Genomic DNA, 55,276 nt, shown 5'->3' with positions numbered 1-55,276 from the left:
TCGATCCCGGCGAACTCCTCTGATGGGCTACCCCGAGGCGTCGGGGCAACGCAGTAGTGCTCCCGCAAAAGCACACCCGTCCGTACGCTGTGCGCATGAGCTTGCGCGCGGCGACCGAAGCGGCGGTCATCCAGGCCGAAGATTGGCTCCAGACAGGCACCTGGAAGGCCACCGATGCCGATGCGGCCACCGCCAAGCAGCTGCTGGCTCAGCTGGACTGGCTGAACGACCCGGCGCAGGACCAGGCGGCCGCACCGCTCACCGGTCGGCTGAACCGTCTACGGGAAGCTCTTGCCGCCTTGGCCGTAGCCACCGCGACGAGCCCCGCGCCGATGAACTGGTTTCTGGGTCAGTGCGCCGCCGCCCTCGCCCCCGCCATGCGGTGGCACCCCGACGACAACGCTTCCCACGGCAACACCCTCACGCCCACGAACGAGGAGATCGCCGACGCGGAACACGCCATGGCGCGTCTGCGTGACCTGCTGGCAAGCCTTCACCAAAACTGACCCTCTTGGTGGCGAGTCGACGCGTACGGGACGTCCCGCCGAGAGCGACCGTGTCCATCTGGCACACCTACACGTGGCCGACCCACGCGCGGTGCAACAGCCCGATCAACCGCGGTCCGCTGGATGCCGTGCGGGTGGGCGTCCAGGCGTCCGGGTGCGCGTTGCCGCAGACTCTTCTCTCGCGCAGCCAGGACCGTCCGCCTACCGCAAGAGCTGCGAGTCGCAGGGGGTGCTCATCCTGTGCGACGACACCCAGGGCGGCCTCGCGCGCACCTGATGGCCGGCATGCCCGCGGCGTACCAAAGCAAGTGCCGGGAGCCTCACAGGCGTGGTTGACACCGCGCGGGAGCGGCGGCAAGGGTGCAGTCATGGAACTCGAACAGATCACAGTGCTCACCGGGCGGGTGACCGGGGTCTGTGACGACTTCGCTTCGCTGGAGCCCGCTCGTCGGCTATCGATGCCGGCCCGGTTGCGCAGCGAACTGGACACCCCGGTCGCTTTGTCGCCGGAGACCGGGATGGTCGCCGCCTCGAAATGCGGCCGTCGCCACGTCGCTGCGGCTATGGGGGCCGCCCATGAAGAGGTCCGTCACCGCGCAACTCCTAGCCCTCACCGCGTCGTCGATGGACCGAGATGAGCGGCCCCGGCACGGTGATGGACCACCGGACCGAATTTCACCAGGGGTGCGCCACCCTGCGCGTCACCGGGGAGATCGACTCCGACAGTTCTCCCCGCCTGACCACCGCCCTGGCCATGTGCCTGGAGAGCCGTCCCCGCCAGGTGACCGTGAGCCTGGCCGGAGCCACATTCTGCGATTGTTCCGGACTCAATGCCCTGCTGAGCGCCCACTATCAGGCCGCCCGCAGAGGTGTGCCCCTGAGGGTGGCCGACGTCAAGGCGCCCATGGTCGCCCGCCTCTTCACCCTCACCGGTACGGACCGAACCCTGGGCCTCAACTGACCAACAGGGGAACCGGCCTCACCGACGAAAGACGGCTCTTGATCCCGGAAGTGACGTGAAGCAGCCGAGCTGTCTCTGCCGGGAATGAGGACGGCCTCCCTGCCGGGTAGGGGATGAAGACCAGCACCCAAACCGGCCCGACGGCGAGAGCCGCAGAGCCCGGCCGGGCTCTGATACGCCACGCGGCTTCCGTGCTCTACAGGATCGCCTGCCGGCCAGGGACGGTGCGCCCCGTAAGTGACCGCGACTTCCGGCGAAGCGCAGACGCTGGGCAGGACAGCCCTGTCTGCGCTTAGCCGACCCGCGCCTCGGGGTGCCGTGCCCCGCCAGGATGCCAGCGGCCACGCCCCCTGGCACGAGCGGCTCGCGGAGTGACACCGGGACGGGGGGATGAACCGAGCACACGCCTGCGGCCGCCGCAACTTGGTGGTCGTGGCGGCCGCAGAGGTGCGGGCGTCGGCTCCCGGCAGGGCGGGTTGAGGGGGGATGCGCCTTGCCGGGATGTCCGGGGCCGATCAGACGCAGATGCTGCCCGCGCAGACGCCGACGTTGACCGGAAGGACGGTGATGCCGAACTTCGTCAGGTACGTGGTGATCGCGGCGGTCTCCAGGTTCAGGAGCTGGACGGTGACGGGGGCGTTGACGTTGTTGTCGGCGACGTTGGCCAGGGCCACCTGGAGGTCGTTGAGCTGGGTACCGTTGAGGACGTTGAGGTCGCCGATGTTCACGGTGGTGCCGTTGAGCACGTTGTTCACCGTGATCAGGCCGGAGCAGTTGACGGTGTGGCTCGGGCCGCCGCCCTGGTTGGAGCAGGCGTAGGGGTGCGTGGTGGTGGCGCTGTTCTGCTGGGCTGCTGCCGGCGCGACGGCCGCACCGGCCAGGGCGGCGGCGAGAGCGGTCATGGTCGCGAAACGGGCAAGCTTGACAGTCGTCTCCTTCGCGGGGTCCATCGGCGCCCGGTGGGCGTCTCCAATGGAGCGGGTTCTTGCGGGAACGGTGGAAGTCTTGGCGATCGGAGCGGGTCGGCCCAAGGCGGTAACAGGGCGCACTGCCGCCCCGACGCCTTGTCGGCCGTCGGGGCGAGCCGCCTCTGCAGGCCACACTCCGATCGCACCATGTGTCGGAGCGGTCGCTGTAGGTTGCCTTTCGGCTCGGTGCTGCGGCACAGTCCTGGCCGTGGAATACGCGAATCGACTGGTCGCGCCAGGGATGCCGTGTTCTCACCGAAGGATGTAACCAGCCGCGATACATCCTTCAACCACGTCTGAAAATGCGCCCGGGGCTGACCGGCGTCACGTGCCGAACGGCCCGGGGAGGTGTCCCAGCGGTAACTCACCCGGCGCCACGCTGTCACCACCCGGCCCTTGGCCCGGGATGACCTCGATCAGGATTGTGGCGCTCGAGGTGGAAACACGTCCCGGCTGCTGGGCACGGCCGAATGCGGAGGTGCCAGCGATCAGGACCCGACCTGTCGGGGGCGTCTGCAAGCCACGTGCCGGCCCGCCCTCTTCCGACGCAAGGAGCTCACCCGCGGCGGCCGTACCCGCGCCTTCGCCCACCCGGGAGGGGTAGCCCCGTTGCGGTGCTCTTTTGCCGGGTAGGAGCAGCGCATATGTCGGCGAGGAAGGCGGAGCGGCTGTGAGTGGTGCGTTGACGGCGGGAGGGTGGGGCCTGTTCGCGGGGGCGGCTCTGCTGGTAGGTGCGGCTATCGGCTCCCTGATACGTGTCCCGCCACGGCTGATCGCGCTGGTGATGGCGTTCGGCAGCGGCGTACTGATGGCAGCGGTCTCCTTCGAGCTGATTGCCGAAGCCTACGAACGGTCGGGAATCTGGCCGGTGGTGGCGGGCGCGGTCGGTGGTGCGGCCGTTTACTCGGGCGCCAACGCGCTGCTGGCACGCCGCGGTGCGCAGCACCGCAAGCGTTCCGGGGAAGAGCAGCCTTCCGAGGAGGAGGCGCCCGGGTCGGGGAACGCCATCGCGTTGGGGGCGCTTCTCGACGGGATCCCGGAGTCCGTGGTGATCGGGACGAGCCTGCTGGGCGGCGGCCATCTGGGAGTCGCGACGGTGGGGGCGGTGTTCATCAGCAACATTCCCGAGGGTCTGGCCAGTTCCGCCGGGATGAAGAGTGCCGGACGCAGCCGGACCTACGTGTTTACGCTGTGGGGAAGTATCGCCGTGATCAGCGGACTGGCCGCTCTGGCCGGGTACGCGCTGCTGGGCGGGGCTTCCGAGGCGGCGATGGCCGTGATCACCGCAGTGGCCGGCGGAGCGATCCTGGCGATGATCGCCGACACGATGATCCCCGAGGCGTACAGCAAGGTGCACCTGCTGACGGGACTGGTGACCGTAGTCGGATTCCTGTCCGCGTTCGCGCTGTCCCACCTGTAACCGTGGGATCCGGCGGCTCGCCGGTCACGAGCCCGCCGGAGGGCCTTACACGCATGTGGCTGCCCGATTCGGCATTTCTCCTGGGACATCCCGGTGGTCGGAGTCCGCCACCCCAAGACCCCTGGCTCGTGCATGGTGGTGAGCGAGCTCGTCGGAGCCGCCATACCGACGGCCCCTGCACGCTCCACCTGGCCCTCCAGGGCGAGAGCGTCGACATCCGAGTGACCGACACCAGTCCCCTGCCGCCCGGCCCCCGTGCGCCGCACACCGATGGATCGGGCGGCTGGGGATGGCTGCTGGGCAACCAGCTCACCACCAACCTGCACATCGAGTCGGCCCCGGGCGGTGGCAAAACCATCTGCGCCCGCATCCTCTTGGTAGTAGGAGACCAGTGGGATGTGGGCGCAGATGGTGGTTTGGGGCTGCTGGTCAGAGAGCGGCTGGCACCCGAGGCAAATGCGGCTGCCGGGTGTGCGGGCACAGGCCGGCCCCAGTCGTTGTAGGGACGCGCATGCGACCCAGGAGATCGCGTGTGGCGCGCAGATTCAGGGTGCTGCACCAGCTCACGCCCGGGTGACGCGAGCGCAGATGAGACAGCGCACGCGTCCCTAGGCCGGTATTGCGGAAACGCTCCTCAAGAGCCACGCCGGTGATGACGCCCTGGGCGCAGTGGGTGCAGATCCGGTAGTGGACCTGGCCGACGACCTTGCGGATGTGGACCAGGAGCAGGCATTCCTCGCCCGGGCTGCTGTCGCCGGGGAGGCGGGAGGACAGTAACTCGATTGACCGGTAGGCGAGGATCCGGCGCCTCAGGCGGCCGGTGAGCCTGCCACGCCGGGAGTGCCTGGCGCCGTCCTGCTCGGGGGCAGGCGTCTGGTCGTGGGAGGCCGGGCCGAACAGAGTGCTCGTGGGACGCGCATGTTGTCCGTGCATGAGAGCGCGTGTACCCAGTCAGGCGCCGCGGACGCCCCTGGCTGAGGATGGGGGTGCCCCTTCGCTACGGCTTGAAATGGATGTTGTTTTCCGCCGCGGCGGGGTCGAGGAGTGCAGCGTGCAGTTCTGCCACACGCGCGTGAGCGGTATGGGCGCCGGTGGGACAGGGCGGCGTCCGGCGCCAGGGTGCCCTCGCAGCGCTAGCCCCGTGATCCGCGCTGTCTGCGCGGCGACGCGTCCACCATCGGGCTGCCATCAGGGCGCCGGTCAGAGCGGCAGCGGTGAGGGCGTGGAGCCCTGGGTGCGCGGCCACGGATTGCCTCCCAACTCATGGTCTACAGGGACGACGGCGCCGGCCGCAGAGGCCGGCACCGTCTCTTGTGCCTCGTCAGCCGGGCCAGGTGCCCGTCAGGCGTCTGACAGTGGTGGCGCCACCTCGGTCGACGGCGGCCTTGACGACGGCGAAGATCGCGCCCTGGAGGGCTGCGGCGAGAAGAATCTCCTGCCAGGAGCGGTTCTGGTCGGTGGCGTCGGGTGCGTCATCGTCGTGCCCGAGCATCTTCCACGCCTGCTTGAACGCCGCGCCGGCGAGCATTCCGCTGGCCGCGCCCAGTGCCAGGCCGACCGGCTTGTAGGCGACCTTCGATGCCTTCACCGGCACCGCCGGCGACTGCGACGGATGAGCAGGAAGGCGACGAGCGCGGCGGCCGCGGCGAGCAGCGGGGTGCGCTTGGCCCGCGCCATGCTCACAGCCTGTCCGGCCTTCTCACATACGGGGTCAGGTGTCTTGTCCGCCGCAAGCTGCCCGGCACGGGACGCCGCGTCACGGACCTGCGCCGCGCCCGCGGCCGCCTTGTCGAGGATCGGGTCAGGTGTCTTGTCTTTCACCAGCTGCGTGGCCTGTCCGACTTTGTCGCGGACCTGGTCGGTTAGGTGGGCGGCCTTCTCGGCGGCTTGCTCCTTGACGGCGGCGGCCTGCTCCTGGGCTCGGGCCTTGACGTCGGCTTTGGCGGCCAGGGCCTCGACGGTCTGGCCGAGTTCGTCGCGGGTGTGCTCGACCTGCTGGCGCAGCTCCTCGGGAGTGGGGGCGGACTCGCTGCCGTGGGGCTTGTCGCTCATCGCTGGGTTTTCTCCTTGATCTCGGCCACATCGGCCTTGACGCTGTCGGTGGTCTGCTCAGGAACCGGCGGGCCGGCCTTGGCGATCTGTTTCTTGCCGGCCAGGGCCATGACGGCGGCGACCGCTGCCAGCATGGCGGCGACGATCAGGGCCGCGGCCCACAGGGGAAGCAGTAGCGCCACGGCGGCGATCACGGCCCCTGTCAGGGCCTGCGCGGCCAGGAAACCGAAGAGGCCGGCCCCGCCGAATAGGCCGCCGCCCACCCCGAACCGCTTGCCCTTCGCGGTCATCTCCGCCCGGGCCAGCTGCATCTCCTCGCGCACCAGCTCCGAGATCTGCTGCGACGCGCGGGTTACCAGTTCGCCCACCGAATCATCGGCGTTTTGTGTCTTCACCCTGTACTCCAAGTACTGCCTTACTGCACTGACCGGTGATGGCTGCACGATGGCGGCCCTCGACGCCGCACGGGCGGCGCCGCGCCGCTCAGCCGCCCTGGTTGGTCCCGGTGGTGTCCTGGATGGGGGCGTCGGCGTTGCGTTTGACCGAGTCGATGCCGTTCAGGCAGGCGCGATGCGTCTCGTAGTGCTCGCTGGTCGCGATGACCTGCCCGTTGGTTGCGATCAGAACGAAGTGATACCCCTTGGCCGGCTGGTGCCGGACCTCGAAGCGAGCCGCCATGACGGATCCTCCTCTTTGAAATGTACGCGCTGCTGTCCGTGGCGCGGTTACCCCGCAACGGCTCGGCCACCCGCCCGGACATCCCTTAGCTCAGCTGGCGGATTAGCAGGCGCGGTGTGGCCCGCACCAGTGCGGCCGCGGCCAGGCCGATGGCGGCTCCCGCTGCGACGTCGGAGGGGTAGTGGGCGCCGTCGTGGACACGTTCGATCGCCACCAGAACGGTCGGCACGGCGCAGGCGGCGCCCGCCCACGGCCAGGTCGGGGCGACGGCGGCGGTGAAGGCGACAGCGGCGGCGGTGTGCCCGGAGGGGAAGGAGGAGCTGTCGGGCCGCTCCTCCACCTCCTGGTGCGGGAACCATTCCTTCGGCGGCCGGCGGCGCTCGACGAGCTGCTTGGCGACCCCGTTGGAGAGCAGCTGCGCCACCGCCATCCCCGCGATGCCCGCGCCGGCGGCCCGGCGGCCTCTCCATCCGCCCCCGGCCGCCATCAGGATGGCGGCCGCCCACCACAGTTTCGTGTGTTCGGCCGCGTCTTCGATCGGCGGCAGCAGGCCACGGGCCCAGGCCGAATCCCAGGACGCCATGCGCTTGGTCAGCCGGTTCTCACCCGTACGCAGGGAAGCCACAACCCTCATGCTGAGCTGCTTCCCCGGCAGCAGCCGCCCAGACGGTGCTTACTCCATGCGGCGGCGTTCCTCGTCACTCCACTTACGGGTGTCGCGCGGCTGGACGTAGGGCTCCTCGTCCTTGGGGAGGCCGCCGGCGATGGCGCGCTGGCGGGCCATTTCCGCGTCGAACTCCAGCCCCAGAAGGATGGCGATGTTGGTGATCCACAGCCACACCAGGAAGATGATCACGCCGGCGAGGGTGCCGTAGGTCTTGTTGTAAGAGGCGAAGTTCGCGACGTAGAACGCGAAACCGGCCGAGGCGATCATCCAGATCAGCAGGGCCAGGAAACTGCCCGGGGTCACCCACTTGAACCCGCGCCCCTTGGCGTTCGGGGCAGCCCAGTACAAGATCGCGATCATGATCGTGACCAGGAGGACCAGGACCGGCCACTTGGCGATCGACCACACCGTCAGCGCACTGTCACCGACCCCCAGCGCGGTGCCGACCTGGCGGGCCAGGCCGCCGGTGAAGACCACGATCAGCGCGCTGACGACGGCCAGGATCATCAGCACGACAGTGAGGGCCAGGCGCAGCGGCAGCACCTTCCACACCGGGCGGCCCTCGGGCATGTCGTAAACGGCGTTGGAGGTGCGGATGAACGCGGCGATGTACCCGGAGGCGGACCAGATCGCGACGGCCAGGCCGACGATCGCCAGGAGCGAGCCAATACCGGCGTTGCCCTGGAGCTGCTGGATGGCATTGCTGATCACATCGCGCGCCGAGCCGGGAGTGAGCTTCTGGAGGTTGTCCAGCACCTGCTTGGTGGTCGATTTACCCGCGATGCCCAGCAGCGACACCAGCACCAGCAGGGCCGGGAAGAGGGCTAGGACGCCGTAATACGTCAGCGCGGCAGCGCGGTCGGCAAGCTCATCGTCCTTGAATTCCTTCAGCGTGCCACGCAGCACTGCCATCCAGGACCGTTTGGGCATATCCGAGAGCTGATCCGGAGACCGCTGCTTCACCTCCTCATCGGGACCCGCACTGCCGCGCCCGCCGGCACCGGCAGTGCGCTCGCGGTCTTCACCATGATCGGGTTTCGGTGTGCGTGTCATACCCGGCGGCTGTCCACTCACACCGGCCTTATGCATCGACCGTGCTGCCGGGTCTGAGTGGTTGCGTGGAAGCCAGAGAGGTAGGCGCCAAAACGACCAAAAAGGCAGGTATCTATATAAAGGGAGTGGGCATGATCACCCAGGACCAGATCCCCGCGGTCCTCGACCACCCGGTCTACGACTCCGACGGGAACAAGCTCGGCGAGGCCAAGCACGTTTTCCTCGACGACGCCACCGGCCAGCCGGAATGGGTCAGCATCAAGACCGGCATGCTCGGCATGAACGAGTCCTTCGTCCCCATCAAGGACGCCACCATGGTCGAAGACCACCTTGAGGTCCCCTTCGCCAAGGACAAGATCAAGGACGCGCCCAACGTCGACGTCGACTCCGGCGGCCACCTCTCCGAAGACGAAGAACACCGCCTCTACGAGCACTACGGCATCGACTGGGACGCCGCCTGGACCCAGGCCAACCAGCCCGGCACCGGCGGCTGGGCCCGCACCGACGACAGCGGCATACACAGCAGGGAAGGCATGGACGCCTCCGGTGACGCGATGACCCGCTCCGAAGAGCAGATGCACGTGGGCACCGAACGCCAGGAAGTCGGCCGGGCCCGGCTGCGCAAGTACGTGGTGACCGAAGAAGTCCCAAAGACCGTCCCCGTGCGCCACCAAGAAGTCCGCATCGAACGCGAACCCGTCACCGACGCCAACCGCGATGCCGCAATGGCAGGCCCGGACATCGCCGAAGCCGAACACGAGGTCACCCTCCACGAAGAACGGCCCGTCGTGGAAACCGAAGCCGTCCCCGTGGAGCGCGTCCGCCTGACCACCGAGGAACAGACGGACGAGGAGACCGTCACCGGCGAGGTCCGCAAGGAGAAGATCGAAGCCGACACCCCGGACGACGACATGCGCGACCGCTGACCCCCCGCCCTCGGAAAGCCTGGTCGCCTTCCGTACCGGCGGGCCCGCATTTCCTCATCCAAGGGTGATGCGGGCTTCTGAAAGGCCGGCCCGGTCGCGGCCCGCCCCCGCGCGCCTCGACCGGGAGCGGGAACGACGATGGCCCCGACCCAGGCAGCTGAGTTGAAGCCATCACTCACACGCGTCCCGCCATGGGGCGCCGGGACAGTGCACCTCCGCTCCCTTCAAACGCCCCGGGGCGCCAGGGCCACGCATCTAGTGGCGAACGTAAGCCGATCGGTCCACTCCGCGACAGTTCGGATCAGTGCAGGCCGCTCCCATCAGGAGCAATCCGCCGACGAGCGTCCTACCACTCCGTACGATGGGCCTGGAGCCGGGCTACACGAGGCCAGGTCCGACAGATCGCTGCGCAGGTGCCCCGCCCACTAGTCGATCAATTCGTCGACGTACACCTCGCCGCCGACCGCCGCCAGCACCCCGCCGCCGCGCGTGATCAACGGGCGTGTGCGCTGGACGCCGGTGTGGGGATGCCGCGGGCGGTGAGGAGCCGAGCGCTGCCTTCGCTGAGCTGGTAGGCCAGCCCAACGACGCCGGTGTGGCCGGAGGCGACCTGGTCGGCCAGGACGCGGGAGCGGTCCAGGAGCAGGTCCACGGTGTGCTGTATGTGCGTGTCGATCAGGTCGCTGTCCGCGGTGAGGCCGGCGGCGCGGGCGGCCAGGACGCTGGGGGTGACGCGCTCGACGACGTCGCGGACGTATCCGGTGGCGGGCAGCCCGTCCTCGACGGCGGCCTTGGCTGCGGCGACGGCGCCGCAGGAGTCGTGGCCCAGGACCACCACGAGGCGGCAGTCCAGCACGCTCGTGCCGTACTCGATGCTGCCCAGGACTTCGGGCCCGATCACGTGGCCGGCGGTGCGGACGACGAACAGGTCTCCGAGGCCCTGGTCGAAGATGATCTCGGCGGCGAGCCTCGAGTCGGAACATCCGAGCAGCACCGCGAAGGGCTTCTAGGCCGGTGCGAGCTCGGTCCGCCGGGCCGCGTCCTGGTTGGGGTGCTGCGGGGCCCCGGCTACGAAGCGCTGATTCCCGGCGAGCACGGTGTCGAGCGCCTGGGCAGGAGAGACAGGAGTGGACGCCATGCCGGCAGCCTATGATCCTGCGATCCGGGACGTCATACAGACCTCGCTGGTTTACAGGCTGTCGGCGGCATTCCAGGCCAGTCCGCGGGGAGAATAGACGAATGATCTATGGCAGTCACCGCACCAAGGGCGCGCCGGCCCTGGGAGCGCGGCCCGGCCAGGACGGGCCCTTCGGACGTTGGTCCGACCCGGCCGACCACGACCCTCACACCAGTGAGCCGGTCGAGCTCAAAACACAGACGCTCGCGTGCCCCAGCTGTGCGGCGGGGCCGGCCGACGGCCATGCCCGCACCATCGCCGCGGCCGGAAACCGCCTCACAGTGACGTGGCACCGCCTGCCCTGCCCACACTACGAGGCCGACCGAGTCCTGGCAGGAGAAGAGGACTGAAGCCTGGTAGGCCGCGCCGAGGACCAGGGGTGCCGGCGGACGTGCCTGACCCCCGTGCAGGCCGCCCTCCCGGCTCCCCAGTACCGTCGGCGTGCCGGGCGTGATCGTAGCGCGGTCCGCCCGCCCTCGCGCGGGTCGTGACCTGCAACGGGGACGATCCGTTAGGGGAAGAGATGACGGCAGTGCCAGGCACCCCGGCGGGTGCCGTGCCCGGCAAGCCTGCCGGACCCGCCGGCCTTGGTTGGGCCCCGGCCGGTCCGGCAGGCATCGAGCCGTCCGTACGCGAGACCGTCGAGCAGATCGTGCGGGCAGTCCGCGACGGCAACGACGCGGCCATCCGCACCCTCCTGACCGACCTGGCCGCCGTCGCGGACACCGCGGCCCTGCTGTACCTGCGCGAGCAGTTGTACGCGCCGCAGTGACCTGCGGCCGGTGCGGCGGTCACGGCCGGCCGGACAGCGCCCCGGCGGCAGGAACTCCTTGGCGGCGCGGCTGATGAAGTGGCGGGTTCCCTCCGGGTTCAGTGCCTGGGCCTGAAGGAGGTCGAACATGGCGCTGAAGAGCCGCACCTCGGATCGCTTCTCCAGATAGAGGTCGCTGGTCAACCGCTCCAGCTATACCGTCCCCGACCCGGGAGCGTCCGCGAAGTCGACGATGGAGAACTGTCCCGAGACGCCCGGATGCGCTCCCACGCTGTGCGGGAGCACCTGCACGGTGATGTACGGCTGGGTACTGAGGTAGTTGAGGCGTTCAAGCTGTTCGCGCATGATGGCGGGGCTGCCGACCACGCGACGCAGTGCGGATTCATCCAGGACCACCCGGAGGCGGAAACACCGTGCCGGGTGGCGGGTCCGGAACTGACGGCGCAGACGGACCTCACGGCGCACGGCGATCTGTGCGGCCGCGGCTTGAGGGATCGTTTCCGCGATGACCGCGGCCGCGTAGGCAGGCGTTTGCAGCAGGCCGGGGATCACCAGGGGCTCGTAGGAGCGGACAGATGCGGCTGCCGTCTCCAGGCCGATGCAGACGGCGTACGGGACCTCGCCGCAGGCCACCCACCAGCCGTGCCTGTCCGCTTCCGTGGCCATCCGCATCAACGAGTCGATGACCTGCGGGTCTGTGACCCCGAAAAGGGCGCACAGGTCCCGCACATCACGGGGCTTGATGGCGCGGCGGCCGTTCTCCAAGTGACTGACCTTGGGCTGGCAGATCAACAGGTGTTCGGCCACCTGCGTACCGGTCAGGCCACGGGCCAGGCGGAGCCAGCGCAGCTCCGCGCCCAGCCGACGTCTTCTGACAGTCGGGTTTCCGTTCGCCGCCACGGGCGGTCTACCTCCAGCTCGGCGCGGTCTGCCAGCCACGGCAGTGGCCGCGGCCGGGCCCGGGCGAACGTATGCGCCGTGCAGTGATGATCAACGAGCCCTGCTGGCAGTGTCATCTCGCGTGAACGCAGCCGTATGCACAGCCCGGGCAGCGCTCACCCAACTGCCATGACCTTTTGCCCATTTGCCGGAATAGGCCGCTTACCTGCAAAATCCCGTGGGGATCTCGCCGGAGTTGCGTGAGCTGCGGGGCTCACGCCCGGGAGAACAGGTCCTCGGCGATCCGGTGCCGGCCGTCGACAGGTGGCCCAGGACTCCGGGGCACCTCCCGGCCCTCGGCGAGCCACTGCCGCTCAAGGGCGTCGTAGACCGGGGTGTCCGACCCGATCCAGGGCGCCGAGGGCAGCCCCGCGCATCGGTACCCTGGAGGCGAAACGGTTTTCTGCTCCATGCCCGGGTCCAACGAATCCGGGCCCTCGACGTGGCGGCGCGTGACCGTTCCGTCATGAGCCGAGGTGCGAAAGACGGCCCAGCCGCGGGCGGGGCAGCAGGGCCGGCTCACCGGTGCCGGAGCTGCCGAAATTCAAAGTGATCACTCCGCCATGGCCCCTATCCTTCCGGGCACCATCAACCCCGCAGGACGAGGATTCCAAGATGACGAGCAACCCTGCCGTCCGCCAGGAGATCATCGACTTCTACACCCACTCCGACGAGGCCGCGCGACTGCACACCACTGCCACGGGCACCCTGGAACTGGAACGCACCCGCGAGTTACTCCGCCGCCACCTTCCGCCCGCTCCGGCCCGCGTGTTGGACGTCGGTGGCGGTCCCGGCACCCACGCCCACTGGCTCGCCGCAGACGGATACACCGTGCACATCGTGGATCCCGTGCCCAAGCACGTCAGCCAAGCTGACGCTCTCGACGGAGTGACATCCGAGCTGGGCGACGCCCGCCGTCTCACCGCCGCAGCCGGCACCTACGACGCGGTACTGCTCCTTGGCCCCCTTTACCACCTCCACGACAAGGGCGATCGGCTCTCCGCCCTGACCGAAGCCGCCCGCGTGGTCCGGCCAGGAGGTCTCGTCGCCGCGGCTGCGATCTCGCGATATTCGCCTCTCCTCGACTACATCGCCACCACCGGCATCACCGAGCCCGCCGTCCAGGACGGAGTCCGGGACACACTTGCCAAGGGCCGCTATGCCGGACAGCGAGGCTTCACCGTCGCCTACTTTCAGACCTCAGAGGAGCTTCGCGAGGAAGTCACCGAGGCGGGCTTCGCGGACCCGACCCTGTATGGCGTTGAAGGACCGGGCTGGGTGGCGGTCAAAGCCATCGAGAAGTACGCCGACACCAATCTTCTGGGCAAGCCGATGTACGACGCTGCCCTCGCCGCAGCACGCCTTGCGGAACCGCACGATGCGCTCATCGACGCCTCTGCCCATATCCTGGCAATTACCCACACTTGACCGGTCTCGACAAGGAACAAATGACGACCGGAACCATCAGGGGCCGAGCAATTCGGGCCCCGTAGTCATGTTCCGCTCTGCGCTCAGGCGAGCGAGCTGAGCAACTCCATGGACGCAGCCCTTGCGGGGGCGGTGATCGGTGTCTCCTTTCCCGAACGGCGGTGGGCGCGCTCGACGTTAGCGCACAGCATTAGGCGAGACAGGTGCCCGGCCCGGGTATCCAGGACGTCTGCGAACTCGGCCAGCACTCGCTTTGCAAGCGCTGGCACAGTCAGGGAAGCGGACCACAGGCACGCGGCGTCATAGCCAGCCGGTGCGCTTCCCCAGCTCTCCCAGTCCAGCAACATGAACGTCGGTGCGGTGACGTTGGCCCATCCAACGTCACCGTGAGCGCAGGCCCATTCCGGGACTGTCGTGTCGACCTCATCACCGTAGGCGTCACGGATGCGGGCCGACAGGTGTTCCTGCCGAACGCACACCCGATCGGTGGTGTGGCCGGCCAGCGCGGACATGGCGTGACTGAGTTCCGCCCACCAGCTCGCTGGGAGGTCGGGGTTATGGTCGACGGTGCCGACTGGGGAGACGGCTGTTGCGGTGGCGCAGCTCATCTCGTCCACGCGCCACACCACGCCACGGCCGGGGTCGTACCACTGGGAGCCGGCGTACCACTCCGGGCGAGGCACGCCCTGGATGGCAACGGACGCCTCGATCCCGGTCCAGGCCGCAGAGCTGAGCTGTTCTGGCCGGCACCAGGCAAGGCGGACCCAGGTACCGGTGTTGGTGGGGAATCCGGCGGTGCCGTTGAACCGGCTGTAGTGGCCGTGGTCGCGATCCAGGACCCGACCAGTGCGCTTCTCGGCCTCGGCAAGGATGTCGTCATGGGGCACGGTCTGTAGGTCATGCATGGTGGGGGTGGACGGCATGCTGTTCTCCTTCCTTACCGTTCAGCCCTGGCGCGCAGCAGCTTCCGGTACTCGTCGACGGCGCCGGCGCTGGCCGTGTAACGGACGGCGGCGGCGAGTTCGTCGAGGTGTTGCGGGCTTGAGGTGCCCACGGCGATCCGGGAGACGGCAGGCAGGGCGAACGCAGCGGCGAGTCCGGCCTGGATCCGCGACGCATGCTGTCGGGGTTCGAGGAACATGCTGGGATCGACTTTCGACCAGATCGGATCGTTCGGGTTGCCCGCAAAGGGTGCCATACCCCACCGGTCGCCCGCCCCCAGTTCAGCCGTGAACAGCTCGGCCGCGTCCAGGACCTCGCCGCGTACGGTGAGCCCGGCACGCACCATGACCGCGTCCGGCACCACCGGGACCGACGGCGCGGCGGCGAGAAGCGGAATGGGGTTCCAGGTAGCGATCCCCCAGGCACGGCAGAGGCCGGCCTCCCGGCAGGAAGCCAGCTCTTCGCAGGCCGCCACCAACCGGGTTGGGTCGTGCTCGGGGTTGTGAAGGAACACCGTGTCCGGCGTGCGGCCGAGTTCGACCGCCGTCTGCTCGACGGCCGCCCGCAGCCGCGTCGGCTCGAGGGAGTGCCCGCCGGGGAAGTAGCCGACCTTCGTCGATACTTCGAACCGGTCGAGGAGTTCTCGGGCGGTTTTGGCGAGGACGCGGTGGCTGGCATAGCGGTCATAGTTGAAGGCGGTGTCGAGGGCGGTGACCCCGGCTGTCAGGGCGTGTTCGAGGAGCGCGCGGGTCGGAGCCACCCGGTAAAGCCCGAGGACAATTCGTCGGTCAGCTCCGCGCACAGGCCCTCCCTGATCAGGATGTCGGCGAGTTCTTGGCTGTCGATGCCGGTTTCGATGCTCACCTTCTCGATGTCGGCAGGCTCCCCTGACAGCATCAGCCGCACCGCGGGCTCGGCCTTCGCGTGCAGGGTGATGGTCTTACCGGAGGCGGTGATGCGGACTTGCTCGTCATCGGTCTCGATGAGCGGGGCAAAGTCGGTAACACAGACCAGACCGGTCGCCGCGCCGAAGAGGCCGACGGTCTGCACGTGTCGGGCGGCGGGGCGTTCGCGCTCACGGGCGGCCAGGAACGCTGAGGGTGGGAAGTCCTCGCCCAGCTTGCTCAGGGCGGCGGCGAGGTTGCCCTCTTGGAGCTGCTGGTCGCCGGGGCTGCCCCATCGGTCGAGGTCGGCGCGGAACACCTCGTCGCGGCGGCATTGGTCGGTCAGCCACGTCAGCCAGTTCACGCCGGTGCGCTTGACGAACCCGAAGGTCAGGTGCAGGGAGAAACCGTCGCCTTGGTCGGTGCGGGTGGCTTGGTGCCAGTGGCCGCGCGGGATGTGCATGACGTCGCCAGCGCGGAGGGTGCCCTGCCAGATCGAGGTCTCGGGCGGAGTGTTGTTCGGGGCGGCGTCCCGGTACATGGGGACCGGCCGCGAGGTGCCGCGCACGTCCCAGGACTTCTCGCCGGCGACTTGGACGATGACCACGTCGTGGTCGTCCCAGTGGAGGGCGAACCCTGCGGCGTCCTGCGTGGTCAGGTAGGCGTTGACCTGGACGAGCTCGCGGGACCACCACTGGAGGGCGCGGCAGGCGACTTCGAGGCTTGGGTCGAAGAAGTCGAGCTCGTCGAGGACGAGGGTGGCGCCTTCCTGCATGAGCGCGGAAAGGCGGGTCATGTTCGTGAAGCGGATGCCCTGGCCGCGGCGGGTGACGATGTCGGTGAAGTACTCGCCGGGGTGGAGCTCGCGTCCGTTCTGGAAGGCGCGGAACTGGGGGTGGGACAGACCGCGCCGCATGACAGTGTCCAAGAGGCGGGTCGGGCTCATCAACCGGGCCGGAAGCCCAGGGTCAGCGAGGTGGCCTCGGGCAAACTCCCTGCCCATGGGGGCGGGTCCGGTCCAGCCGAGGGCGGTTTCGAGGGCTTCGACGAGCTGGTGGTGCACGGCGTCCTCCGGAGGCTTCGGGTGCGGGCCGGGCCCACCCTGGAGAGGGGGCGGGCCCGGGCTGCAGAGCGGCTCGTACGGGGGCAGCGGTTACGCCTCGGGGTGGTTCAGGCCGTCGCGGTTCTCTCCGTCATCGCCGGCCGAGGTGCCGGTGGGATCGGATTCCTGGGTGTCGAAGCGGTCCTGCACACGAGCAAGGTGCTCGATCGCGATGAGCAGTGGAGAAGTTCCGGTCTCTTCGGGCTGACGCTTAGCCATGGTCGTCTTCGCTCGCTTCCTGCCGAAGTGGGCTGGATGTGCTCGGAAGTATGGAACCCTGCCTGCTCGAACGTCTGTACGCAAGATGCGAACGAGCCCCATCCAGGTGTTACCGAGCAGGTGTCCCAGCCAGTGGCTGGGCGATACATAGCGCAGGGTCCCCGGTTTCCGAAACCGGGGATCCTGCCGAAGATGGACTGCACCACCGCCACGTCCTACCCGTCCACCGAAAGAAGCCCGCCAAGAGCCAGCACCGCGTCCCGACGCGACCAGCCGTGACTCTCCAGGGCGTCGCCGCCCCGGCTACACCGGCCTAGGCTGCGGCGTAGGACAACCGGAACAGTTCCACTGCCCGCTCCACGTCCCTCTCCGAGCGCAGCTGGACCTCAAGATCGCCGGTGCCGTGATGCCCAAGCCCTCTTACGTCCCTGGTGAATCCTGGTACGAGGTCGACGGCCTCCGGGGCCGCCTTGAGGTAGACGAGCAGCTTGTCCTGCCGCGACGTCACACAGGCGAAGTTGCGTAGGCGCTGGTACGCGTCGTACTGCTTGCGCTCGACCTTCGTCACGTCGGCACCCAGGGCCAGCAGCGCTTCGTCAACCGCTGCGGCCAGCTCCACCATCGCCCCCGCCGGATTCGGCCGCGATGCCGCAGCGCCGGCGTTCCCGCGGCGCATGCGCAGGGCAGCTTTGGGCTGCGCCGCGACGGAAGCGACCGTCTCCAGCGCGATGAGGCCCTTTCCGTAGAGGCGGTAGCGCACGAGGTCGATCGACCGGCGGTGCTCCCTGACGGCGTGGAGGTCGTAGCGGGTGTAGTCCCCCGCGACACAGATCAGCCTGGGCGCCTTCCACATCACCTGGGCGGCAGCCGCAGAGCCCAGGCGCTCGCGCACCAGGGCATGGAACTCCTGCCGGTGGTCGACCAGCCAAGCCATGTAGAACAGGCCCTGCGAAAGGACACCGGGGTCGGTAGCCCTCTTGTACTCGACGATCACGGGCGAGCCGTTCTCGTCCAGCCCGAGCGAGTCGATGCGCCCTCCGTGCACGGGGCCGGTGCTGTATTCGCTCGCCAGGAACCGCACTCCGAGCATGGCCTCCATCGCGCCTTCGACGAGGGCCTGCACCTCTGCCTCTTCATCGGCCAATCGCGGCACAACCTCCGTGACGCCGCCCTTCGTGCTGAACAACCTCAGCGTCGACACCCCCCATCGTCGACATCCCCCAACGCGAGCGGCTTCGGGACTATTTCCGAAGGTGAGCGATCCCCTTGGCCGACTACGGAGCGTCAACGGGAGCTAGGGGCGCCTGCCGCGCCGACCCACACACGAAAAGCCGCCGTCCCCACCAGGCTCTGCACCCGGCGGGAAGGCGGCTTTTCACGTGTGACGCCCCGTCAGTAGAGGAGCGGATCGTGCGTCGCGCGTGCGTCAGACGTGCGTCACGTGCGTCAGACGTGCGTCAAGATATCGCCCGTAACGCACGTAGTGCACATAATGCACACTCGACGAAAGTGCAGGTCAGACACCCTTTGCCGTGGGTTCAAGGACGGCCAGCACTCAACATGGTGGGTCACAAGAAATTGATCCAGCCTCCGCGGCTGGCCGATCCTCTCCCCCGCCGCCACGCTCCTCATCGCCGCAGTGTTCCACCTGCGCTGAGCCGGGCGGCCGCCCCTCCGACATCGAGGACGTCGGAAGCCCGCGCCGAAGGTGCGCTCCGCGCCGCCCCGGAGACGAGGCCCGAACGGAGCTTCTTCGGATACCCGGAAGTCACTTCACGACTTGCGCATCTGCCAGATGAGATTCCAACTGCACCTGGTAGATGCAGGGACGACTGACTGTTAGAGTCCGCATGCGCTGCTCGGCACCGGGTAGCAAAATGGCCGGTACGACCCCACCCTGCACTGCCCCTGAGCGGCGTACATCCGCAAGGCAGGCCGCCGTTGTGATGCCGCGGCAGTTCCGCACCAGCAAGGTCCGTGCCCCTTCCGGATACCGCCTCGTCCCGCGCTATCCAGTTTCCACGTACAGCGCTCGCCGCTCGTCACTTATCGCCCGTCAGATGGGGAGATCCACATGAACATACGACGTCTGCGCGGTTTCGCCGCCGGCAGGACGCTGGTCCTCGGGGCTGTACTGGCCCTGGCAGTGCCCGGATCCGCCTACGCCAACACCGTGAGCGAGACCGTGAAGACTCCCGGGGCCACCAGCGGACCGACCTCCGCCAACTCGGAGATCTCGACGCACGCGGACTGTTCCGCGGGACTCGTCTCCGGCGGCGGGATCAACCAGGCCATCGGCACCGGCGCGTCGGTGAACGGCAACCACGTCAACGGGACCGCGCCCAGCTCCAACGGCACCAGCGAGTACACCGGCTCCACCGGCGTCGTCGGCACCGACGTCACGCACTGGCTGGGCATCGGCGGAAGCGGTGGCCAGGTCAACGCCTCCTTTTCCACCACCCCCTACGCCGTGTGCTTCACCAGCAACCTGGTCAACCACACCCAGGTGGTCATGAACAAGGCCACCACCCCCACCACCGCGGCCACGGTGGGCCTCGTCGTGGCGACCTGCCCGGCCAACACGCGCCTGCTCGGCGGCGGTGCACGGACTACCCCGGGCAACACGGGCAGCCTCAAGACGATCGCGAGCTTCCCCACGTTCAACAACTCCGCGCACGACTACGGCCAGAAGGCTGCGGCCGACGGAGAGACCAACCCCGACTCCTGGGCCGCCGTCGGCTGGGACTCCGGCGCCAACAGCGGCAACACCACCTACGCCTACGCGATCTGCAGCGGCAGCGGCATCAACGTCAGCGGCGCCACGGTGACCGTCCGCCACAGCGAGGTCAGCGGCCCGACCACGGGAAGCGCCGGTCAGGCCGCGACCGTGGGCTGCGGCGGCAACGACGGGAAGCTCGTCAGCGGGGGCGCCGCCATCAGCGGCGGCAGCGTGACCACCACCGACTTCACCGGACCCGGATCCGGTGGCGACCACCTCAACGGAAGCTTCCCCAGCACCTCCGGCGGCACCGCCGTCAGCGACGGGACCACCACGGCGGCGTACTGGACGGCCTCCGCCCACACCGGAGGACAGTCTTCCCCCGGCACCTCCACCGACGCCTGGGTCCTGTGCGCCAACGACGGCGTCTGAGGCGACGGCTCAGGACCACCAGCCACGCACGAGGAATCAAGGGAAAGAATCCGATGAGCACGAACCTCCGGCGGAGCTCCGCCACGGCCCAGGCCCTGATCGCGGCCGGCCTGCTGGCCGTGGCAGTGCCGGGCACCGCGTACGCCAAGACCGTCGACTTCACCGTCAGCACCCCCGGGGCCACCATGGGCCCCGCCACCCCCTTCACCGGGGTCTCCTCGCACGCGGACTGCCCCGACGGCCTCGTGTCCGGCGGCGGAGTCGACCAGGGCATCGGCAACGACGAGATGTCCAACGGCAACCACGTGATGGGCATCGCGCCCAGCGCAGACGGCACCACGGAGTACGTCGACACGCCCGGGATCGTCGGCACCGACGTCACGCACTGGCTGGCGTTCGGCGGAAGCGGGAGCCGCAGCAGCGAGTCCTTCTCCACCACCCCCTACGCCCTGTGCATGAACAGCAACCTGATCAAGCACACCCAGGTGGTCATGAACAAGATCACCGGACCCACCAGCGGGCTGTCGCACCGCCTCGTGACGGCGACCTGCCCGGCCGGCACGGCCCTGATCGGGGGCGGCGCCCGCACCACCCCGGCCAGCGTCGGCAGCCTCAAGCCGATAGCGAGCTTCCCCACCTTCAACGACGCCGCCCACCACTTCGGCCAGATCGCGGCGGGCGACGGCGGGCGCAACCCCGACTCCTGGACGGCGGTCGGCGGGATCGGCGGCGGACGCGGCGAGAACAACATGACGTACGCCTACGCGATCTGCAGCGGAGACGGCACCAGCCTCAAGCACGTGGCCACGACGGTCCGCTTCACCGAGGTGAGCGGCCCGAACACGGCCTCCACAGGGCAGAAGGCGACGGTCGGCTGCTCCCGCGAGGACGGCCAGCTGGTCAGCGGGGGCGCCGCCATCAGCGGAGGCAACGTCACCACGACCGACTTCTCGAAGGCGACTTCGGGCGGCCCCCACCTGAACGGCAGCTACCCCAGCGACGCCGCCGGCGCCCCGGTCGGCGACGGGAGCGCCGACCCGGCGTACTGGACCGCCTCCACGCACAGCGGCGGTTCGCCCTCCCAGGGCAGCTACTCCGACGTCTGGGCGCTCTGCCTAGACGTGCGACAGGGGCACGGTAAGTAGGGGCGGCGCGAGAGCCGCGATCGGACGCTGGGCGGGATGATCGGCCTGTGCGGTGCGGAGTTCCGTCTGCCGCTGCTGATCAGCCTCGTCGGGATCGCGGCTCTCTCGATGGCCCCCTGAACCAGACGATGAGCCGGCCAGCGGCGAGCCTCTTCGTCCTGGCTCGCGAGCGCAGGCTCGGACGCATTGTCGTTAGCCCCAACTACAGCATCGGTATGTGCCAGGACTTCTGGCGATTTCTCTAAGCATTTGCGAGATGGTTGTCGCAAATCGCTTGCAGATGCAGTATGAGCATGTTGGATTCCTGTGGAGGTGGCGGCTGATGGGCGACCGAGATGACGGCAGCTCTGTTCGCGGGTGGCTGCGGGACATCGAGGTGTTCGCCGGGCCGCTTCCGGAGTTCGTCCCGGAGCAGGCCCCGGCCGACCCCGTCGGGCTCTTCATGTCCTGGCTGTCCGACGCCGTTGCGGACGGGCTCCGAGACCCGCACGCGATGGTCCTGTCCACGGTCGACGAGGCCGGTGACCCCGACGCGCGGGTGTTGATCCTCAAGGGGGTCGACTCCTCGGGCTGGGAATTCGCTGGCCATGCGTTCAGCCCCAAAGGGCGCCAGCTGGCCGTCCACCCGCGGGCGGCACTTACCTTCTACTGGCCCGAGCACGGCCGGCAGGTGCGGCTGCGCGGCCCCGTGACACCCGGGTCCGCCAGGGACAACGCCACCGATTTCCTCGGCCGCTCGGCCTCCGCGCGCGCCGAGTCCCTGCTCGCCCGACAGAGCCAGTACCTCGCGGACCCCTCCGTACGGGACCAAGCCCTGCGGAAGTCACTCGCCCTGGTCGAGCGGGAGCCCTCGCTCGTCGACTCCGCCTGGACCCGCTACTCCCTCACACCGGTCGAGGTGGAGTTCTGGCAAGCCCGCAAGAGCCGCGTCCACACCCGGCTGCGGTACGAACGTGCCGACGACGGCTGGGAAAGGTTCCAACTCTGGTCCTGAGTCCCCGGGGTCGTGCGCATCGCATGACCCTACCCACGCCCTGCCCCCGCGCCGGCACAACCGGTCGGCACGCAGGTGCCCTCCCCCTGTTCCTGCTCACGAGGCGAGGAAACCCGCATGACCGCACCCGCTCGGACTCAGGACGGCAGCGCCGGCGACGTCGACTACAGCGCCGCCGGCTCCGCCCACTCCGCCTACCGCCGTCCCGACGAGCGCATCGCCCGTTTGATCGCCGAGGCTCTGGGCAACGCCCGGACCGTACTGAACGTCGGCGCCGGCGCCGGATCGTACGAAAGCGTGGCACGAGGGGTCACAGCGGTCGGGCCTTCGGAGTCCATCCGTGCCCCGCGAACCGCGAGGCTCCCCACAGCGATCGACGCCGCCGCCGAACACCTGCCTTTCGCCGAGGGGGAGTTCGAAGCCGCGATGACGCTGTTCGCCGTGCACCAGTGGTCCGGTGTGCAGGCCGCCCTCCGCGAGATGCGGCGGGTCACGCGGGGTCCGGTGGTCATCCTGACCTGCGACCCGACCCGCGTTCGCGACTTCTGGCTCTACCGGTACGCCCCCGAGGTCCTCGACGCCGAGGCACGCCGCTACCCCACCGTCGAGCAGCTCGCCTCCGCACTCGGCGGTACGGGTTCCGTCCAGAGCGTGCCGATCCCGCTCGACTGCACAGACGGCTTCAACGAGGCCTATTACGGCCGGCCGGAGATGCTTCTCGACCCGGCGGCCCGGCAGGCGTGCTCGGCCTGGAGCTTCGTCGACGACGGCGTGCGCGAGCGCTTCGACGAAAGCCTGCGCCGCGACCTCGAAACCGGTGCCTGGGATGAAGAGTTCGGCCACCTTCGCTGTCAGGCGGCATACGAAGGATCGCTCGTGATCGTTCGTGCCACGCCCTGATGGAGGCATCCGGTCGAGGGCACCGACGGTGCCCTTCCGATCAGCAGCAATCGCGCCCACCCGTCACCACGTAGAGTGCGGGCATGCCCTCCTACAGCATCGCCCAGGCGGCGCGTCTGCTCGGAGTCAGCCCCGAGACCGTCCGGCGCTGGGCAGACAACGGGCGGTTGGCCGTGGAGCGGAACGGTGCGGGCCATCGCGTGATCGACGGGGTCGCGCTCGCCGCGTTCGTCCGCAAACGGGCCACCGAGGCCGAGGGACGGGAGTCGGAGGTCGCTACGTCGGTGCGCAATGCCCTGACGGGGATCGTGACCGCCGTGCGGACCGATGACGTGATCGCACAGGTGGAGATCCAGGCAGGACCGCACCGCGTGGTGTCGATGGTGTCCCGAGAGGCCGTCGACCAGTTACGGCTGGCACCCGGGATCACCGTCACGGCTCGGATGAAGTCGACACAGGTACACATCGACTTGCCGTAAAACGTCAACGGCACAGCAACGCCGCACGGAGGTCGAGGCGATGGTCGAGACGGGAGAGGTCCAGGCCCGTGAGGACCTCGATGCGCTGGACGCGGTAGTGCACCGTGTTGACGTGCAGGTGGAGGGATTCGCTCGTACGCGCCCAGGAGCCGTTGTGGGCGAGGAACGTCTCCAGCGTTTCCCGCAGCATGGCGGCTGAGGCGCCTTCCTCCGTGGCAAGGGGGCCCAGTATCCGCGCGCTGAAGGCCCTGCGCACTTCGGAGGGAAGCCCGGTGAGGAGTTTGGAGAGGGTGGTGAAACTGTCGGCGTCAGTCACCTCCGAGCGGTCCGGGGACGCGCTCCTGGCCGAGTCCAGCGCGTAGCGGGCCTCGCGCAGAGCCCCTTCGAGGCCGTCGGGCGCGGCGGCCGGGGAACTGATGCCTGCATGCAGGAGCGTGGTCGGATCGCAGGCATGGAGCAGCGGCCACACCGACTCCAGTGTGCTGCGGGGAGACGGCCCCGGCACGACGGCCGCGGCGCCGTCGTGGACTGCGGCGATGACGTGGGCGGATCCCTGGTGGGCGAGGGCCTCGGCCAGTGCGGCGGCGGCTCGTCGCGCATCACCGGTGCTCGTGCCGGCGGTAACGACGTGGTACGGGCCTTCGTCCGGGAGGCCGCTGGAACGCAGCAGCTCCGCGACGGCGAGAGGATCGGCTTGGGAGGTACCGAGCAGCTCGATCAGCTCGGCGGACCGCTCTTCCGTTGGGTTCGTGTGCGCGCGCTCGCGGCACTCCGCCAGCACGCCTGCGAGTTCGTAGAGGACGCGCAGGGGTACGTCGGTCGCGTCCATCAGGTTGAGGTACCAACGATCGTAAGGGGATGCCTCGCCTTCGACCGGGACGGTCACGCCGACTCCGCTCCTGATGTGCTCGGCCGCTTGACGGGGCGTCAGGACCGGCGCCCCCGGCGTACGCGCAACGACGCGGCCGGTAGCACTGAGGACACTGCACGCCGCCGGTCCCAGGCGCGTGAAGGCAGCGCTGAGGACCTCCGCCGGTCCGGCTCCGTCCGTGAGCAGCCGCTGCAGACAGGTACGCGCGGCGGCGGGGAGGGCGTGGTGAGCGGTGGGGCGCCGGCTGAGCTGGCCCCACTGCCTGAGGTAGAAGGCGTCCGTGATGGTGCGGAAGCTGACCTCCGCCGGGACGGCGATGAGCGGGATCTGGTGTTTCACGCAGGCCATGAGGACGTCGTCGGGCACGGACCCGTGCGTCTCCTCCCCCGCCAGCAGGGCGGCCGTGCCTGCGCCTTTGAGCGAGGAGACGAACTGGTCCGCTTTTCGACTGCCTCTGTCGGCCGTCCACCAGACGAGCCCGCTGAGCACGATCTCCCCCGGCTGGAGGAAGCGCACCGGGTCCTCGAGGTCCGTAGCGGTGAGACCACTGATCTCCCGCCGCAGCAGCGGGTCCTCGGCCCACAGCAGCCTCAACCCGAGGTCCTCGTCCTGGAGGAGTTGTTCGACGTGCACGTTCCTGCCCCCTTGCGTAACAGCGGACACAACGGTTCGCCGACCCGCATTCACTAGGTCGAAGCGAGCTTTCACATCGTAAATGCCAGGCTCGTGACCGAAAATACCTCTTGGGTGATTCTCCAGATCGCGGGGTGTCGCGGTCGGAGGTTCCGCCGTCGCGACTCACTATCCGAGCACAACCCCATGCCGCACATGCTCACTGATTCGCCGGATCAGCTTGCGCATGCGAGACCAGCATCGAATTTTCCTCGGAAGTGAGATTCCAAGCCCCGCCGCGTGGGCATGACGGGAAGGCACCCGCTCACCGGCACTGGAGGCAAACCATGCACGGGACCAACACTCCGCAGCCGGCCCGCGGGACCACGATCGCGCCCCCTGCCGCTCCGGCGCTGCTCATCACCGGCGAGGTGCGCCGACCCACCGCACTCAGCGTCGAGCACCTTCGGACCCGATGGCCCCAGCACCAGGCAGACGTGGCGTTCGACTGCGCGACCAACGGACCGCAGCGGCACAGCTTCGAAGGTCCGCTGCTCCGCGAGGTCGTCTCCGCGGCCGAGCCGGCGTTCGACCCGCGCCGGCGCAAGGACCGCTCGCGCTTCCTGGTCACCGCCGAAGGCGGCGACGGCCATCGCAGCGTGCTCGCCTGGGCGGAAGTCGACGAGGACTTCGGTGACGCACCCGTCCTCCTGGCCACCCGCATGGACGGGCACGACCTCAGCGCCGAGGGCAGTCAGCTCGTCGTACCGACGGACCGCTGCGGAGCCCGGTACGTCAGCGCCCTCACCTGCCTCCGGATCGGCGCCTGGCCGCTCCCGACGGAGGCGCGCCCCGCAGACTCCCGGCACGTCGATTGACCGGACGGGTCGATTCGGTCGGCCGACGGAGCATTCGCCAATCACCTCGCATCTGCCACGTACAAAAGGCCCAAGGAATTGCACGCGAGCCCATGAGAGCTCTAGCGTGGCGCACATGCAGTCCTACACAATCGGCCAGGCGGCACGACTGCTCGGCGTCAGCCCCGACACCACACGCCGTTGGGCAGACGCAGGCCGGGTCCTGACCCACCGGGACGAAACCGGCCGTCGCCTCATCGAAGGCCGCGACCTGGCGGCGTTCGCCGTCGAGGTCGCCCAGAGCGGTCAGGTGGACGAGGGCATCTCGTACACCACCGCCCGCAACGCCTTCCCCGGCATTGTCACCGCCATCAAACTCGGCGACGTCGCGGCGCAGGTCGAGATCCAGGCCGGTCCGCACCGACTTGTGTCCCTGCTGACCCGTGAAGCCGTCGAGGAGCTGAGGCTCGAAGTGGGCATGCAGGCCACCGCCCGCGTGAAGTCCACCAGCGTGCACATCGACCGCACCTGAGCACTCCCCACACACTTCCGTGCGGCGCCGGCCTGCCCGGCCGCCGCCCGTTCCCCTGCCCGCGCACGCCCGGCTCGCGCGTCCTTCACCCAGGAGTCCACCCCCATGTCCCTTCCCCCTTCCCGGCGCCGCGCCGCGACCGCCATCCTCACCGCGTCACTGCTGCTCCCGCTCGCCGCCTGCGGCAACGACGACGGCAAGAAGGACGCCGGGCCGGCCGCGGGCGCTTCCGCGTCCACGGCCCCCGAGGCCAAGCTCACCGTGCTGGCCGCCGCGTCCTTGACCGACGTCTTCAAGACGGCCGGCGCCGCCTACGAGAAGTCCCACCCCGGCACCAAGATCACCTTCTCCTTCGCCGGCTCCCAGGAACTGGTCGCCCAGGTCAAGCAAGGCGCCCCGGCCGACGCACTCGTCACCGCGGACACCAAGAGCATGGACAGCGTCAAAGACCAGACCGGCACCCCGGCCGTCATCGCCAAGAACCGCCTCGTGATCGCGACCACCGAAGGCAACCCCAAGAAGGTCGACGAGTTGAAGGACCTCGCCGACCCTGACCTGAAGGTCGTCCTCGCCGCTCCTGAGGTGCCCGCGGGCAAGTACAGCAAGAAGATCCTCGACGACCAGAAGATCACCGTGAAGCCGGTCTCCCAGGAGCCGAACGTGCGCGCCGTGCTCAGCAAGGTCGAGCTCGGCGAGGCCGATGCGGGACTGGTCTACAAGACCGACGCCGACAGCGCGCCCGACAAGGTCGACGCCGTCGACATCCCCGACGCGCAGAACGCCGTCGCCTCGTACCCGGCCGCCAGCCTGAAGGAGTCCAAGAACGCTGAGGCCGCCGCCGCGTTCGTGGCCTGGCTCTCCGGCCCGGAGGCACAGAAGATCCTCGCGGACGCCGGCTTCCAGAAGCCGTAACCCCGACCGGCCCTGCTGGGGGCTGTCCGGAACTCCGACGGAGACCGGGCAGCCTCCTTCCGTTTTAGGCGCGCGCCGCCGAGCGTCAGCGATCCGGAGCCCACTGGTCGATCGACCAGGAGGAGGCCGGCGGCTTCGGTGATTTCCGTGTGCGGCTCCAGTCGTTTCCGGCCACCCCAGCGACTTCACTGAAGAGCAGAAGAAGGTCGCGAACGGGTGGTAAGTCATGGATCTCAACACAGTGCTGGACGTGCGTGACGCGCGTCGACATGAGCCGTGGCGGCCGGGTGACGCCTGGCTCGGCGGCGGTACGTACCTATTCTCCGAGCCACAGCCGCACATCCGGCGACTGGTGGATCTCAGCCGCATGGGCTGGGAGCCGCTGGCCCGGCTGTCCGACGGCTCGCTGGAGATCGCCGCCACCTGTACGGTGGCGCAGCTGTCCCGGTACGGGCGAACCATGCCCGACCCCGCGGGGCCGCTGTTCGAGCAGTGCTGCCGGGCCTTCCTGGCCTCGTTCAAGATCTGGAACATGGCGACCGTCGGCGGGAACCTCTGCAACGCCCTGCCGGCCGGCCCGTTGATCTCGTTGACCGCGGCGCTGGATGGGGTGTGCCTGCTCCAGTCGCAGGACGGCGCCACCCGCCGGGTCAAGGTGGCCGATTTCGTCACCGGCGCGGGGCGCAAGGACCTCGGTGACGGGGAGCTGCTGCGCTCGGTGACCCTGCCCGCGTCGGCCCTTGCCTGCCGTACGGCCTTCCGCCAGGCCTCCCTCTACGGATTGGGGCGCTCCGGCGCGCTGGTCATCGGCACGGTCGACCCGCGGGACGGCTCCCTCGCGATCACCATCACCGCGGCCACGACCCGCCCGTTCCGTCTCTGGTTCCCGCTTCCCCCCGAGCCGGACGGCCTGGCGCGGGCCATCCGCGCCGCCGTCGCCGACGACGAGTGGTTCGACGACATCCACGGACTGCCCGAGTGGCGCAGGCACATGGCGCTGCGCTTCGCGCAGGAGATCCGCCGCGAACTGACCCAGGACGGTACCCGATGAGCTTTCGCACCCATATCAACCGGCAGCCCGCCGACGCCGAACCCCGTGCGGGCCAGTGCCTGCGCACTTACCTGCGCGAGCGGGGCTGGTTCGGGGTGAAGAAGGGCTGCGACGCCGGCGACTGCGGCGCCTGCACGGTGCACGTGGACGGCGAGCCCGTGCACAGCTGCCTCTACCCGGCCTTCCGCGCCGAAGGCCGCAACGTGACCACCGTCGAGGGCCTGGCCCGCCCGGACGGGGAACTCCACCCCGTCCAGCAGAAGTTCCTCGACGCCCAGGGCTTCCAGTGCGGCTTCTGCACCGCCGGGTTCCTCATGACCACCGCCGCCCTGGAGGCCGAACGCGGCACCGAGCACGACGACGGCAAGCTCGACGACCTGCCCCGCGCCTTCAAGGGCAACATCTGCCGGTGCACCGGCTACCGGGCCGTCGAGGACGCCGTCCGGGGCGTCCGGCACACCGAACGGCCCTGCGCGGGCGGGGCGGTGGGCCGCAGCCTCGGCGCCCCGGCCGGCCCGCAGGTCGTCACGGGCACCGCCCGCTACACCTTCGACGTCGACGTCCCCGGGCTGCTGCACATGAAGTTGCTGCGCTCCCCGCACCCGCACGCCCGGATCGTGTCCATCGACACGGCCGACGCCCTGCGCGTGCCCGGCGTGCACGCCGTCCTCACCCACGAGGACACGCCCGCCACCCTGTACTCCACCGCCCGCCACGAACACCCCACCGAGGACCCGGACGACACCCGGGTCCTGGACGACGTCGTCCGCTACGTCGGCCAGCGCGTGGCCGCCGTCGTCGCCGACAGCGAGCAGGCCGCCGAGGAGGGCTGCCGGCGCGTGAAGGTCGTCTATCAGGAACTCCCGTACGTCACCGACCCGGAGGAGGCCATGCGGCCGGGCGCCCCCGCCCTGCACGGCGACAAGGCCCCCGAGTCGCGGATCGCCCGCGCCGATCACAACCTGGCCGGCGAGGTGCACGGCGAAGTCGGCTGCGTGGCGGACGGCTTCGCGGAGGCCTCCGTGGTCTACGAGGAGACCTTCCGGACCCAGCGGGTGCAGCACGCGAGCCTGGAGACGCACGGCAGCGTGGCGTACTTCGAGCCGAAGGAGGACGGGACCGGTGAGCGGCTCACCGTACGCTCCTCCACCCAGGCCCCCTTCCTCACCCGCCGGGCGCTGTGCGCGCTGTACGGCCTGCCGGAGGACGAGGTGCGGGTGGTCGCCGGCCGGGTCGGCGGGGGCTTCGGCGGCAAGCAGGAGATGCTGACGGAGGACATCGTCGTCCTGGCTGCGCTGAGGCTGCGCCGTCCGGTCAAGCTGGAGTTCACCCGGGCCGAGCAGTTCTACGGCGCCACCACCCGGCACCCGTTCACCATCGGCATCAAGCTCGGCGCCCGCGCCGACGGCACTCTGACGGCCGTGCAGATGCGCGTCGTGGCGAACACGGGCGCGTACGGCAACCACGGACCGGCGGTGATGTTCCACAGCGTCGGCGAGTCCTTCGCCGTCTACCGCGCCCCGCACAAGAAGGTCGACGCCTACTCCGTCTACACCAACTGCGTCCCGGCCGGCGCCTTCCGCGGCTACGGCCTCGGCCAGGTCACCTTCGCCGTGGAGTCGGCCATGGACGAGCTGGCCCGCCGCCTGGGGATGGACCCGCTGGTCCTGCGCGAGAAGAACATCATCGGCGCGGGCGAGCACATGGTCAGCCCCATCGGCGAGGAGGAGGACCTGCACATCGCCTCCTACGGCCTCGACCAGTGCCTGGGCGTGGTCCGCCGGGCCCTCGCCGAGGACACCAGCTCCGAGGAAATCCCGGAAGGCTGGCTCACCGGCCAGGGGTCCGCCATGGCGATGATCGCGACCGGTCCGCCGGGCGGCCACTACGCCGACGCGCGGGTCTCGCTGCTGGAGGACGGCACGTACGACGTCGCGGTGGGGACCGCGGAGTTCGGCAACGGCACCACGACCGTCCACCAGCAGATCACCGCCGGGGCCCTGAACACCACGCAGGACCGGATCCGTATCCGGCAGTCCGACACCGACGTCGTCCGCCACGACACGGGTGCCTTCGGCTCGGCCGGTACGGTCGTCGCGGGCAAGGCGGTGCTGCTGGCGGCCACGTCCCTGGCCGAGCGGCTGAAGACCCTCGCGGCCCGCCACACCGGCGTGGCCCGGCACCTGTGCACGCTGGGCGCCGAGGCCTTCGACTGCGCAGGCCGCGTGGTGACGCTCAAGGAGCTGTACGAGGCGGCACGCGCCGGTGGCGCCGAGGACGAACTGGCCGCCGACGGCCACTGGGGCGGCTCCCCGCGGTCGGTCGCCTTCAACGCCCAGTGGTTCCGCGTCGCCGTCGACCCCGGCACCGGCGAGATCCGCATCCTGCGCAGCGTCCACGCCGCCGACGCGGGCAAGGTCATGAACCCCATGCAGTGCCGGGGCCAGGTCGAGGGCGGCGTGGCCCAGGCACTCGGAGCCACGCTCTTCGAGAACGTACGCATCGACGCGCGCGGCAAGGTCACCACCGCCGCCTTCCGCAGGTACCGCCTCCCGCAGTACGCCGACGTCCCCCGCACGGAAGTCCACTTCATGGAGACCTCCGACGCCATCGGCCCGCTCGGCGCCAAGTCGATGAGCGAAAGCCCCTTCAACCCGGTCGCCCCGGCCCTCGCCAACGCCCTGCGCGACGCCACCGGGATCCGCTTCACCGAACTGCCGGTGACCCGCGACCGCCTCTGGCTCGCCCTCGACCGCCGCGGCCACACCGCCGGCATCAGCGGCAGGGTGTCGTGACCACGAGAAGGATCAGGTGGATCAGGCCGCGGCGAGCGAGATCTCCGTGGACTTGATCAGCGCGACGACGGACGTCCCGGCGGCCAACCCGAGCGCGTCGACGGCGTCCTTGGTGATGGCGGCGGTCAGCTCACCGCCCTCGACGGCGACCTTGACGGAGCCCATGGCGCCTCCGGTCGCAACCTCGGTGACGGTGCCCGCGATCTGGTTGCGGATCGAGATGTTCTCCACCGGGGCAGTGGCGAGCGCGACTTCGGTGGACTTCACGAGCGCCTTCACCTCGGAGCCCTCGGCGAGACCGAGCTCCTTGACGGCGTCGGCGGTGATCGCAGCGGTGACGTCCTGACCGCCCGCCAGCCGCACCCGCACCGTGGCCATCGCTTCGCCAGTGGTGACGGCGGTGATCGTGCCGGGGATCTGGTTACGGATGCTCAGACTCATGGAAAACGCCTCACAAGGGAAAGGTTCGGAGCCGCAGACCCTGTTGCGGCCTGGGCTTTTCCGACATTACGTCACACTGTTCAGCCCCCTGAGCAGGCGCATCGCATTCACCAGCCGAGTAGGCCGTTTCGGGTCGTGGATCCGAACCGGAAGGCCTTTGGATGATCCACCGCCTCCGGGCGCGTCTCACAGTCCGGATTCCGTGTCCCGATCCAGTCGTCCCCGAGGCCGGCTGTTGATTGACTGACAGAGTCACCGGACGCCGTCCCCGTGGAGCGGCTCCCGCTGAATGGCGGCGGCCGGTGCAGGAGCCTCTGCGCGTCGCTCGCGGTGTTCGACGCGCAGAGGCCCTTTTCGTGTGCGCGTATACGCCAACTGGATCTCGCGGACTGGACCATACCTCGCATATGCGGCTCGTCCTCAGGCATCCTTACGCGGATGCCACTTGAATCAGCGGAAGTGGCTCGAATTTGAGGAGTCACCCGTGGCAGTCACCGTCCTCCAGCACGCGCCTCAGGGGAACCTGGCGTCAGCCATTGACAGCGCGGTCAAGGCAGCGGGGCTGAGCAGCCGGACTATCCGGCTCTGGGCCCACGAGCCACCACCAGCAGATCTCACGGGAATCGACGGACTGATCGTCCTGGGAGGTGCCGTGCCACCGCTGTCGCTCGCCGGAAACACCGACGCCGCCACCCTGCTGCGGAGTGCTCTCGCCGCCGAAGTACCCGTGCTGGGTGCGGGTTACGGGGCGCGTGTGCTGGCGACGGCGGCGGGAGCCGCGGACCGGACCCAGCGCGCCGGTCGGGGCGGATGCGGACGGACGGCCTTCACCCCGGCCGCCGATGCGGACGCGCTGCTGAGGGAAATCGCCCCGACGGCCACCGAACTCCAGCCTGCCGCCGGCTTCGGGGAACTACCGCGCGGGGCCGTGGCTCTGGCCTCCTGCGACCTGCATGCCGCGCACGCGTTCAGGATCGGCGGCAGCGCCTGGGGCATGGACTTCCAGCTCGGGCCCGAGAACGGACTCGCGCCCTGGTGGGAGCGGGTGATCGACAGGTTTGCCGCCCTGGTGGCCGCCCGCACCGAACACACGGCGACCCGCGCCTTCTTCACCCACAGGGCGGGTGCCTGGGAGGAGCGCTTCGCCCATCAGACACCGGCGTATGCGGCCGCGGTCGCCCGGATGGGCCTGCAGCCAGGCGGGCGGGTGGTCGACCTCGGCTGCGGCACCGGCCGGGCCATGCCCGCCCTCCGCACCCATGTCGGAGACACCGGAAGCGTCCTCGGCATCGACGTCACCCCGGCGATGCTCGCGACTGCCGCCCGCCACGACCGGACCCGCTACGGGCATTTGCTCGCCGCGGACTGCAACCGGCTCCCGCTGGCTACCGCGTCCGTGGACGGGATCTTCACCGCGGGGCTCCTCGACCATCTTCCCGATCCGCAGACCGCGCTCCGCGAATGGGGCCGCGTCAGCGCCCCGGACGCCACCCTGCTGCTCTTCCACCCGTCGGGCCGTGCCGAGCGTGCCGCCCGGCACGGCCGGGTCCTCGACCCCGACGACCTGCTGGCCGAGGGCAACCTGACACCGGCTCTGGGTGCCACGGGCTGGCGGCTGGCCGAATACGAGGACGCCGCCGGCCACTTCCTCGCCCGCGCCGTGAGGGCCGACCCCACTGCGGACGCTTCGTAGGAGGCGATGCCGGCGTGCGCCCTCCTCGAGCTTGGCCGGGACGCCAGGTGCACTGACCAGTACGGTCCGGAGGCTTGAGCCCCCGGACCGTACTGGCGTTCACCGCGGCCTGGCCACCGGCATCAACGGCACTGGCCGAAGCGAGGCCCGTTCACGAGGGTGCCGGGCAGCTCCGGTGCGGGCCGGTTGCCCTCGCACCTCAGGGGTCCGGTGATGGTGATGCCGGACAAGGTGGTGCCGCCCGCGTTGGCTTCGAGGGTGACCGCACCAGTGACCGAGGCGCCCTCGCACAGGGTGACGGGTCCGGCGGTCTCGCGCACGGTCAGGGGCCCGCGGAGGTGCACGCCGCAGAGAGACACGGCGAGAGCACCCTTGGCGGAGAACGGCCCGGTGAACGACGCACCCGAGGCGGCCAGGGCGCCGCCGGGCTCGATCCGTACCGGTCCGGACTGCTGGGCCCCCGTACCGAGGCAGAGCGACTCCCCCGCAGCCACGGTCAGCGGACCCTCGTGGGGTCCGGTCAGGCACGGACGGCTGAACCCGATCGTCAGTGCGAGCGGTTCCTGGCCGCCGGCCGGACTGTGCAGCGCGTCGCCCTCGTACCGGGCGGTGATCGCGTGGTTGCCCGGCCGCAGGACCGGGGTGCGCAGGACGGCCCGCCCGTCCGTCAGCGGCACCGTGCCGAGCGGCAGGTCACCCTCGAAGAACGCCACGCTGCCCGTCGGGTGACCGCCGGAGGCGGAGGTGACGTCGGCGGTGAGGGTGGCGGGGTGCCCGTACAGCAGGCCGGTGGCGTCCGCGGTGAGGGCGAGGGCGGTGTCGTACCGCCAGGAGATGACGGCCCGGCCGTTGCCTCGGTTGACGCCGGAGTCCAGGCTCACCGCGGTGGCGGTGGGAGCGGCGTAGGCGCTGCCGCCGCCTCCCCCAGCGGCCGGGAGGTTGTCGGGGTTGCCGCCCCCGGATCCTCCGCCGCCGCCAAACCAACCGCCGCCCCCGCCGCCGCCACCGTTGCCGCCTCGGCCGCCGTTGCCGCCGGCACCGCCACTGCCCGGGTTGGGCAGGCCGGTGTTGGGGTCGGTGTCGCCGCCGGCGCCGCCGGGGCCGCCCAGCTGGGAGTTGGGGCTGCCGGTGCCGTGGGCGGTCTGGGTCGCGCCCCCGCCAGAGACACCGGAGCCCTGCGGTCCCTCCGCCTGTCCGCCGGGCTCGCCGGTCAGGCCGCCGCCGGCGCCGCCGTGCAGTTGGGGCCCTCCGTTTCCGGCGCCGCCGCCCCCGCCGGCGACCAGGATCCGCTCCGCCGGGCCGAACGCTCCGACCCGCAGGTCGGAGGCACCGCCGCCGGAGCCCCCGCCGCCGTGCGCACCGCCGCCGCCAGCTCCGTGGCCGTACCCGCCGGGGCGTGCGTACTCGCCTCGCCGGGAGCTGCCGGGTATGCCGGCGGCGCCCAGGGTGAGCTGGAGGACCTGGCCGGGGGTGACGGCCAGGGTGGCGTGGGTGTGGCCGCCGAGGCCGCCGGGAGCGCCGGTGTTCGGCGGGTTGGGGGCGACGTATCCGGCGGCGCTGCCGCCTTCCGCGCCGTACAGGTCCACGGTCACGGAGCTGACCCCGGCCGGGACGGTGAAGCTGTCCGTGCCGGGCGTGGTCCAGGTGCAGCTGGCTCCGGGACCGGTGGCGGAAGCACCCGTCGTCCCGCAGACGGGTTCCGCCGCGGCGGCCGTCGCGGCGGGTGGGGAGAGCGTGGCGGCGACCAGCACGGCGGCGCCAGCCAGGACGAGGGCGGGGGTCCGCACGGGGCGGCGTGTGTTCATGTGTCAGTTCTTCTGCCGTGTCGGGGGAAGGGAGAAGGCCGTAGCACTCAGATGCCGTCGTCGGCGCACAGCGCCCAGGCGTCGGTGTAGGTGTTCGGGGAACTGCCGGCGCCGGTGTGGACGTCGGCCGTCCAGTACGCGGCCGTGGTGGTCCCGTCGCTGACGGGGCTGCCGCCGGAGCTGCTCGGGAAGCTCCCGTTGAGGTGGTCGCCGACGGAGCCAGGCCCCGTGAAGTTGGTGGTGGTGAGGCTGCCGCCACTGACCGCGGCGCCCCCGCTGACCAGCTTGCCGTCGCCCCCGCCGCAGCCGACCGTAGCGGTCTGCCCGATGGTGGCGGCGGTGGGACCGCTCACCGACGTGTGCCGCACGGTGACCGTGACGCCGCTGACGTTGATGTTGTTGCCGCTGCAGATGGCGTAGGCATAGGTGGCGTTGTTGCTGTTGCCGCCGCCGCCGTTCCAGCCGACCGCACTCCAGGAGTCGGGGTTCGTCTCACCGTTGGCCGCGGCCTTCTGCCCGAAGCCGTGTCCGGAGTTGTTGAAGGTGGGGAAGCTCGCGATCGGCTTGAGGCTGCCGACGCTCGCGGGCGTGATACGGGCCCCGCCGCCGATCAGACGGGTGTTGGCAGGGCAGGTCGCGGTGACGAGACCGACCGTACCGCTGGACGTGGGTCCGGCCAACTTGTTCATCACCACCTGGGTGTGGTTGATGAGGCTGCTGCTGAAACACATGGCGTAGGGGGCGCTGGAGAAGGAGGCGTTGACGGCTCCGCCGCTGCCGCCGATGCCAAGCCAGTGGGTGACGTCGGTGCCGACGACCCCGGTGGAACCGAGGTACTCGGTGCTGCCGTCGGGGCTGGGCACCGTGCCGTCGATCTTGTTGCCGTTGGAGGACGTGCCGGTGCCGATGGCCTGGCTGATGCCGCCGCTGGAGATCAGGCCGCTCTGGCAGGCCGCGTCGGTGGTGATCTCAGCGAACGTGGAGGCCGGCCCGGCGGTGGCGCCGGGGGTGCGGACCGTGACGCCGACGGAATTGGCGTACGCGGCGGCCGGGACCGTCACGGCGAGCGCGGCCCCGGCCACGAGGACGAGGGCCCGGTCCCTGAAACGGGAAGGGCGGCGGAAAGCGAGCTTCATGGGATCCACTCCTTGGATCTCCGCAGGAATGCGCCCGGAGCGGCGGGCGGCAGCTGCGTACCGTAGCAGCTCAATTCATCCGCATCTACAGTGTCTCTGACCGATGAGACCTAGCATGTGCAAGGTGAAAGGGGCTCAGCTCTCCACCGCCCGGACGCGGTACACCATCGACAGTCCGCGAGAGCCTCTACCAGCGCCCGCACCACCAGAGCACACGAATCCGCCCACCGCTCTCGAAGCCCGTGCCCTTGGCGCGCCGACAAGGGGAACCCGCTGGTCACGCACTCCTGGCGGGCGTTGTGGTCGTCGGTGGTCGCAGGCTGGAAGCACCCCCTCCCCTCCACCTCCCGGAGGCGATCCCCATGCGTACCAGCGTCGGCAGCGGCAACGCCCAGAGCACCTAGGACTTGTCCGGCCGATCAGTCGCGGAGCCATGGGCGGATTGCTGCTTCACCCGTGCGGACCCGTGACGGCCAGACATTGACCAGCGTTGGGAACGGTGATAATCCCCCCGATACAGGAGCCACACCCGTGAACCTGCGTACTCTCGCCCGCAACGCCGCCGCTACTACCGCCGTACTTCTGGTCGGAGCGCCACTGGCCACCACCACCGCCCAGGCTGCGGAAGCGCCCGCCTGCGCCAAGGAAACCCTCGCGTACATGGAGGCTGACGACAAGGCCGCCGACGCCGACCGGGCAGTGGACTCGGCACAGGATGCCGTCGCCCAGTCTGAGCGGGACCAGCAGACGCTCAACCAGACCGTGGAGCACATCAATGACTTGTACCGTGCGGTCACCGCTGGCGGGAGTGGTCCCCTTGACCCCGCGACCCAGGCACACGAAGCCCTGTTGAAAGCGCGTAAGGCCGCAGAGGAAGGGGATGCCGCAGGTGTGGCCGACGCTGCGGATTCAGCCGCGGCGGCAGGCCGTCAGTACCTGAAGGCGGTGCCTGGCGTCGAGCCCGTCGAGATCGCGACTGAAGACGTGGAGAAGGATGCTCCTGCGGCGCGGAAGGCGACGACGGCGAAGGACTTGACCGCCAACCGGCAGAAGCTGGAGCAGGCCAAGAAGGATGCAGCTACCGCCAGTGAGGCCGTCCTCCCGGCCCGGACCGCCGTGAAGACCTGCCTCCAGAACGCCACCGCCTAGCTAGCTGGGACCTGTCAGGGCGGTCAAGTTCGTAGCCAGATGGTGAGAGCTGCCGCGGTCGCGGTGCCGAGGTAGACGTAGCCGCGCTTGTCATAGCGGGTGGCGACCGCCCGATGCTGTTTCAGGCGGTTGATCGCTCGTTCGATGGTGTTGCGTTTCTTGTAGCGGTCCTCGTCGAAGGAGGCTGGCCGTCCGCCGCGTAAGCCTTTGCGTAGGCGGGCGGCCTGGCTGTCGGTCTTCTCCGGGATCGTGTGCCGGATGCCGCGGCGCCGCAGGTACTCGCGGATAGGACCGTTGCTGTAAGCCTTGTCGGCGGCGAGGCTGTCGGGCTTCTTGCGGGACCTGCCCGCTCCTGGCCGGGGCACGCGGATCTTCTCCAGAACGGACGTGAACTGGGTGCAGTCCGCTCGCTGGCCTGCGGTGACGATCAGAGACAGCGGGCGACAGCGGCCATCCGCGCTCAAGTGCAGCTTGGTGGTGAACCCGCCACGTGAGCGGCCCAGGCCCTCGCCTCCAGCGCCACCTCCGCCAGGCGGGCAACCAGGCTCTGCCATGGTGTTTCGTTCTGGTGTTCCACCTCGCCAGCCCCCTTTGATGCGAGGGCGGACGGCGGGCCGGTGCGGGCGCCGGCCGCGTGCTGATGCGCGCGGACGATCGTGGAGTCCACTGAGATGTCCCAGTCGATCTCACCCGCTGTGTCGGCTACGGCCTGGACCTGCTGGAGCAGACGTTCCCACGTACCGTCGGCGGACCACAGCCGGTGGCGTTCATAGACCGTCTTCCACGGTCCGAACCGTTCCGGCAGGTCACGCCACTGAACACCGGTCCGCGCCCGGTGCAGTATCCCGTCGATCACCTGCCGATGATCCCGCCACCTGCCACAACGCCCGTTGCCGACTGGCAGGAACGGCCGCAGCCGTTCCCATTCGGCATCACTCAGATCGCCCCGCCCCATGCCCGCAGGAACGACTCGGGCGCGAAGTAGTCACATGATCGGCCGGACAAGTCCTAAGGACGTACCGAGCGCAGGGCCCCTGCGGAAACACCGGCCTATCACAGGCGACGCTGCTTCCCGTCAGCCATCTCCGAGGAGACCACTCTGAAGACGGTCGCGGAAATCATCGGCGTCACGGCCTGAGATCGGCCAAGACCGCGGCCGCCGTTTCTCCCGCACTCCGGAGCAGCCGCCACACGAGCGCCCGCTCACTCGCGGCCGTCACAGCAAGACATTGATCCGTTCCCCTATGAAACCCAGGGCAGTGGCTCTATGTTCGTCATCTCGACGCTGAGGGGGAGTGCATGGACCCTGACGACGTGATGATCGACGCCCTGGCAGAGAAGATCCTCGGTGGCAAAGTCGGCGGCGCCCTCCACCTTCCGTTCCGGTGGAAGCAGAAGAATGCTCCGCGTCGGCTGTCCGCCCCCATTCACGTCGAGGCCAACACCCCCGTCCGGAGCGACCTCTCCTGCCGCCTCGACCTCCGCTTCCGAATAGGCCTCGACAAGCCGTGGGAGTACAGCCTGATGCTCCTCCATCCGGGAAGCGGTACCGTCCTGCGCCGCCTCGACGTGCGGGGAACGCACCTCGACCGTGAAACGGGCGAGCAATTCATCAATCGCACACACAAACACAAGTGGAGCGAGCGGCGAGGCAACAGGGACGTCTACGCCCCGAACGACATCCGTCACACGCCGGACCCGATCACCGATGCGACCCTCACCTCTATGGACGAAGAGTACGACCGCGTGGTGAGGGACTTCGTCCAGGAATGCAGGATGGACATCGCCGCGGGCTACGTTTGGGTTCCGCCCGCGCCACCCATACCGGCCCTGACGCTAGAGGGATTCGAGGAATACCCATGAGCACCTCTCCCCTCGATCCGCGCCTCACCGAAGACCTGCGCTGCTGGCACATCGCGCCGGCAGGTCGTCCGGGAACCGTCGCACTCACAGGACGCTCGTACTTCGCCGACGGGGACGGCGTCACCGTCCTTCTCCGGGTGTCCGGAGACGACGCTTTGGCCAGCGACGGAGGGACCATGGTGACCCGCCTGACCGACGCCGGGGTCGACGTCTGGGGGACGACCCGGGCCGCGACCGCTTGGACCGAGACGCTCAACGGCTTCCGCCTCAGTGAAGTGGACGGTCGAATCGTGGGCCGCCGACCGCTGGAACAGGCGGCGACGCTGGTGTCGGATCTCAGCAGCGCCATGCTGACCGTCGACGGCCTTCGGTGGCTCGCGGCTCCTGAGCGGGACAGCAAACTCGTGCGGCAGCTCTACGCGTACCTCGACGATGCACGCATCGCCTACGACAGGCGGCCCACGGTGGAACTCCCCCGCGGCGCCAAGGTACGCCCCACCGCACGCATCAACCTGCCCAAGCGAACAGTCCTGGTTCAGGCCGTCGGCGGCTCAGAGCAGGGCCTGGAGCATGCTCTGTCACTGGTGCAGCGCATCGAACGCGCGGACTACGCCTTCGATCAGCGCCTCGTACTGCTGAAAGGCAGCGCGCAGGCCTGGCCCGCCGACCACCTCGACCTCTTGGCGGACCACACGCCGGTCGGGTTCTCCGACCGCATGGACGCGGTCACCCGGTTCCTCAAAGAGGGCACCCCACTCGAACGTCCCGTCACCTCGGAGCCGTAGGCCGCCCGCGCTCACACGGCGTTCCGCGCCGCCCTGCGGAGAAGACCGGACGAGCGAGGGGCTTGTCACTTGTGCACAAGACCCGCCGCGTACTCACCCGCACCCATCGTCTGTGGATCGCACACCCCGGCCGGATCCGCCGTCAGGGTCGCAGGAGCCGGCGGCGTAGCGGCGGCCACCACCGCTCTGCGCGACCAAGCGGCCTCGATGCAGCCAGCGACCAGATCTAACTACTCGTCAGTAAAGTCAGCAAAAGGTCAGCATCCGTCCGACCAAACTTGGTTACAGCCTGCAACACATGAGACTCGACCGTCGGCGCCGAAGGCTTTCGCACCGGTTCCGGCAAGCTCCCCTGCGGAACCAAAACCGGAAGGCTGGGCGCGATCCCCGCACCCAGCCCTCGCCCACACAAACCAGCAGGTCAACGCACCCTTCCCCGGGGCTTCAGGTGGGTCGGAGGGAGCTCTGGAGCTGGAAGCGGAGGGCCGTCGTAGCCCTTCACCTCGCCGAATCGGGACCCGTTCATCCAGTCTTCGCGGGCCTGCGCGATATCATCGTGTGACCGTCCGATCCAGTTCCAGAACATCACGATCTCCTCCTCGAACGGTTCCCCGCCCAGCAGCATCAGTCCCGCGTCCGAGGACGCGCGCAGCGGGAGTTCCGTGCGGCCGCAGCCGAGGTAGAGCATCGAGCCGGGGAGGACCGGGACGCCGTCCACGTGGGCTTCGCCCGACATGGACAGGACCGCGTACTCGAAGTCCGGGTCCAGCGGGAGCCGGGTCTCGGTGCCCGCGGCCAGGGCCAGGTCGGCGCCGACGATCGGGCTGTACGCGGTACCCGGCGAGGTCGCCGTGTCGAGGGTGCCCAGGATGACCGTGGCCGTCAGGCCCGGGGCCGTCACGTGCGGGAGCTCCGCGTGGTGCTGGAAGTGCGGTTCCACATGGCGGTGCGCGTCCGGGAGGGCCACCCACAGCTGGGCGCCGTGCAGCAGGCGGCCGTGGGAGCGGGGGCTCTCCTCGGAGTGGCTGATCCCGCGGCCGGAGGTCATCAGGCCGAGCTCGCGCGGGCGGATCGTCTCCAGGCTGCCGACGCTGTCGCGGTGCAGCACCTCGCCGTCGTGCAGCCAGCTCACCGTCTGGAGACCGGCGTGCGGGTGGGGGGCGACCTGCATGCCGGGTTCGCCGGCGATGTCGTCCGGGCCGTAGTGGTCCACGAAGCACCAGGCGCCCACCATCCGGCGGCCCAGGTTCGGCAGGAGCCGGCGGACCTCGGTGGACTCGCCGAGCTTGACGGTGCGCGGGCTGAGGAGCTCGCGCACCGGTTCGGCCACGACGAAGCCCCGGCCGCCGCAGACGGAGAGAGCGGGCTGACGATCGAGATTGCTCATGCCCACCAACTTAGTACCGCGGGCACCGCCGCGTTCCGTGGAATGTTCAGCCGCCGTCCCGTGTTGGAGCGCCCGTACACAGCACCTGAACGGCGGAAGGGACACGATGAACGCGCCGACGGGCTACTTCGGGCACGGGACGGCGGCCGAGCGCTGGGCGCGCGCCCGGCTCTTCTTCGACGCGAAGGAGTACGCGACGGCCGCACGCATCCTGGACACCCTGGCCGCCGAGGCCCCCGAGCAGCTGGCGCCGCGCCTGCTGCTGGCCCGCGCCTACTACCACTCCGCCCAGCTCTCGCGCGCCGAGGGCGAGCTCCGCGCCATCCTGGAGCGCTGGCCGGTGGAGGACTACGCGCAGCTGATGCTCGGTCGCACGCTGGAGCGCCAGGGGCGGCCGGCGGAGGCCGCGCCGTACCTGCGGCTGGCCGCCGCGATGGCGGGCGAGTTCCCCGAGTAGCGGCCGCCGTGCGGGGCCGGGCGGCCGCCTCGGATAGCCTGGGACCACGATGAACCGTCTGACCACGCCTTTCGGCTCCCACGAGCTCACCCGCTTCCCCGAGGACCCGCGCGACCGGCTGCGCGCCTGGGATGCCGCCGACGAGTACCTGCTGCGCCACCTCGACGCCGGTACGGGCGACCGCGGCCCGGTGGACCTGTCCGGCGCCCCGCAGATCACCGTGCTCGGTGACCGCTGGGGGGCGCTGGTGACGGCGCTGGCGGCGTACCGCCCCGTGCAGATCACCGACTCCTTCCTCAGCCGGGCCGCCACCGAGGCGAACCTGGAGCGGGCGGGGGCGGACAAGGACGCGGTGCGGCTGCTGACCACGCAGGACGCCCCGCCGGAGCGGATCGACGTACTGCTCGTACGGGTGCCCAAGAGCCTGGCGCTGCTGGAGGACCAGCTGCTGCGGCTGGCCCCGCACGTCCACCAGGGCACCGTCGTGGTCGGCGCGGGCATGGTCAAGGAGATCCACACCTCGACGCTGAACCTCTTCGAGCGGATCCTCGGCCCGACGCGGACCTCGCTCGCCGAGAAGAAGGCCCGGCTGATCTTCTGCACCCCCGAGCTCGCGGGCCGGGCGCCCGCCGCGGCCGCGGGACCCTGGCCGCTCACCTACACCCTGGACCAGGACGCGGGCTCGGGCGCCGGCCTGACCGCCGTCAACCACGCCGGGATCTTCTGCGCGGACCGGCTGGACGTCGGGACCCGGTTCTTCCTCCAGAACATCCCCAACAACACGGCGGGCGCCCGGGTCGTCGACCTGGGCTGCGGCAACGGCATCGTGGGCACGGCGGTCGCCGTCGCCGATCCGGACGCCGAGATCGTGTTCACGGACGAGTCGTACCAGGCCGTCGCCTCGGCCCGCGCGACGTACGGGGCGAACCGCCCCGGCGGGCGCCAGGACCGCGCGGAGTTCATCGTCGGCGACGGGGTGGCGATGCTGCCCCGCGGCTCGGTGGACCTGGTGCTGTGCAATCCGCCCTTCCACTCCCACCAGGCGACGACGGACGCGACGGCGCTGCGCATGTTCGCGCAGTCGCGCAAGGTACTGCGCCCGGGCGGCGAACTGTGGGTGATCGCCAACCGGCACATGGGGTACCACACGCACCTGCGCCGCCTCTTCGGCAACAGCGAAGTGGTGGCGAGCGAGCCGAAGTTCGTGGTCCTGCGCGCGATCAAGCGGAACGAGCGGCCGCGCCCCATGTGACCTGCCGGTACGTCCTAAACTCGGCCGCGTGAGCAGCCAGGCGGACAAGGACGCGGACGGCGGCGGCAGCGGAGTCGTCCGCTACCGCCGCGAGGAGCTGGCCCGTGCGGCCGGCGTCAAGGTGCGCAACCTGCGCTACTACCAGGAGCGCGGGCTGCTGCCCGCGCCGCGCCGGGAGGGCCGGATCGCCTGGTACTCCGAGGACCACCTGACCCGGCTGCGGCTGATCAGCGACCTGCTCGGGCGCGGTTACACCGTCAACGGCATCTCCGAGCTGCTGCATGCCTGGGATGCGGGCGGCGGGCTGTCCCAACTGCTGGGGCTGGAACGGGCGATGACCCGCGACTGGGTGCAGGAGGAGCCGGTCACCATGACCCTGGCCGAGCTGCGCGAGCTCTTCGGTCCGGGGGCGACGGCCGAACACACCCGGCGCGCTGTGGAGTTGGGCTACGTACGGATCGACGGCGACCGGGTCACGCACCGCAGCAGGCGGCTGCTGGAGGCGACGCTCGCCCTCGTGCGGCAGGGCGTACCGCTGACGGAGATCCTGGACGCGGGGGACTTCGTACAGACGCAGGCGGCGGCGGTGGCGGACCGGTTCGTCGGACTGTTCCGGCGGCATGTGATCGGCGCGGACGGCCTGGGGGCACTTTCGGCCACCCAACTGGATCACATCACGGGCGCGGTGGGGGCGCTGCGGCCGGTCGCCGGTGAAGTCGTGACCGCGGAGTTCGCGCGGGCCATGGCCCGGCGCATGGAGGCCGAAGTCACCGAGCTGCTGCGCCGGGAGCAGTGACCGGCCAGTAGGACTCGGCCGAAAGGGTGCGCTCGAACAACCTTGCCAACCCCCATTGGCACTCTTACATTCAACTCGTCGGTAACAACGGTGCACAGCCGGAATAAGGGACGATCTCATGGCAGATTCCCCGCACTTATCGGACGGTTCCAGCTCGGCCGGCACGGACTCCCCCACGAACGAGGACACCGGCGGCGGCCGCGTCCGCTGGCGTCGCTTCGCCCTTCTGACCCTTCCCGCCGTCGCCGTCACCGCAGGCCTCGGCATCGCCCTCGCGCAGGGCGCCCTCGCCGCCTCCTTCGCCGTCTCGGGCCAGCAGTTCAAGGTGTCCGCGGCAAGCCTGGAGGGGGAGGGCTTCGCCCAGTACGGCAGCATCGACGTCAACGCCCGCGAGGAACCCATCCCGGTAGCGGTCACCGCGATCAAGGAGGCCAAGCTCCACAGCCTCTGCCAGTCGGTGGTGACCACGCTCCCCGTCGTCGGCGACATCTCGCTCAACCTCACCGCGGGCAAGAACACCCCGGTCGAGGCGAGCAACCTGTTCGTGGACGCCACCCAGCTCTCCGGCAACGCGGTCTTCACCAACATCGAGATCGGCCGGGACGCCTCCACCCTCGACAAGGGGCCGGCGGAGGCGCAGGGCATGCAGGACCTGTTCGCCCAGCAGGCCGACACCGTCAGCATCACCGACCTCCAGCAGACGGCCTGGGCGACCAATGCGGGCACCTTCAAGCTCTCCGGCCTCAGCATGGGGATCAGCAAGGGCAAGAAGGAATGCTTCTGAGCGCTTGGCGGCGCTGGCGGCGGTGGAGGCGCGGCAGGCCGTTCTGGGGCGGTCTCCTCGCGATCCTCGCCGGCGCCGAGATCTGCGCCCTGCCGCTCGCACCGCTGAAAGTGATGCTCCAGCAGGGAGTCGCGGGCATCCCGTCAGTCCTGATGGGCATCGTGATGATCGTGCTCGGGCTCACGGCCTGGTTCTCCCCCGCCCAGCGCGGCCTCGCCGGAGTCCTCACCACGCTCATCGCCACCGCCGCCCTGGTGCTGTCGAACCTCGGCGGCTTCCTGGTCGGCACCCTGCTCGGGATCCTCGGCGGCGGAATGATCTTCGCCTGGCAGCCCTACGCCGCCCCGCGCCGCTCCCCCTCGTCCCGGACCCCCACAGCCGAGACCCCAGCGCCCCAGACCCCCACAGGCGAAGCCTCCGCGTCCCAGACCCCCACAGCCGAACCCCCCACGCCCCGCCCCGCCGCCCCCACCCGCTCCACCCCGTCCCCCGATCCCCAAGGAGCCCAGCCATGAGCCGCACGCGACGCACCGCGCTCGCCCTCGGGACCGCCGCCGCAGCAGCGCTGTCGGTGGCCTCGGTCACCGCCCCCGCCACCGCCGCACCCTCACCGCTGGCCGGGTCGACCACGGTCACCCCGGCCGGGCACGCCTTCCAGGCCACCCTCAGCGGGAAGGCCACGCTCAAGGCCGGTTCGGTCACGGTGACCTGTACGGTTTCCGTCTCCACCGGCACCGTGCCGGCCGCCCCCGGCAACCAGAACGCCGCGGGACCGGTCTCCTCGCCCATCTCGCCGCCGACCTACAGCTCGTGCACCTCCAGCGTGTGGGGAGTGACCCCGACCGTCACCACCAGCGGTTCCTGGTCGGTGTCCATGCAGAACGGCTCCCCGATCACCGCCACCATGACCGTCCCGACCGGCGGGCTCGTCGTGCACACCACCGGCCTGGCCACCTGTACGGTCACCGCCGCGCCCTCGGCCCCGGCGTCCGTCGGCGGGAGCTGGGCCAACGGCGCCCCGCCGAGCCTGACCTTCACGAACGCCTCCGTGCCCGTCACCGTGACCGGCGGCTTCGGCTGCCCGACCAGCGCGACGTCCTCCGCCTTCAACGCCGTGTACAAGGTCACCGACACCACCGACCCGGCGCAGCAGATCACCGTCGGTCCCTGACTCCGGCCCGCGCCCGTGCGCAGCGGCCCGCCGGCCCCGGAGCGACTCCGGGACCGGCGGGCCCCCGCCATGAACGGCGCCGGTAAATCCGTTGCCCGGGGCGAGGGAGTGCGGAAGGCTCCACGGCATGGACGCACCGACCGCTCTGGACGCACCGACCGCTCAGACCCCGCCCCGCAGTTCCCGCGGCGTCGACGACCTCTTCTCCGGCGGCCGCCTCGTCGCGATCCCGCGCAGGGCCGCCCGACGGGAGCAACTGCTGGCCCACCTCGCCCGCACCCTCTTCGACGAGGACCGCACCTACACGGAGCCCGAGGTCAACGACGCCCTGCGCACGGTCCACGAGGACACCTCGGCCCTGCGGCGGTATCTGATCACCTCGGGGCTCCTCACCCGTACCCGCGACGGCAGCAGCTACCGGGTGGCCGGCACCACCCGGTAATGGGTCGTCAACCGGCCGTGCTCGCCCAGCACGTGGAAGGCGACGACGGGCGGCTCGTCCAAGTGGACGTACGGGTCGGGCCCGGTCGCCGCCTCCCACGGAAGCCGCGTCGTGGAGACCACCCCCGGCGCCACCAGCAGCGGGCGGCCCGCGAAGGTGGTCGCGGCCGCGGTGTGCGCGTGGCCGCACAGGAACGCGGTCAGGTGGGGGTGGCGCTGCGCGAGCGCGGCCAGCCGCTCCTCGCCGAACTGCCGGATCCCGTCGACGTACCGGATGTGCAGCGTGACCGGCGGGTGGTGGAAGGCCACCAGCACCGGCACCTCGTGCGGGGTGTCCGCCAGTACGCCGTCCAGCCAGGCCAGCGTGGAGTTCTCCAGCAGCCCCTGGTGCTCGCCCGGGACCGACGAGTCGCACACGGCCAGTACGAACCCGTCGCCGCGCAGCACCTGGTCGACCGGCGCCGCCGAGGGCCGCTCGTCCCGGAGCAGCCCCTGCCGGAACGCCATTCGCTCGTCGTGGTTTCCGGGGCACAGGAGCATCGGGTGCCGGGATACGAGCACCTTGCGGGCCTCCTCGTACTCGGCGGGGCTCCCGTGGTCGGTGATGTCCCCGCTCACGAGCACCGCGTCAAGGTCGTAGGGCAGCTCCTCCAGGTAGTCCATCACGGCGCGGGTGCGGTCGGCGGCCCGCGGGTCGCCGTCGAAATGGGTGTCGGTGAAGTGGGCTATCACGATCACGTGCGGTGGCTCCTCTGCTCTGCGGTGACGCCATTCAGCAGGGGTGACGGCCGCTCTGCCAGAGCCAATTCGCCACAAGTGGCCCGCGCCGCCGGACCGAACCGCCGGGCACCCCTCAACCGCGGTACGTCTCCAGCAGCCTGAGCCAGATCTCACTGACCGTCGGGAAGGCCGGAACGGCATGCCACAGCCGGGCGATCGGGACCTCACCCGCGACCGCGATCGTGGCGGCGTGCAGCAGTTCGGCCGCCCCCGGACCGACGAAGGTGGCGCCGAGGAGGACTTCGCGGTCGAGGTCGACGACCATCCGGGCCTGCCCGCGGTACCCGTCGGCGTAGAGGCCGGCGCCCGAGACCTTGCCCAGGTCGTAGTCGACGGCGCGGACCCGGTGTCCGGCCCGTTCCGCCTCGGCGAGGGTCAGCCCGACGGCCGCCGCCTCCGGGTCCGTGAACACCGCCTGCGGCAGGGCCCCCGTGTCCGCGGTCGCCGCGTGCGCGCCCCAGGCGCCGGTGTCCAGCGCGGAGGTGCCGGCCGCGCGGGCGGCGATGGCCGCGCCGGCGATACGGGCCTGGTACTTGCCCTGGTGGGTCAGCAGGGCGCGGTGGTTCACGTCGCCCACCGCGTAGAGCCAGTCGTGCCCGTCCACCCGGCAGCCCTCGTCGACCGGGATCCAGTCGCCGGGCGTCAGTCCGATCGTGTCGAGCCCGATGTCCTCCGTACGCGGCGCGCGCCCGGTCGCCATCAGCAGCTCGTCGCCCTCCAGGATCTCGCCGCCCTCCAGCACCACCTGTACGGGCCCGGCCGGCCCGTCCCGTACGACCGCCTCGACCGCCACCCCCGTACGGACCACCGCACCGGCCTCGCGCAGCGCCTCGGCGACCAGCTCACCCGCGAACGGCTCCATTCGCGGCAGCAGCCGGCCGCCCCGCACCAGGACCGTGACCTGCGAGCCGAGGCCCTGCCAGGCGCTGGCCATCTCGGAGGCCACCACCGAGCCGCCCACGATCAGCAGCCGGCCGGGCACCTGCCGGGCGGAGGTGGCCTCGCGGCTGGTCCACGGCCGCGCCCCGGCGATCCCCGGCAGCTCCGGGACCACGGCGCGGCTGCCGGTGGCGACGACGACGGCGTGCCGGGCGGAGAGCACGTGGTGCTCCCCCTCGGGGCTGCTGACGGAGACCTTCCGGACTCCGTAGAGGCGGCCGTGGCCCCGGTAGACGTGGGCTCCGATGGACTCCAGCCAGTCGACCTGGCCGTCGTCCTTCCAGTTGCCGGTCCAGTAGTCGCGGTGCGCGAACGCCGCGGCCGTGTCGAGCGGGCCCCCGACCGCGCCCGCCAGGCCCGGCACCCGGCGCGCGTCGGCCCGGGCCAGCACCGGGCGCAGCAGGGCCTTGCTGGGGACACAGGCCCAGTAGGAGCACTCCCCGCCGATGAGCTCGCTCTCCACCAGGGCGGTACTGAGCCCGGCGGCGCGCGTGCGGTCCACGACGTTCTCGCCGGCGGGCCCTCCTCCGAGGACCACCACGTCGTACTCCACCGCTTCCGACATGCGACGCACCTTCCACGGGGCAGCGGGCTGATGTCCCGCCACCTTACGTGGGGTCAGGGAGGCTCACGTGAAACGCGGGGCTCAGGCCTCGGTCGTGCCGGACTCCGCCGCCCCCTCGGCGGACGGCTTCTGCGAGGCCGCGATCTGTGCGCGCACCTCGTCCATGTCGAGCGCCCGGGCCTGCCCGATGAGGTCGGTCAGGGCCGCCTCCGGCAGCGCGCCCGGCTGCGCGAACACGGCGACCTGGTCCCGGACGATCATCAGCGTCGGGATCGAGGTGATCTGGAAGGCCGCCGCCAGCTCCTGCTGCGCCTCCGTGTCCACCTTGGCGAAGACCAGGTCGGGATTGGCCTCCGCGGCCCTCTCGAAGACTGGGGCGAACTGCAGGCAGGGCCTGCACCAGCCCGCCCAGAAATCGATCAGCACGAACGGGTTCTCGCTGACCGTCCGGTCGAAGTTCTCCTTGGTGAGCTCGACTGTAGCCACGGTTCCAGACCTCCTGATTGCCTCGTATGCTGCGTGAACGACCGAGACGTCCCCGGCATTCCGGTTCGCCTCCGTCCGGCCCGGGCGGGACCGGGCCGGCCACCCCCGGTCACCCCGCCGCCGCAGCCCGCAGCCGCCCTGCGGCAGCGGCGGGCAGCAGCTAGAACGGGTGCCCCGGCGGTGCGGCGCGCAGCGTGGTCCAGCGCAGCTCCGTGAAGGCCTCCAGGTTCGCCTCCCCGCCGAAGCGGGCCCCCGTGCCGGAGGCGCCGACGCCGCCGAAGGGGGCCACCGCCTCGTCGTTCACCGTCTGGTCGTTGATGTGCGCGATGCCGGTCGGGATCCGCCCGGCCAGGTCCAGCCCGCGCGCCGCGTCCCGGGTCACGATCCCGAGGGAGAGGCCGTACGGGCCCGCCGAGGCCAGCGCCACCGCCTCCTCCTCCGTGGCGAAGGACCGTACCGGCGCCACCGGGCCGAAGACCTCCTCCGCATAGGCGGGCGAGTCCTCGGCGACCCCCGCCAGCACGGTCGGCCGGTAGAACAGGCCGTCGTGGCTGCCCCCGGTGACGAGCTTCGCGCCCTGTTCGGCGCTGGCCTCCACCAGCGCGTGGACCCGCTCCAGCTGCCCCCGGTCGATCAGCGGGCCGAGGTGTACCCGTTCCCGGTACGGGTCCCCCACCACCAGGGACTCGGCCCGGGCGGCGAGGCGCTCCACGTACTCCTCGTACAGCGAGGCGTGGACGAGGTGCCGGCCCGCGGTCATGCAGATCTGGCCCTGGTGGAAGAAGGAGCCCCAGGAGGCCTGCGCGACGGCCGCCTCGACGTCGGCGTCGGAGAGCACGACCAGGGCCGAGTTGCCGCCCAACTCCAGGTGGGCGCGCTTGAGGTGACGGCCCGTCAGTTCGGCGACCGCGCGGCCGCTCGCCGTGGACCCGGTGAACGACACGACCCGCACCAGCGGATCGGCGACCACCGCGGCCCCCGTCCCGGCACCCCCCGGCAGCACCTGCAGCAGCCCGTCCGGCAGGCCCGCGGCGGCGAAGACGGCGGCCGGCGCCAGGCCCCCGCACACGGCGGTCCGGGGATCCGGCTTGAGCAGCACCGCGTTGCCCAGGGCCAGCGCCGGGGCGACGGAGCGGACGGACAGGATGAGTGGGGCGTTGAACGGGGCCACCACCCCCACCACCCCCGCCGGAACCCGCCGCGTGAACGACAGCCGGGGCGCCTCGCTCGCCAGCACCTGCCCGGCCGGGCGCGAGGCCAGCGCGGCGGCCTCGTAGCACTCCTGCGCGGCGACGTGCAGCTCGAAGTCGGCCTTGCCGGGTATGGACCCCGACTCCCGTACGAGCCATTCCCGCAGCTCGTCGGCGTGGGCGGTGAACAGGTCCCCGGCCCGGCGCAGCACGGCGGCCCGCTCCGGGTGGGTGGCCCGCGCCCAGTCGTGCCGGGCGGCCTCGGCCCGTACGGCGGCCGCCGCGACGTCGGCGGGGGCGGCCAGGTCGAGCGTGGCGAGGGTACGGCCGGTGGCGGGTTCGACGACGGGGGCCGGACCGCCGGTGAGGGCGGCACCCTCCTGCCAGAGCGTCGGTTCGAGGAGCGGCATGGCGCGGGGCCTCCGGGGGGTGAGGGCGTGGGGCGGGGGGCGGCAGCACGCGCCATCGTGCCAGACCGGAGGCACCACATCTGTTCAGTTATTGGGCAGTTGACGAGCCGTCGTGACCGGAAACGATCGACACGGCCGCGTCGGAACGGCTCTGCCGACAAGGGCTCTGGCGACAGGGGCTCTGCCGACCGTGGTCTGCCCGTACTGCCCCGCGGATACGGCGTCGCCTCGACGGACGCGGGTCGCTCAGCGCTCCAGAACCAGGGCGATGCCCTGCCCCACGCCGATGCACAACGCCGCCATACCGGTGCCCGAGCCCGCCGCGGCGAGCTGGTGCGCCACCGAACCGGCCAGCCGCGCCCCGGAGGCCCCGAGCGGGTGCCCGATCGCGATGGCCCCGCCGCGCGGATTGACCACCGCCCGGTCCAGCTCCGGCCAGGCCTCAAGGCAGCCCAGCGCCTGCGCCGCGAAGGCCTCGTTGAGCTCCAGCACGCCCAGGTCGGCGAAGCCGCGGCCGGCCTTCGCCAGCGCGCCCTGCACGGCCTCGACCGGGCCCAGCCCGAAGAGCTGCGGCTCGATGCCGGTCACCGCGGAGGCGCTGATCCGGGCGAGCGGCTCACGGCCGGTGGCCGCGAGCCCCGCCTCGTCCGTCAACAGCAGCGCCGCGGCCCCGTCGTTGAGCGGCGAGGCGTTCGCCGCGGTGACCGTGCCCGTGCCGTCCGTACGGAACGCGGGCTTGAGGCGGGCCAGCGCCTCCGGCGTGGAACCCTCGCGGATGCACTCGTCGCGGACGAGTTCCACCCCGGGGTACGGGACGACCTCGTCGTCGTACAGCCCGGCCGCCCAGGCCTCGGCCGCCTTGCGGTGGCTCTCCAGGGCGAACAGGTCCTGCGCCTCGCGGGTGATCCCGTACTTCTCGGCGATGAGCTCGGCGCCCTCACCGAGCGAGACGGTCCACTCCGCGGGCATGCGCGGGTTGGTCATCCGCCACCCCAGCGTGGTCGACCACATCTGCTGGTGCGCGGCGGGGAAGGGCCGCTCGGGCTTCTGGACCACCCAAGGGGCGCGGGTCATCGACTCGACACCGCCCGCGATGGCCACGGAGGCGTCCCCGAGGGCGATGGCCCGGGCGGCCTGGATCACGGCTTCGAGACCCGATCCGCAGAGCCGGTTGACGGTGACCCCCGGGACGGTCACGGGGAGGCCGGCGAGCAGCACGGCCATGCGGGCGACGTCCCGGTTGTCCTCGCCCGCGCCGTTGGCATCGCCGAAGACGACGTCGTCGATGCGGGCGGGGTCGAGGTCGGGCGTACGGTCCACCAGCGCGCGGACGACATGCGCGGCGAGGTCGTCGGGGCGCACCCCGGCGAAGGCGCCGCCGAACTTGCCGATCGGCGTGCGGACGGCGTCGACGACGTACACGTCGCGGACGGTGCGGATGCTCATGGGGGCTCTCCTGGGCGGATCCGTACGGGCGGGCGCGGGCCCGGTGCCGTGGTGGACACCGGGTACGGGACCGGGCGCGCCGGATGGGGCGCGCCCGCAGTCTCCGTCCGGCGGTCGCCGGCTGTCAACGATCACCTTGCGGGAGGAAGATCCGGAGGAGGGAGGAGGGCGGAGGGAGGAGGGAGGGGAGGGAGGGCGGACAGAGGGAGGACGACGCAGGCCGGGGCGGGGAGGGCGTACGGCCTGCCCCTCGCCGCCGTCAGCGGGCGGGGCGCCGGCCGTCAGGTGGACTCGCGCTGGATGGCCGCAGCCCCCATCAGGTCGTGCCGCTGGGTGATCTCGGACGGCTCGCGCACCGCGCGGTCCACGAGCGACGCGAGATGGTCCCCGGTGGGCAGCTCCAGTTGCACGGTGCTCAGCCGGGGCCGCAGCAGCCGCCCGATCAGCAGATCGTCGGCGCCCATGACGGCGACGTCCTCGGGGACGCGCAGCCCTGCGTCCAGGAGCGCTCGCATCAGGAGCATCGCGTACTCGTCGTTGTACGCGAACACCGCGTCGAGCCCGAGGGAGCGCCAGCGGGCGGCCAGGGCGGCGGCGGACTCCTCCGTGTAGGCGAGCGGGAGGGGCTCGATCGCTGTGCCCGCGACCGAGCGGGCGCCCGCCAGCCGGGGCCTGGAGAACAGCTCCAGACCCTCCTCCTCCGGGACCACCACGCCGATCCGCCGACGGCCCCGTTCGAGGAGGTGCGCCGCGGCCTCGGCTCCGACCTCGGCCTGGTCCATGACCAGGGCGTGGGCTCCGGGAACACCGGCGGGACCCAGCGTTATCACCGCGCGGGCCCCGGCGCGCTTGAGGGTGGACACGTTCTGCGCGGACAGGGTGATCTCGCCGAGCGAGATCACCGCGACGGGCCGCAGCTCGGCCCACGCGCGGGCCGCCTCGTCACCGGTGAGCCCGAGGCTGCCGTACTGGACCACCGTGTAGTCCAGGCGGCGCAGGGCCCACTGGAGCTCGTTGAGGAAGGCGCTGTAGAGCGGACCCACCGGCACGTGCGAGGTGGGCATCAGCACGATCCGGGTGTGGCCCGCGCGCAGGCTGCGGGCCGCCGCGTGCGGGACGTAGCCGAGTTCCTCGGCGGCCTCGCGGACCTTCTGGCGGGTCGGCTCGCTGATGCGCACGGCCTCGGCGTTGTTCAGCACGTACGAGACCGTCGCGCGCGACACGCCCGCGAGCCGGGCCACGTCGGCGCTGGTCGGCACGGGGGGTGGCGCCGCGGCCGGAGCGGGCCGCCGGGCCTGGGCCGACTGCTTCGGCGAGGGCGATTTCGATGACTGGGACATTGCCGTGGCATCTTTCCAGACCGATCACGGACCGGGTCTGGCGGATGGCCGGAATCGGATGCCAGACAGGGGTTACACGGTTCATTGGCACGTGTAAGCAACGCGTCCGCACGGCTTCGTACCCCGTTCGGGGGCGCGTCGACCAGTCATACATCCTGCAGGACCACGGTGCTGGCCGAGGGCATGGAGCGCCGGAGACACCATCCACCGCGACGGCTTCGACGGATTCATGTCCTCCCTGCGGGGATGGATCTAGCTGCGCACGAGCGCTTCCCGTTACCGTCGGTCTACCGAGCGGTAATGGGGAGGGTCGATGTCGGTCACGACAGGTTCCGCTGTTTCTTCTGCTTCTCCTGATTCCTCTGCTTCCTCGCAGGTGTGCGGGGACTTGCAGGGCATGGTGAAAGCACTCGCCGAGGGGAGAGTCTCGGCACGTCAGTTGACGGAGCGGACCCTGGAGCGGATCGCCGCCGCGCAGCCCCGGCTGAACGCCTTCCGCATCGTACGGGCCGAGGCCGCGCTCGCCGAGGCCGACGCGGCGGACCGGCGGCTGGCCGCCGGGGAGCGGCTGCCGCTGCTCGGCGTTCCGCTCGCCGTCAAGGACGACATGGACGTCGCGGGCGAGCCGACGGCGTTCGGCTGCGCCGGAACGTTCCCGCCGAAGGCCGCGGACAGCGAGGCGGTACGAAGGCTGCGCGCGGCCGGCGCGGTCATCGTCGGCAAGACCCAGACGCCCGAGCTGGGGCAGTGGCCGTGCACCGAGGGGACGGCCTTCGGTGCGACCCGCAACCCGTGGAACCCGGCCCACACGCCCGGCGGTTCCTCGGGCGGTTCGGCGGCCGCGGTGGCCGCCGGGCTGGTCCCGGCCGCGCTCGGCTCGGACGGGGCGGGTTCCATACGGATCCCGGCGGCTTGGACCCACCTGGTCGGCGTGAAGCCGCAGCGCGGGCGCATCTCCACCTGGCCGGAGCCGGAGGCGTTCCACGGCCTCACGGTCAACGGTGTGCTGGCCCGCACGGTCGCCGACGCGGCGCTGCTGCTGGACGCTGCGAGCGGGCCGGCCCCCGGTGACCTGCACCGCCCGGCTCCCGTCTCGGCGCTTGAGGCGATCCGCCGTACCCCGCGCCGGCTGCGTATCGCCCTCTCCTTCGGCATGGCGTTCACCGCGACGCCCAAGTCCCTCGATCCCGAGGTCCGTTCTGCGGTGGAGCGACTGGCCGCCCACTTGGAGTCGCTGGGCCACGAGGTGGTGCCGGAGGATCCGCGCTACGGTCAGATGGGCCTCACCTTCGTCCCCCGTGCGACGGCGGGCGTCCTGGAACTGGCGTCCCGGCTGGCGGACCCCGAGCTGCTGGACCCGCGCACGCACGAGGCGGTGCGGCTGGGCCGCGTACTGAGCGGTCGGCCGCTGCAGGCGTCCCGCCGCGCGGAGGCCGGCCTGCAACGGCGGGTCGGAGAGGTCTTCACCCGCTTCGATGTGGTGCTGACCCCGACGACGGCCACGGGACCCCTGCGGATCGGGGCGCTGGCGGGACTGGGGGCGATGGCCACGGACCGCGCGATGATCGCCGCCTGCCCGTACACGTGGACGTGGAACGTCCTGGGCTGGCCGGGGGTGAACGTCCCGACGGGCTTCACCCGCACCGGCCTCCCCCTGGGCGCCCAGCTCCTGGGCCCGGAATCCTCGGAGCCGCTGCTGCTGAGCCTGGCTGCGCAACTGGAGGCATCGGGCGCGTGGGAGCAGCAGTGGCCGGCGGGCTGGGGGGCGGAGGCGCAGGAGCCGCCGCAGGCTTCGGAGGACGGGGTCTGAGCGGACCGGCGTCGGAGGGAGTTCGGGGGCGTCCCGTCAGTCCACTGTCCTTCCGTGTCGCGCCGGGCCGTCAAGGGCGCTCTCTTCGTTCGCGTCGCTTCGCGATGGCCTTCGGCCACCCTTGACCGCCCGGCCCGCCCCGGAAAGACAACAGACT

Annotated in this window: 54 protein-coding genes and 2 pseudogenes; 29 read left to right on the top strand and 27 right to left on the bottom strand. The window is 70.6% G+C overall.

The window, feature by feature from the left end; all coding sequences use genetic code 11:
* Positions 1–95: 95 nt before the first annotated feature.
* The 3 genes from ABZ128_RS03365 (at position 96) to ABZ128_RS03355 (ending at position 1,467) form a co-directional block, all read left to right on the top strand.
* Positions 96–506 carry a hypothetical protein gene (locus tag ABZ128_RS03365; RefSeq protein ID WP_356845777.1) on the top strand — a complete coding sequence of 137 codons (411 nt, stop codon included), beginning with the start codon at positions 96–98 and terminating at the stop codon, positions 504–506.
* A gap of 154 nt (positions 507–660) precedes the next feature.
* A complete protein-coding gene (locus ABZ128_RS03360) occupies positions 661–783 on the top strand; it encodes a hypothetical protein (RefSeq protein ID WP_356845776.1) in 123 nt (40 codons plus the stop codon).
* Between the two features lie 357 nt (positions 784–1,140).
* Positions 1,141–1,467: an STAS domain-containing protein gene (locus ABZ128_RS03355; RefSeq protein ID WP_356845775.1), complete on the top strand. Its 327-nt coding sequence runs from the start codon at positions 1,141–1,143 to the stop codon at positions 1,465–1,467.
* Positions 1,468–1,982: 515 nt separating this feature from the next.
* Here the strand turns inward: ABZ128_RS03355 and ABZ128_RS03350 are convergent.
* Complete coding sequence (locus tag ABZ128_RS03350) at positions 1,983–2,417, bottom strand: preprotein translocase subunit TatB (RefSeq protein WP_356845774.1); 435 nt, start codon at positions 2,415–2,417, stop codon at positions 1,983–1,985.
* 688 nt (positions 2,418–3,105) lie between these two features.
* Between ABZ128_RS03350 and ABZ128_RS03345 the strand changes: the two genes are divergently transcribed.
* Positions 3,106–3,855, top strand: coding sequence for a ZIP family zinc transporter (locus ABZ128_RS03345; RefSeq protein ID WP_356845773.1), 750 nt, complete (start codon positions 3,106–3,108; stop codon positions 3,853–3,855).
* Between the two features lie 429 nt (positions 3,856–4,284).
* Here the strand turns inward: ABZ128_RS03345 and ABZ128_RS03340 are convergent, their stop codons facing one another.
* The 7 genes from ABZ128_RS03340 to ABZ128_RS03310 all read right to left on the bottom strand — a co-directional run bounded on the left by ABZ128_RS03340 (position 4,285) and on the right by ABZ128_RS03310 (position 8,305).
* Entirely contained in the window at positions 4,285–4,788 is a 504-nt protein-coding gene (locus ABZ128_RS03340; protein ID WP_356845772.1) for a GNAT family N-acetyltransferase, read from the bottom strand.
* A gap of 388 nt (positions 4,789–5,176) precedes the next feature.
* Complete coding sequence (locus tag ABZ128_RS03335; protein WP_356845771.1) at positions 5,177–5,443, bottom strand: DUF4235 domain-containing protein; 267 nt, start codon at positions 5,441–5,443, stop codon at positions 5,177–5,179.
* Positions 5,440–5,907: a DUF3618 domain-containing protein gene (locus ABZ128_RS03330; RefSeq protein WP_356845770.1), complete on the bottom strand. Its 468-nt coding sequence runs from the start codon at positions 5,905–5,907 to the stop codon at positions 5,440–5,442. The genes ABZ128_RS03335 and ABZ128_RS03330 overlap by 4 nt, the downstream gene beginning before the upstream one ends.
* Positions 5,904–6,302: a phage holin family protein gene (locus tag ABZ128_RS03325; RefSeq protein ID WP_356845769.1), complete on the bottom strand. Its 399-nt coding sequence runs from the start codon at positions 6,300–6,302 to the stop codon at positions 5,904–5,906. The genes ABZ128_RS03330 and ABZ128_RS03325 overlap by 4 nt, the downstream gene beginning before the upstream one ends.
* A gap of 88 nt (positions 6,303–6,390) precedes the next feature.
* Positions 6,391–6,585: a YegP family protein gene (locus tag ABZ128_RS03320; protein WP_356845768.1), complete on the bottom strand. Its 195-nt coding sequence runs from the start codon at positions 6,583–6,585 to the stop codon at positions 6,391–6,393.
* Positions 6,586–6,670: 85 nt separating this feature from the next.
* Positions 6,671–7,219 carry a phosphatase PAP2 family protein gene (locus ABZ128_RS03315; protein ID WP_356845767.1) on the bottom strand — a complete coding sequence of 183 codons (549 nt, stop codon included), beginning with the start codon at positions 7,217–7,219 and terminating at the stop codon, positions 6,671–6,673.
* Between the two features lie 39 nt (positions 7,220–7,258).
* Positions 7,259–8,305, bottom strand: coding sequence for a YihY/virulence factor BrkB family protein (locus tag ABZ128_RS03310; protein WP_356845766.1), 1,047 nt, complete (start codon positions 8,303–8,305; stop codon positions 7,259–7,261).
* 131 nt (positions 8,306–8,436) lie between these two features.
* Between ABZ128_RS03310 and ABZ128_RS03305 the strand changes: the two genes are divergently transcribed.
* A complete protein-coding gene (locus tag ABZ128_RS03305) occupies positions 8,437–9,231 on the top strand; it encodes a PRC and DUF2382 domain-containing protein (RefSeq protein ID WP_356845765.1) in 795 nt (264 codons plus the stop codon).
* 493 nt (positions 9,232–9,724) lie between these two features.
* On the opposite strand, the pseudogene ABZ128_RS03300 reads toward ABZ128_RS03305, so the two are convergent.
* Positions 9,725–10,369, bottom strand: a pseudogene (locus tag ABZ128_RS03300) (carbonic anhydrase).
* Between the two features lie 562 nt (positions 10,370–10,931).
* Between ABZ128_RS03300 and ABZ128_RS03295 the strand changes: the two are divergent.
* Positions 10,932–11,180 carry a hypothetical protein gene (locus tag ABZ128_RS03295; protein WP_356845982.1) on the top strand — a complete coding sequence of 83 codons (249 nt, stop codon included), beginning with the start codon at positions 10,932–10,934 and terminating at the stop codon, positions 11,178–11,180.
* Between the two features lie 51 nt (positions 11,181–11,231).
* Here ABZ128_RS03295 and ABZ128_RS03290 read toward each other — a convergent pair.
* A pseudogene (locus tag ABZ128_RS03290) lies at positions 11,232–12,080 on the bottom strand (helix-turn-helix transcriptional regulator); the annotation flags it as partial.
* A 654-nt stretch (positions 12,081–12,734) separates the two neighbouring features.
* On the opposite strand from ABZ128_RS03290, the gene ABZ128_RS03285 reads away from it, so the two are divergent.
* Positions 12,735–13,547 carry a methyltransferase domain-containing protein gene (locus ABZ128_RS03285; RefSeq protein ID WP_356845764.1) on the top strand — a complete coding sequence of 271 codons (813 nt, stop codon included), beginning with the start codon at positions 12,735–12,737 and terminating at the stop codon, positions 13,545–13,547.
* Between the two features lie 83 nt (positions 13,548–13,630).
* Here the strand turns inward: ABZ128_RS03285 and ABZ128_RS03280 are convergent, their stop codons facing one another.
* From ABZ128_RS03280 to ABZ128_RS03260, 5 genes are all read right to left on the bottom strand, one after another.
* Complete coding sequence (locus ABZ128_RS03280) at positions 13,631–14,470, bottom strand: aminoglycoside phosphotransferase (RefSeq protein WP_356845763.1); 840 nt, start codon at positions 14,468–14,470, stop codon at positions 13,631–13,633.
* 14 nt (positions 14,471–14,484) lie between these two features.
* Positions 14,485–15,249, bottom strand: coding sequence for an aldo/keto reductase (locus ABZ128_RS03275; protein WP_356845762.1), 765 nt, complete (start codon positions 15,247–15,249; stop codon positions 14,485–14,487).
* A complete protein-coding gene (locus tag ABZ128_RS03270) occupies positions 15,213–16,436 on the bottom strand; it encodes a cupin domain-containing protein (protein WP_356845761.1) in 1,224 nt (407 codons plus the stop codon). Before ABZ128_RS03270 ends, ABZ128_RS03275 begins: the two co-directional genes overlap by 37 nt.
* A gap of 90 nt (positions 16,437–16,526) precedes the next feature.
* Positions 16,527–16,694: a hypothetical protein gene (locus tag ABZ128_RS03265; protein ID WP_356845760.1), complete on the bottom strand. Its 168-nt coding sequence runs from the start codon at positions 16,692–16,694 to the stop codon at positions 16,527–16,529.
* Between the two features lie 313 nt (positions 16,695–17,007).
* Positions 17,008–17,895, bottom strand: coding sequence for a DUF5655 domain-containing protein (locus ABZ128_RS03260; RefSeq protein ID WP_356845759.1), 888 nt, complete (start codon positions 17,893–17,895; stop codon positions 17,008–17,010).
* Between the two features lie 873 nt (positions 17,896–18,768).
* Here ABZ128_RS03260 and ABZ128_RS03255 point away from each other — a divergent pair.
* The 5 genes from ABZ128_RS03255 to ABZ128_RS03235 all read left to right on the top strand — a co-directional run bounded on the left by ABZ128_RS03255 (position 18,769) and on the right by ABZ128_RS03235 (position 23,363).
* Entirely contained in the window at positions 18,769–19,845 is a 1,077-nt protein-coding gene (locus ABZ128_RS03255) for a hypothetical protein (protein ID WP_356845758.1), read from the top strand.
* Positions 19,846–19,898: 53 nt separating this feature from the next.
* Complete coding sequence (locus tag ABZ128_RS03250; RefSeq protein ID WP_356845757.1) at positions 19,899–20,990, top strand: hypothetical protein; 1,092 nt, start codon at positions 19,899–19,901, stop codon at positions 20,988–20,990.
* Positions 20,991–21,312: 322 nt separating this feature from the next.
* Positions 21,313–21,984 (top strand): pyridoxal 5'-phosphate synthase, encoded by a 672-nt coding sequence (locus ABZ128_RS03245; RefSeq protein ID WP_356845756.1) that lies wholly within the window; start codon positions 21,313–21,315, stop codon positions 21,982–21,984.
* Positions 21,985–22,101: 117 nt separating this feature from the next.
* A complete protein-coding gene (locus tag ABZ128_RS03240) occupies positions 22,102–22,884 on the top strand; it encodes a methyltransferase domain-containing protein (RefSeq protein WP_356845755.1) in 783 nt (260 codons plus the stop codon).
* Between the two features lie 83 nt (positions 22,885–22,967).
* Positions 22,968–23,363 (top strand): helix-turn-helix transcriptional regulator, encoded by a 396-nt coding sequence (locus tag ABZ128_RS03235; protein ID WP_356845754.1) that lies wholly within the window; start codon positions 22,968–22,970, stop codon positions 23,361–23,363.
* A 4-nt stretch (positions 23,364–23,367) separates the two neighbouring features.
* Here ABZ128_RS03235 and ABZ128_RS03230 read toward each other — a convergent pair whose 3' ends face one another.
* Positions 23,368–24,867: a helix-turn-helix domain-containing protein gene (locus tag ABZ128_RS03230; protein WP_356845753.1), complete on the bottom strand. Its 1,500-nt coding sequence runs from the start codon at positions 24,865–24,867 to the stop codon at positions 23,368–23,370.
* Positions 24,868–25,193: 326 nt separating this feature from the next.
* Between ABZ128_RS03230 and ABZ128_RS03225 the strand changes: the two genes are divergently transcribed.
* The 5 genes from ABZ128_RS03225 (at position 25,194) to ABZ128_RS03205 (ending at position 30,993) form a co-directional block, all read left to right on the top strand.
* Positions 25,194–25,724: a molybdopterin-dependent oxidoreductase gene (locus ABZ128_RS03225; protein ID WP_356845752.1), complete on the top strand. Its 531-nt coding sequence runs from the start codon at positions 25,194–25,196 to the stop codon at positions 25,722–25,724.
* A 115-nt stretch (positions 25,725–25,839) separates the two neighbouring features.
* The gene (locus tag ABZ128_RS03220; RefSeq protein ID WP_356845751.1) at positions 25,840–26,235 is read left to right on the top strand and encodes a helix-turn-helix transcriptional regulator; all 396 of its coding nucleotides are present in this window, start codon (positions 25,840–25,842) and stop codon (positions 26,233–26,235) included.
* A 105-nt stretch (positions 26,236–26,340) separates the two neighbouring features.
* Entirely contained in the window at positions 26,341–27,147 is an 807-nt protein-coding gene (modA, locus tag ABZ128_RS03215; protein WP_356845750.1) for a molybdate ABC transporter substrate-binding protein, read from the top strand.
* A gap of 226 nt (positions 27,148–27,373) precedes the next feature.
* The gene (locus tag ABZ128_RS03210) at positions 27,374–28,198 is read left to right on the top strand and encodes an FAD binding domain-containing protein (protein ID WP_356845749.1); all 825 of its coding nucleotides are present in this window, start codon (positions 27,374–27,376) and stop codon (positions 28,196–28,198) included.
* Entirely contained in the window at positions 28,195–30,993 is a 2,799-nt protein-coding gene (locus ABZ128_RS03205; RefSeq protein WP_356845748.1) for a molybdopterin-dependent oxidoreductase, read from the top strand. Before ABZ128_RS03210 ends, ABZ128_RS03205 begins: the two co-directional genes overlap by 4 nt.
* A gap of 21 nt (positions 30,994–31,014) precedes the next feature.
* Here ABZ128_RS03205 and ABZ128_RS03200 read toward each other — a convergent pair whose 3' ends face one another.
* Entirely contained in the window at positions 31,015–31,434 is a 420-nt protein-coding gene (locus ABZ128_RS03200) for a TOBE domain-containing protein (protein ID WP_356845747.1), read from the bottom strand.
* Positions 31,435–31,918: 484 nt separating this feature from the next.
* Here ABZ128_RS03200 and ABZ128_RS03195 point away from each other — a divergent pair, with 484 nt between their 5' ends.
* Complete coding sequence (locus tag ABZ128_RS03195; protein WP_356845746.1) at positions 31,919–33,127, top strand: methyltransferase domain-containing protein; 1,209 nt, start codon at positions 31,919–31,921, stop codon at positions 33,125–33,127.
* Positions 33,128–33,249: 122 nt separating this feature from the next.
* Here the strand turns inward: ABZ128_RS03195 and ABZ128_RS03190 are convergent, their stop codons facing one another.
* Both ABZ128_RS03190 and ABZ128_RS03185 read right to left on the bottom strand, forming a co-directional pair.
* Positions 33,250–34,932 carry an Ig-like domain-containing protein gene (locus ABZ128_RS03190; RefSeq protein ID WP_356845745.1) on the bottom strand — a complete coding sequence of 561 codons (1,683 nt, stop codon included), beginning with the start codon at positions 34,930–34,932 and terminating at the stop codon, positions 33,250–33,252.
* Positions 34,933–34,979: 47 nt separating this feature from the next.
* Positions 34,980–36,068, bottom strand: a complete 1,089-nt coding sequence (locus ABZ128_RS03185; RefSeq protein WP_356845744.1) for a hypothetical protein — start codon at positions 36,066–36,068, stop codon at positions 34,980–34,982.
* Positions 36,069–36,599: 531 nt separating this feature from the next.
* Between ABZ128_RS03185 and ABZ128_RS03180 the strand changes: the two genes are divergently transcribed.
* The gene (locus tag ABZ128_RS03180) at positions 36,600–37,217 is read left to right on the top strand and encodes a hypothetical protein (RefSeq protein ID WP_356845743.1); all 618 of its coding nucleotides are present in this window, start codon (positions 36,600–36,602) and stop codon (positions 37,215–37,217) included.
* A gap of 23 nt (positions 37,218–37,240) precedes the next feature.
* On the opposite strand, the gene ABZ128_RS03175 is transcribed toward ABZ128_RS03180, so the two are convergent.
* A protein-coding gene (locus ABZ128_RS03175; RefSeq protein WP_356845742.1) for an IS5 family transposase occupies positions 37,241–38,172 on the bottom strand; the annotation gives its coding sequence in 2 pieces (ribosomal slippage) (positions 37,241–37,726 and positions 37,729–38,172; 930 coding nt in all).
* Positions 38,173–38,516: 344 nt separating this feature from the next.
* Here ABZ128_RS03175 and ABZ128_RS03170 point away from each other — a divergent pair.
* Complete coding sequence (locus tag ABZ128_RS03170; protein ID WP_356845741.1) at positions 38,517–39,080, top strand: hypothetical protein; 564 nt, start codon at positions 38,517–38,519, stop codon at positions 39,078–39,080.
* Positions 39,077–39,865: a hypothetical protein gene (locus ABZ128_RS03165; RefSeq protein ID WP_356845740.1), complete on the top strand. Its 789-nt coding sequence runs from the start codon at positions 39,077–39,079 to the stop codon at positions 39,863–39,865. Before ABZ128_RS03170 ends, ABZ128_RS03165 begins: the two co-directional genes overlap by 4 nt.
* Positions 39,866–40,286: 421 nt before the next feature.
* On the opposite strand, the gene ABZ128_RS03160 is transcribed toward ABZ128_RS03165, so the two are convergent.
* Complete coding sequence (locus ABZ128_RS03160; RefSeq protein WP_356845739.1) at positions 40,287–41,252, bottom strand: pirin family protein; 966 nt, start codon at positions 41,250–41,252, stop codon at positions 40,287–40,289.
* Between the two features lie 106 nt (positions 41,253–41,358).
* Between ABZ128_RS03160 and ABZ128_RS03155 the strand changes: the two genes are divergently transcribed.
* The 7 genes from ABZ128_RS03155 (at position 41,359) to ABZ128_RS03125 (ending at position 46,154) form a co-directional block, all read left to right on the top strand.
* Complete coding sequence (locus ABZ128_RS03155; protein ID WP_356845738.1) at positions 41,359–41,709, top strand: tetratricopeptide repeat protein; 351 nt, start codon at positions 41,359–41,361, stop codon at positions 41,707–41,709.
* A 49-nt stretch (positions 41,710–41,758) separates the two neighbouring features.
* The gene (locus tag ABZ128_RS03150) at positions 41,759–42,961 is read left to right on the top strand and encodes a methyltransferase (RefSeq protein WP_356845737.1); all 1,203 of its coding nucleotides are present in this window, start codon (positions 41,759–41,761) and stop codon (positions 42,959–42,961) included.
* A 28-nt stretch (positions 42,962–42,989) separates the two neighbouring features.
* Positions 42,990–43,757, top strand: a complete 768-nt coding sequence (locus ABZ128_RS03145) for a MerR family transcriptional regulator (RefSeq protein ID WP_356845736.1) — start codon at positions 42,990–42,992, stop codon at positions 43,755–43,757.
* Positions 43,758–43,983: 226 nt separating this feature from the next.
* Entirely contained in the window at positions 43,984–44,541 is a 558-nt protein-coding gene (locus ABZ128_RS03140; RefSeq protein WP_356845972.1) for a DUF6230 family protein, read from the top strand.
* Entirely contained in the window at positions 44,532–45,056 is a 525-nt protein-coding gene (locus ABZ128_RS03135) for a DUF6114 domain-containing protein (RefSeq protein ID WP_356845735.1), read from the top strand. The genes ABZ128_RS03140 and ABZ128_RS03135 overlap by 10 nt, the downstream gene beginning before the upstream one ends.
* The gene (locus ABZ128_RS03130) at positions 45,053–45,712 is read left to right on the top strand and encodes a hypothetical protein (protein ID WP_356845734.1); all 660 of its coding nucleotides are present in this window, start codon (positions 45,053–45,055) and stop codon (positions 45,710–45,712) included. Before ABZ128_RS03135 ends, ABZ128_RS03130 begins: the two co-directional genes overlap by 4 nt.
* 127 nt (positions 45,713–45,839) lie before the next feature.
* Complete coding sequence (locus ABZ128_RS03125; RefSeq protein WP_356845733.1) at positions 45,840–46,154, top strand: DUF2087 domain-containing protein; 315 nt, start codon at positions 45,840–45,842, stop codon at positions 46,152–46,154.
* Here the strand turns inward: ABZ128_RS03125 and ABZ128_RS03120 are convergent.
* The 6 genes from ABZ128_RS03120 to ABZ128_RS03095 form a co-directional block, all read right to left on the bottom strand.
* Positions 46,127–46,891, bottom strand: coding sequence for a metallophosphoesterase (locus ABZ128_RS03120; protein WP_356845732.1), 765 nt, complete (start codon positions 46,889–46,891; stop codon positions 46,127–46,129). The genes ABZ128_RS03125 and ABZ128_RS03120 overlap by 28 nt on opposite strands.
* A gap of 115 nt (positions 46,892–47,006) precedes the next feature.
* The gene (locus ABZ128_RS03115; protein ID WP_356845731.1) at positions 47,007–48,437 is read right to left on the bottom strand and encodes an NAD(P)/FAD-dependent oxidoreductase; all 1,431 of its coding nucleotides are present in this window, start codon (positions 48,435–48,437) and stop codon (positions 47,007–47,009) included.
* An 81-nt stretch (positions 48,438–48,518) separates the two neighbouring features.
* A complete protein-coding gene (locus tag ABZ128_RS03110) occupies positions 48,519–48,923 on the bottom strand; it encodes a thioredoxin domain-containing protein (RefSeq protein WP_356845730.1) in 405 nt (134 codons plus the stop codon).
* A 160-nt stretch (positions 48,924–49,083) separates the two neighbouring features.
* Positions 49,084–50,523 (bottom strand): aldehyde dehydrogenase family protein, encoded by a 1,440-nt coding sequence (locus tag ABZ128_RS03105; protein ID WP_356845729.1) that lies wholly within the window; start codon positions 50,521–50,523, stop codon positions 49,084–49,086.
* A gap of 246 nt (positions 50,524–50,769) precedes the next feature.
* Positions 50,770–51,969 (bottom strand): thiolase family protein, encoded by a 1,200-nt coding sequence (locus ABZ128_RS03100; protein WP_356845728.1) that lies wholly within the window; start codon positions 51,967–51,969, stop codon positions 50,770–50,772.
* Between the two features lie 281 nt (positions 51,970–52,250).
* On the bottom strand, positions 52,251–53,309 hold the full coding sequence (locus tag ABZ128_RS03095; RefSeq protein WP_356845727.1) for a LacI family DNA-binding transcriptional regulator: 1,059 nt from the start codon (positions 53,307–53,309) through the stop codon (positions 52,251–52,253).
* A gap of 313 nt (positions 53,310–53,622) precedes the next feature.
* On the opposite strand from ABZ128_RS03095, the gene ABZ128_RS03090 reads away from it, so the two are divergent.
* A complete protein-coding gene (locus ABZ128_RS03090) occupies positions 53,623–55,119 on the top strand; it encodes an amidase (RefSeq protein WP_356845726.1) in 1,497 nt (498 codons plus the stop codon).
* Positions 55,120–55,276 lie beyond the last annotated feature (157 nt).

Origin of the sequence: Streptomyces sp. NPDC006326 (assembly GCF_040612915.1) — a bacterium.
Lineage (GTDB): Bacteria > Actinomycetota > Actinomycetes > Streptomycetales > Streptomycetaceae > Streptomyces.
This window is presented reverse-complemented; position numbering and strand designations above follow the sequence as displayed.

Excerpts from the sequence above, each read along its gene's own strand:
- ABZ128_RS03365 (WP_356845777.1), top strand. The coding sequence starts at position 96 with ATGAGCTTGCGCGCGGCGACCGAAGCGGCGGTCATCCAGGCCGAAGAT.
- ABZ128_RS03355 (WP_356845775.1), top strand. The coding sequence starts at position 1,141 with ATGAGCGGCCCCGGCACGGTGATGGACCACCGGACCGAATTTCACCAG.
- ABZ128_RS03350 (WP_356845774.1), bottom strand. The coding sequence starts at position 2,417 with ATGGACCCCGCGAAGGAGACGACTGTCAAGCTTGCCCGTTTCGCGACC.
- ABZ128_RS03340 (WP_356845772.1), bottom strand. The coding sequence starts at position 4,788 with ATGCACGGACAACATGCGCGTCCCACGAGCACTCTGTTCGGCCCGGCC.
- ABZ128_RS03330 (WP_356845770.1), bottom strand. The coding sequence starts at position 5,907 with ATGAGCGACAAGCCCCACGGCAGCGAGTCCGCCCCCACTCCCGAGGAG.
- ABZ128_RS03320 (WP_356845768.1), bottom strand. The coding sequence starts at position 6,585 with ATGGCGGCTCGCTTCGAGGTCCGGCACCAGCCGGCCAAGGGGTATCAC.
- ABZ128_RS03315 (WP_356845767.1), bottom strand. The coding sequence starts at position 7,219 with ATGAGGGTTGTGGCTTCCCTGCGTACGGGTGAGAACCGGCTGACCAAG.
- ABZ128_RS03310 (WP_356845766.1), bottom strand. The coding sequence starts at position 8,305 with ATGACACGCACACCGAAACCCGATCATGGTGAAGACCGCGAGCGCACT.
- ABZ128_RS03305 (WP_356845765.1), top strand. The coding sequence starts at position 8,437 with ATGATCACCCAGGACCAGATCCCCGCGGTCCTCGACCACCCGGTCTAC.
- ABZ128_RS03295 (WP_356845982.1), top strand. The coding sequence starts at position 10,932 with ATGACGGCAGTGCCAGGCACCCCGGCGGGTGCCGTGCCCGGCAAGCCT.
- ABZ128_RS03285 (WP_356845764.1), top strand. The coding sequence starts at position 12,735 with ATGACGAGCAACCCTGCCGTCCGCCAGGAGATCATCGACTTCTACACC.
- ABZ128_RS03280 (WP_356845763.1), bottom strand. The coding sequence starts at position 14,470 with ATGCCGTCCACCCCCACCATGCATGACCTACAGACCGTGCCCCATGAC.
- ABZ128_RS03265 (WP_356845760.1), bottom strand. The coding sequence starts at position 16,694 with ATGGCTAAGCGTCAGCCCGAAGAGACCGGAACTTCTCCACTGCTCATC.
- ABZ128_RS03255 (WP_356845758.1), top strand. The coding sequence starts at position 18,769 with ATGAACATACGACGTCTGCGCGGTTTCGCCGCCGGCAGGACGCTGGTC.
- ABZ128_RS03250 (WP_356845757.1), top strand. The coding sequence starts at position 19,899 with ATGAGCACGAACCTCCGGCGGAGCTCCGCCACGGCCCAGGCCCTGATC.
- ABZ128_RS03245 (WP_356845756.1), top strand. The coding sequence starts at position 21,313 with ATGGGCGACCGAGATGACGGCAGCTCTGTTCGCGGGTGGCTGCGGGAC.
- ABZ128_RS03240 (WP_356845755.1), top strand. The coding sequence starts at position 22,102 with ATGACCGCACCCGCTCGGACTCAGGACGGCAGCGCCGGCGACGTCGAC.
- ABZ128_RS03235 (WP_356845754.1), top strand. The coding sequence starts at position 22,968 with ATGCCCTCCTACAGCATCGCCCAGGCGGCGCGTCTGCTCGGAGTCAGC.
- ABZ128_RS03225 (WP_356845752.1), top strand. The coding sequence starts at position 25,194 with ATGCACGGGACCAACACTCCGCAGCCGGCCCGCGGGACCACGATCGCG.
- ABZ128_RS03220 (WP_356845751.1), top strand. The coding sequence starts at position 25,840 with ATGCAGTCCTACACAATCGGCCAGGCGGCACGACTGCTCGGCGTCAGC.
- modA (WP_356845750.1), top strand. The coding sequence starts at position 26,341 with ATGTCCCTTCCCCCTTCCCGGCGCCGCGCCGCGACCGCCATCCTCACC.
- ABZ128_RS03210 (WP_356845749.1), top strand. The coding sequence starts at position 27,374 with ATGGATCTCAACACAGTGCTGGACGTGCGTGACGCGCGTCGACATGAG.
- ABZ128_RS03205 (WP_356845748.1), top strand. The coding sequence starts at position 28,195 with ATGAGCTTTCGCACCCATATCAACCGGCAGCCCGCCGACGCCGAACCC.
- ABZ128_RS03200 (WP_356845747.1), bottom strand. The coding sequence starts at position 31,434 with ATGAGTCTGAGCATCCGTAACCAGATCCCCGGCACGATCACCGCCGTC.
- ABZ128_RS03190 (WP_356845745.1), bottom strand. The coding sequence starts at position 34,932 with ATGAACACACGCCGCCCCGTGCGGACCCCCGCCCTCGTCCTGGCTGGC.
- ABZ128_RS03185 (WP_356845744.1), bottom strand. The coding sequence starts at position 36,068 with ATGAAGCTCGCTTTCCGCCGCCCTTCCCGTTTCAGGGACCGGGCCCTC.
- ABZ128_RS03170 (WP_356845741.1), top strand. The coding sequence starts at position 38,517 with ATGGACCCTGACGACGTGATGATCGACGCCCTGGCAGAGAAGATCCTC.
- ABZ128_RS03165 (WP_356845740.1), top strand. The coding sequence starts at position 39,077 with ATGAGCACCTCTCCCCTCGATCCGCGCCTCACCGAAGACCTGCGCTGC.
- ABZ128_RS03160 (WP_356845739.1), bottom strand. The coding sequence starts at position 41,252 with ATGAGCAATCTCGATCGTCAGCCCGCTCTCTCCGTCTGCGGCGGCCGG.
- ABZ128_RS03155 (WP_356845738.1), top strand. The coding sequence starts at position 41,359 with ATGAACGCGCCGACGGGCTACTTCGGGCACGGGACGGCGGCCGAGCGC.
- ABZ128_RS03150 (WP_356845737.1), top strand. The coding sequence starts at position 41,759 with ATGAACCGTCTGACCACGCCTTTCGGCTCCCACGAGCTCACCCGCTTC.
- ABZ128_RS03135 (WP_356845735.1), top strand. The coding sequence starts at position 44,532 with ATGCTTCTGAGCGCTTGGCGGCGCTGGCGGCGGTGGAGGCGCGGCAGG.
- ABZ128_RS03130 (WP_356845734.1), top strand. The coding sequence starts at position 45,053 with ATGAGCCGCACGCGACGCACCGCGCTCGCCCTCGGGACCGCCGCCGCA.
- ABZ128_RS03125 (WP_356845733.1), top strand. The coding sequence starts at position 45,840 with ATGGACGCACCGACCGCTCTGGACGCACCGACCGCTCAGACCCCGCCC.
- ABZ128_RS03115 (WP_356845731.1), bottom strand. The coding sequence starts at position 48,437 with ATGTCGGAAGCGGTGGAGTACGACGTGGTGGTCCTCGGAGGAGGGCCC.
- ABZ128_RS03105 (WP_356845729.1), bottom strand. The coding sequence starts at position 50,523 with ATGCCGCTCCTCGAACCGACGCTCTGGCAGGAGGGTGCCGCCCTCACC.
- ABZ128_RS03100 (WP_356845728.1), bottom strand. The coding sequence starts at position 51,969 with ATGAGCATCCGCACCGTCCGCGACGTGTACGTCGTCGACGCCGTCCGC.
- ABZ128_RS03095 (WP_356845727.1), bottom strand. The coding sequence starts at position 53,309 with ATGTCCCAGTCATCGAAATCGCCCTCGCCGAAGCAGTCGGCCCAGGCC.
- ABZ128_RS03090 (WP_356845726.1), top strand. The coding sequence starts at position 53,623 with ATGTCGGTCACGACAGGTTCCGCTGTTTCTTCTGCTTCTCCTGATTCC.